Genomic DNA, 40,466 nt, shown 5'->3' on the forward strand with positions numbered 1-40,466 from the left:
CCCCTGTGGCCGGGGTCGCTGTGATGGGTTCGGGCACGGGGCTGAGGTCGTTGGTCATGTGCGGGGCGCGGGGCTGAGGTCCTTGGTCACGCGCGGAGCGCGGGCTGAGGTAGTTGCGCGGAGCGTGCCCTTGGGCGCGGAGCGCGGGCTTGGCGCGGAGCGTGCCTTAGCGCGCAGCGCAGCCTTGAAGCAGAGCAGCAGAGCAGCAGAGCAGCAGAGCAGCAGAGCAGCAGAGCCAAGGCTGATGCTCAGGCGCAGAACGCGCAAGTTGAGGTTCAGGCAGCGGTGCCGCCGGGCCCTGGAGGGCCCGGCGGCACCGGTAGAAGGGAGTGCCGGAGGAGACACAGTAGGGACGCGACAGGTGCGACGCCCCATCCCGGCGATATCAACAAAGCGACCCGAGAACCAAGGCAGTCCCCCAAACACAGACTGCAATCCAACCTCCCAGCCGCCAACCAGCCGCCCCCCGCCGCTAACCACCCGCCCACCACTCCCCCACCCAAAGTCACCGCTTCTTGATCGTTATCAGCGCGTCTTCCCACGTCCAGACCCTGGCGGTACGTTCTTCGGGGAACGGCGGAATGAGGGTGGAGCTTGACGGCGGTCATCGAAGGGCCCGGTTGGTCGGCGCGGGGGTTGGACCAGCGTTCCGGGCGTTATCCCCTCGCGGTCGAAGGTCCCGTCCTGCAAGCGGTGGACCGGCTCGTCCCCGGTGTCTCCACCGTCACGCGCTTCGTCCGCTACTACGCCATGTACGCCGCCCTCGCCGCGCACGCCGGACGGCACGAGCTGGACGCCGCCGCCTGCCGCGCCCTCGTCCGCCGCTGCGAAGTCATCATGGCCGGAGCCTCCCTCCTCCTCGACGACCCCAGCCTCGCCCACGGCATCGACCGCGTCCGTCCCCACCTCGGCGACCACCTCGACGTCGCCGCCGCAGCCGAGGACTACTCGCCTCGCGCCTGGGGCTTCTGGGAGCAGTACGGCGGGCCCGGCACCCTCCTCGGGACCGTCGCCGTCGAGGAGCGCGCACTCCGCCCCGGACGCCACTCCTGCCCCGCGCCCGTACGCGACCTCTTCGCGCCCCTCATCGAGGCCGCCTCCCACGACCGCCTCACCTGGGACCAGATCGAAGCCCTGGAACCCCTCACCCTCACCGCCCAGGAGCAGCCCGAAGGCCCCTGGCTCCGTGACCTCTTCACCGCCACCCGCAACGGCTCCCACGACCCCGACGCCTGGGAGACCGACGACCGGCGGCGGCGCGGCGCGCTGCGCATCGTCGGGCGTGCCACCGTCCTGGACGGGCACAGCGACGAGGACGCCGTCCGCTCCGTCGTCGCCTTCGGGAACCGCGCCGCCACCGACCCCGTCCTCGCCGCCATCCCCGAGGTCATGGACTGGCGCGGCGTCCTGCTGCGGCACTACTCCGTCGGCGCCTGGCGACGGCTCTGGGCCACGCTCGTCTCCGCCATCGACGACAGCGGCCCGCAGGAACTCCGCGACTGGCTCGCCGGCCAGATGCCCGACCAGACCGTGCGCGCCTTCATGAACGAGCTGCCCGACACCATGGCCGGCGGCCATCCCGCCCCCATCGAACGCGCCGCCCTCGCCATGGGCGACCCCCACGACCCCCTGACCAACGTCCACCTCCTCCTGCTCGGCGGGCGGCGCAGCGGTGAGCTGGACGGAGACACCAAGACCGCGTTCCTCGGCCCACGCAGCGCCCTCAATCCCGAATGGGTCCGGCTGCGCACCCAGGACCTCTCCGGCCGCACGATGCGCGACCTCGCCGCCGGCCTCGTGGACGACATGCTCGCCCAGTCCCGCCGCGTCGCCCTCGACAAGATGACCCCGGACGGCACCGGCCGCCTCAAGGTCTTCTCCCGCGTCCACGAGCGCAACGGCCGCTACTACAAGACCGGCGACGAAGGCGCGGGCGACCTCGGCCTACGGCTCGACCGCCTGGCCGAGTTCGCCTTCCAGCTCGGCCTGATCGACCTCGCCGGAGACGACGGCGCCACGAAGGTGAGCCCCCTGGGCGCACGGCTCCTGGAGGTGGGCGCATGACCGCCGAACCGTTCACCTCGCCCCTCGCCCTCCTCAACCAGTGGCGCGACCGCGAGGACGGCGCCGACCTCCACGAGCTCCTGCTCCTCGGCTTCACCGTCGACCTCCCCTTCCTGGAGAAGGTCGCCATCCCGATGGCCCGCGCCATGGGCGCCCGCGTCACCGTCGTCGGCGACGCCGCGCAAGGCCGCTACGACCCGGTCGACGTACGGCTCGCGGGCCGTTCCTACTTCCACGCCCTGGCCTCCTGCGACGGTGCGTTCCACCCCAAGCTGGCCCTGCTGATCGGCGCGGACGACGCCGTCGCCGCCATCGGCTCCGGCAACCCCACCATGGCCGGATGGGGCTACAACGACGAGTTGTGGACCGTGCTACGCGGCCGCCGCGACTCCGGCCCCGCAGCCCTCGGGCAGCTCGCCGAATGGCTCCAGCTGCTCCCCATCGGCGTCGCCGTCCCCGAGTACGTGGACACGATCCTCCAAGAGATCGCCGCAACGCTGGAGCCCTTCGGCGGCCCAGCATCGGAAGACGTACAGGTAATCCACAACCTCGACACCGGCCTGCTGGAACAACTGCCCTCCGGCCCCGTCGAGGAACTCTCCCTGTATGCGCCGTTCCTCGACCCCTCCGGCAACGCCCTCGCCCAGATCATCGACCGCTTCGCCCCCGAACGCCTGACCATCGGCCTCCAGGAGCACCAGACCAGCTACGACGGCGACGTCCTGCTGCGCGCCGCCGCCGACAGCGGTCGCAAGGCCGAGATCCGCCTCCTGCCCGAGCGTTTCCCCCGGCACGGCAAGCTGCTGGAGTGGACGGCCGCCGGACACCGCTGGACGCTCACCGGCAGCGCCAACCTCACCGCCAGCGCCCTCCTCCGCGCCACCGGTGCGGGCGGCAACTGCGAGCTGGCGATCCTGGCCCCGTCCGCACAAACCCTGATGCCGCCCGGCGAGCCCTGCCCCGCGCCCCGCCTGGAAGGCCGCCGCACGGTCCGCGCCACCGAGCCACGCCCCGGTCTGACGCTGCTCGGAGCCCTGGTCACCGCGCAGGGCGTGCAGGTGACGCTCGCGCGCGCCTACGACGTCGAGATCACCGTGGAGACCTCCCTCGACGGTTCCCCGGGCTCCTGGCAGCGGGCCGGAGTGATCCCGGCAGGCGCGACCGGCGGGCTCTTCGCCGTCCCCGAGATCGGCGGCACCGTCGTCCGCGCCGTCGCCGGGCCGCTGCTCTCGCCGCCCGTCTTCGCCGCCCAGCCCGCCCGGTGCGCGCGGCGGCGCGAGGACGACCACCGCCCCCGGCTGCGCCACCCCTACAGCGAAGAGGAGATCTTCACCGATCCCGAGCTGGCCCGGCGCTTCCGCCTCGACCTGCTCCGCCTGATGGACGGCCTCACCTCCGTCACTCCCGCCACGACGACCCCGCACGCCTCCACCGGCAACACCGTGCAGGACCGCTGGACGGCCTGGCTCGACGACTGCGAGCGCACCTTCGGTCGTCCCCTGACCAGCAAGCTCTTCAACCGGCCGGTCGCCGCCTCCCCCACCGCCCCCGGCTGGAACCTGACGACCAGCATCACGCTCGACGCGGACGCCGACGAGCCCACGCCCGAGGACGAGACGCCCCGCACCCCGCCCACGCCCGACGAGCGCGCCAGCTGGCAGCGCTGGGCCTCCCGCGCCGTCGCCGCCGTGGAGGGCGGCGCCCCGCTGATGACGCGCGTCCTCATCGCCCGCCTGTTCGTGCAGCTCCTCGGGCACGGCGTGTGGACCATGGACGACCCGTCCTGGCGCCCCGACCTGGCCGCGCTCACCCGCCACCTCCCGGCCCGTCCCGAGGACGACGCCCCGCCGGAGTCGCTGGAGCACATCGCCGTCCTCACCGCCGTCTGCATGGGCCTCCTGCACGACGGCGCGTCGCTCGCGGGCGGCACCCCCGAGGCCGAGGTGTGGGCCGAGGTCCGCGCCACCATCACCGACGCCCGGCCCGACCTGGCCGGAGACCTGCTCATCCCACCGCTCTTCCCGCACGCCCGCGTGCTGAGCCGTACGCAACTGGAGGGCCTGGTGCAGCTCGCCGCCGACGACGACCCGGTCGTGCACATCGCCGCCGACCTCGCCGAGACCGGCTGGGACCTCAGCGAGGAGGACGGCCTGTTCCGCGTGGACGGCTCGTTCACCAACCCCGTCCCGGTCGCCGCGCGGGTGGCGACGCTGCTCGGCGAGCACCGCGACATCGCGCTGGTGCACGCGGTGTCGGGCAACCGGTGGGCCTTCGTGGCGTGGCGGCGGCCCGACCTGGTGCTGGCGAGCTTCCCGGCGGGCAACGCCTGGCGGCTCTACCGGCTCAGCGGCCTGGCCACCCCGCAGGCGCGGCTGGGCTCCGGCGAGGGCATCACCCGGATCGACATGGTCGGCAACCCGGTCCGCATCGGGCAGGTCCCGCCGGAGGCCGCGCGGCGGCTGCTGACCGACGCGGGCACCGACCACCTGGAGATCCTCGGCAGGCTGACCTCGGCCGTCCGCTGAGAAAGATCCCTTTCGTCACGAACCCGGCCCGCGGACGTTAAAACGCGGCCCTGCCGGGCAGACGCCCTCTCGGAGTACATGGGAGGGGAACACGGATGCTTCGCACGCTCAGGGTGCAGTTGGAGGGGGCCGTTCCGGGGCGGGGTGCGGCATGACGGCGCCGACGGAACCGGGGATCGAACGTTACAAGGTCCGCTTCGAGCGCGAGGCGGTGCCCTATCTCGACCAGATGTACGCGGCGGGCCTGCGGATGACCCACAACCCCGCCGACGCCGAGGACCTGGTGCAGGACACCTACGCCAAGGCGTTCGCGTCCTTCCACCGCTTCGAGGAGGGCACCAACGTCAAGGCGTGGTTGTACCGCATCCTCACCAACACCTTCATCAGCGCCTACCGCAAGAAGAGGCGGCAGCCCGCCCGGTCGAGCACCGAGACGGTGGAGGACTGGCAGCTCTCCGAGGCGGCCGGGCACACCTCGGCCGGACTGCCGTCGGCGGAGGTGCTGGCGCTGGAGCGGCTGCCGGACAACGAGGTCAAGCAGGCGCTGGCGCGGCTGGCCGACGAGTACCGGACCGCCGTCTACCTGGTGGACGTCGAGGGGTACCCGTACCGCGAGGCGGCCGAGCTGATGGGCGTTCCGCTGGGCACGGTGATGTCGCGCCTGCACCGGGGACGGCGGCGGCTGCGGGCGATGCTGGAGGACTACGCGCGTGAACGAGGGCTGGTCCAGGCCGCCTGATCCTGGGCCTTCATTGCAACGACCTAGCTATCGCGCGAGTGCCCGACCTGGCCGGTGAAGCAAAGCCGAAGGCGGGCTTCACCGGCCAGATCGCGAAGCGATTGGCACTCGCAAAGGCACGGTCAGGGGGCGAGCCGCTAGGCGAGCCCCCTGGGCCGGGACTTCAATCAAACACTGCGGTGAACCGCCCGCTCGTTCGGAACGCAGTGCGTCATCTGCAAGCCCTCGACGTTCCGCGGCCCGTTCTTGCCCAGGTTCGCCAGCCGCTGCCGGTCCTCGTCGGTCAGGTCCTGGCTGGCCAGCGGCTTCAGGTTCTTCACGTCGTCGGGCGCGATGCCCAGGCCCTCGCCCACGCGCAGCCCGAGGTCGTCCTCCACCAGGAGGAAGTGCCACACCATCCGCTCCTGGATCGGCCGCTCGCACTGCGACAGCAGCGTCACGAAGTTGTGCACCAGGTCGTCGCGCTCCCAGTCCTCCATCAGCAGGTAGCGCTGGCCCGCCTGGACGTAGTCGTTGGTGCGCGGGATGCGCTTGCGGGTCAGCCGGCCCTCGATCGTCGGGCCCTGCTCGTCGTGGGTCGGGTACTGCGCCTCGCGCAGCCCGCCGGTGATGGACGGCTCGTAGTTGACGTGCGGGTTCTCGCCGCCGCCGTCCACGTGGTAGGTCATCTGCCCGTCGCGCTGGTTGGTGCGCACCTGGGCGTTCTTGGCCTGGTTGACCGGGAGCTGGAGGTAGTTCGGGCCGACGCGGTGGCGCTGGGTGTCGCTGTAGGAGAACGTCCGGCCCACCAGCATCTTGTCGTCGGAGAAGTCCAGGCCGTCCACCAGGACGCCGGTGCCGAACGAGATCTGCTCGTTCTCCGCGAAGTTGTTCGCCACGTTGCGGTCGAGCACCATCCGGCCGACCGGACGCGCCGGGAACTCGTTCTCCGGCCACACCTTGGTGTCGTCGAGGGGATCGAAGTCGAGCTCCGGGTGCTCCTCGTCACTCATGACCTGCACCAGCAGCTCCCACTCGGGGTGGTCGCCGCGGTCGATGGCCTCGCGCAGGTCGCGGGTGGCGTGGCCCAGGTCGCCCGCCTGGACGGCGGCGGCGTCGGCCTCGGTCATGCTGCGCACGCCCTGCTTGGGCATCCAGTGGTACTTCACGAGCACGGTCCCGCCCTGCTCGTTGACCCACTTGTAGGTGTTGACCCCGAAGCCCTGCTGGTGCCGGTAGTCGGCGGGGATGCCGCGCGGGCTGAACAGGTTGACCAGCATGTGCATGGACTCCGGCGTCTGCGACATGAAGTCGAAGATCCGGTTGGGCTCCTGCCGGAAGGTCACCGGGTCGGGCTTGAGCGCGTGGATGACGTCGGGGAACTTGATGGCGTCGCGGATGAAGAAGACCGCGAGGTTGTTGCCCACCAGGTCCCAGTTGCCGTCCTCGGTGTAGAACTTGATCGCGAAGCCGCGCGGGTCGCGGGCCGCCTCCGAGGAGTCGCGGCCGCCGATGACGGTCGAGAAGCGGATCGCCAGCGGCGTGCGCTTGCCCCGCTCCGCGAAGATCTTGGCGCGGGTGTAGTCCGCGATCGGCTCGTCGCCCCACTTTCCGTACGCCTCGAAGTAGCCGTAGGCGGTGGCCCCGCGGGCGTGCACGACCCGCTCGGGGATGCGCTCGCGGTCGAAGTGGCTGATCTTCTCCAGGAACTGGTAGTTCTCCAGCGTGGCCGGGCCGCGCGGGCCGACCGTGCGCTGGTTCTGGTTGTCGTAGACGGGGTGCCCCTGCCGGTTGGTGAGCACCTCGCGCCGGTCGCCGGGCTGCGGTCCCTGGCCTGAGACGTCGGTCATGGCAGGGGATCTCCTCTCGGTACCCGCCGTGCGAACATGCGGGATCGTCTGGCCTACCCGGAGTCCGGCCCACTACCCGCCGGGTGCGGGCAAAAAGATCGGAACGGCCGGTTTCTCGATCCGACAAAAGCTGCGAAAAGGGCTTATCGCCAGTGCCTTTTCATGATCGAAAAAGGTCGGCAGAAAAGATCGTCACCGGGACCGCCGGGTTTTACGGCAATTTCCACCCGAACACGTTCGGTGTGATGCATCCTACGTAGCGTGTCCGACCACCACGCGGAGCGTCACCGCCACGGCCCCCGCCGCCCCGTCCGGTCCCGCCCGCGCCCCGTCCACCCCCGAGGACGTGATCAATGACCGCGCACGCTTCCCCCGGCCGCTCCCCCGGTCACCCCGCCGGCCACCGCGTGGACCGCGCCCCGATGGAGCGGGCCCTGCTCACCTGGCTGATCGCGGTGGTCGTCATCGGCGGCGGCTGGTTGTGGGCGGTGGTGGCCGTCGAGCCCGCGGCCAAGCGGCTGGTGGCGATCGGCGGCGGCGGCGCCGCGCTGGCCTTGGCCCTGGCGGTCGCGGTCGCGGCCTACCACGCCACCGCCGCACGCCGCGCCCGCGCCGGGCTCGGCCTGCTGGAGGGCGGCACGGCGCACCTGGAGCAGCAGATCCAGCAGCTGTGCGAGCGCTCGCTGCCCGTCGTCATCGCCCGCGTCCGCGAGGGCGCGCCCGCCGACACCGCGGTCGCCGAGGCCCCCCGCCCCACCGCGCCCGCGCTCGTCCACCTGCTCCGGCTGGTGGCCCGCGAGCTGGCCGACGCCGAACGTTCGCTGACCGCCGCGCGCGCCGCGAACGCCGCCGCCGAGGACGAGGCCGACCACCTGATCAGGGTCGTCGTCCCGCGCATGGTCAAGCAGGTCCGCGAGCAGAACGCCTCGGCCAACACCCTGCTGTCGGACCTGGAGGTCCCCGGCACCGAGCACGTCGCCCGCTTCCAGCACGCCTTCGCGCATGAGCTGGCGCGCACCCAGGAGCTGACCGCCTGCGTGCTGATGGCCTGCTCCGGCGCCGCCGCCCGCCTCCAGGCGCAGGCCACCTCGATGCTGGCGCTGCTGCGCGCGCTCCAGCACCGCTACGACGAGCAGGAGGTCTTCGACGACCTGCTCGACATCGACCACCGCGTCTCCCAGATGGGCCGGCTGGCCGACAGCATCGCGCTGCTCAGCGGCGGACGCACCGGCCGCCGCTGGACCAAGCCGATCATCATGGAGTCCATCCTGCGCGGCGCGATGGGCCGCATCGCCGACTACCGCCGGGTCAAGCTGCACTCCACCAACCGGTCGGCGGTCGCCGGGCACGCCGCCGAGGGCGTCATGCACGCGCTCGCCGAGCTGATGGACAACGCCACGATCTTCTCCACCCGCGACAACGACGTGCACGTCTACGTCGAGGAGGAGGACGCGGGCGTGGTCGTCACCGTCGAGGACAGCGGGCTCGGGATGCGCCGCCGCGAGCGCGAGCGCGCCGAGCGGCTGATCGCCAACCCCACCGACATGACCTCGCTGCCCGGCACCCGGCTGGGGCTCGCGGTGGTCGGGCGGCTGGCGCACAAGCACCGGCTGCGGGTGAACTTCCGGCCGTCCTCGCGCGGTGGCATCGGGGTGGTCATGATGATCCCCCGGCACATCATCACCCGGCCGCTGCGCGACCCGTTCGCCGACTACTACAACGACGAGCCGCCCTCGCCCGCCGACGCCCTCGTCCGGCCGCCGCTCCCCGCGCCGCCCCGGCCGGTCCCGCCCGCGCACCAGCCCGCGCGTCAACCCGCCCATCAGCTCGCCCGGCAGGCGCCCCCCGTGCCGCAGGCCCCGGCCCCGGGCTCGGGCCCAGCCGGAGGCGACGACGACTTCGCCGACCTGCCGCAACGCCGCAAGGGCGAGACCCTCGCGAACTCGCCCTACCACCAGGACGACCCGATCGCCGCGCCCGTCCGCGACCGCCACGAGGCCGCCGCCCGCATGGGCGCCTTCCACGCCGCCGGACGCGGCCGCAAGGGCACCGCCGCCGGACGGCACTCGACCGAGCAGCCCGACCCGCAGAGCACCGACCCGCGAGGCGCGGGACCGTTGAGCACGGGGCCGCAGGGCACGAATCCGCTGAGCACCGGGCCGCAGAACACGGGCCCGCAGAACACGGATTCGCTGAGCACCGGGCCGCAGAACGCCGGGCGATGGACTCCCGAGACCGGCCAGCGGACCGAGTCCCCGGAGGCCCCGTGACCCCGCCCGCACAGCGCCCACTCGCACAGCGCCCCTCCACACCGCGCCCCTCCGCACAGCATCCGCCCGCGCGCCGCCCATCCGCGCGCCGCCCATCCGTGCAGCGCCCCTTCGCGCAGCACCCCTTCGTGCACCGCCGCCCCACCCCTCCCGGGACCATCCTCCCGGGCCGTAGAGAGGAGGCCGGGGCCACCGCCCCGTGAGCACCATGAGCACCGACGACCGCGACATGGCCTGGATGCTGGACAAACTCAAGGACCGGGCGATCGGCACCCGGCACGTGCTGGCGCTGTCCAAGGACGGGCTGAAGATCTGCCACAGCACCGGCCTGGACAACGACCGCGCCGACCAGCTCGCCGCCGTCGCCTCCGGCATCCAGAGCCTGTCGCTCAGCGCCTCCGGCGAGTTCGGCACCGGCATCGGCGCGGGCCAGTCGATGGTGGAGTTCCGCGGCGGCGTGCTGCTGATCGTCCCGGCCGGGGAGGGCGCGCACCTGGCGGTCGTCGGCGCCGAGGACTGCGACGTCGGCATGATCGCGCACTATATGAACGAGCTGGTGGAGCAGGTCGGGGGCTTCCTGACCGCGCCGCCGCGCCGGCCCGCCGGGGCCGGGGAACGATGAGCGACCCGCCGTCGCTGGAGGGCGAGGAGCCCGACCGGCTGTACATCGTCACCGGCGGGCGCGGCGCGGCGGTCCCCGTCGAGCTGGACCTGGTGACGCTGGTGCTGGCCGAGGGCGAGCCGGCCGGCGGCATGCAGTCCGAGCACGCCGAGATCCTGCGCTCGTGCCGCTACCACCCGATGGCGGTGGTCGAGCTGTCGGCCCGGCTGCGGATGCCGGTCAGCGTGGTGCGGGTGCTGCTGCGCGACCTGCTGGCGCTCGGCCGGATCACCGCCCGGCCGCCCGCCTCGGCCCCCGCCCGCGCCGAACTCCCCGACCTGGCAACCCTGAAGCAGGTGCTCGTTGGACTCCAGAACCTCTGACCAGCCCACCGGGCCCGGAACGGTGCCCGGTGTCCGCGCCGAGGCCGCCCCCGGCACGGTGCCCGGCATCGTGCCCGCCGCCGCGTCCCCCGCCGGCGGCGATCCGCCGCTGCGCGCCACCGCCCGCGACGGTCTCAAGATCGTGATCGTGGGCGGATTCGGCGCGGGCAAGACCACCATGGTGGGCGCGGTCAGCGAGATCCGGCCGCTCAGCACCGAGGAGGTCATGACGCGGGCCGGGATCGGCATCGACGACCCCTCCCGCGTCCGGGACAAGAACACCACCACCGTGGCGTTCGACTTCGGCCGCATCACGCTGAACGACCTCCAGGTGTTGTACCTGTTCGGCGCGCCGGGCCAGCAGCGGTTCTGGTTCCTGTGGGAGCAGCTGTTCGCCGGGGCGCTCGGCGCGGTCGTGCTGGTCGACACCCGCCGCATCGCCGACTCCTGGTACGCCATCGACCGGCTGGAGGCGCACCCGCTGCCGTTCGTCGTGGCGGTCAACCGGTTCGACGACGCGCCCGGCCCGCCGCTGGAGCGCGTCCGGGACGCGCTCGACCTCGACCCCGGGGTGTCGCTGATCGAGTGCGACGCGCGCCGCCGCGCCTCCACCAAGACCGCGCTGATCACCCTCGTGCGGCATCTGACCGCCCTGCACGACCTGCCCGCCTCCGCCGCCGCCCGGGAGCCCGTGACGTGACCGAACCGACCGTGACCCAGCCCGTAGCCCCGTCCGCGGCCCAGTCCGCGACGCAGCCCGTCCCCGCCCCCGCGCCGCCCGGCGACGGCCCGCCGCCCGGCCGCGGCCATCCCGGCCACCCGCAGCCGGTGCGGCTGTACGGGCCGCACGTCGCCGACGACCCCGCCGAGCTGTACCGCACGCTGCGCGAGCGCTACGGCCCGGTCGTGCCGATCCTGCTGGACGGCGACGTGCCCGCCTGGTTCGTGCTGGGCTACCGCGAGGTCAACCACGTGACCAGCAACCCCCGGCTGTTCGCGCGCGACTGCCGCCGCTGGAACGCCTGGGACCTGATCCCCGGCGACTGGCCGCTGATGCCGTACGTGGGCTGGACGCCGTCGGTGATGTTCGCCGAGGGCCCCGAGCACCAGCGGCGCGCGGGCGCGATCGGCGACGCGCTGGACGAGGTGAGCCGCGCCGAGCTGGTCACCGTGTGCCGCGCCGAGGCCGACAAGCTGATCGACGAGTTCGCCGGGGCGGGCGAGGCCGACCTGGTCGCCCAGTACTCGCACCGCATCCCGCTGCTGGTGGTGGCGCGGCTGTTCGGGCTGCCGGGCGCCGACATCCCGGTGCTGGTGCAGGACGTGGCCGAGTCGCTGGACGTGGGTGACAAGGCCATCGCCGCGCACCAGCGCATCCACGCGCGGATGCAGCGGCTGGTGCAGGACCGCAAGCACCTGCCGCGCTCGGACGTGCCGTCCCGGCTGATCCACCACCCGGCCGGGCTCAGCGACGACGAGGTCGTCATCGACCTGCTGGTGGTGATGGCCGCCGCGCAGCAGCCCACCGGCAACTGGATCGGCAACGCGCTGCGGCTGATGTTGTCCGACGACTCGTTCTCGGTGACCTTCCAGGGCAACCGGCGCAGCGTCGGCGAGGCGCTGAGCGAGGTGTTGTGGGAGGACACCCCGACGCAGAACTTCATCGGCCGGTGGGCGGTGCACGACTGCCGCCTCGGCGACCAGCGGGTCCGGCGCGGCGACCTGCTGGTGCTGGGGCTGGCGGCGGCCAACGCCGACCCGCAGGCGCAGCCGGAGTCCTACAGCGACGCCGCCGCCAACCGCGCGCACATGTCGTTCGGCAAGGGCGAGCACGGTTGCCCGTTCCCCGCGCCGGAGCTGGCCGAGCTGCTGGCCCGCACGGCGGTGGAGGCGCTGCTGGACCGGCTGCCGGACGTCCGGCTCGCGGTGCCGGTGGACGACCTGGAGTGGCGCCCGTCGGTGTGGATGCGGGGACTGTTCACGCTGCCGGTGGTGTTCAGCCCGACGCTCGACCTGGCCGACGCGCCCGCGCCGACCGACGAGGAGCCCTGACCGTCAGGCGGCCCCCGACATGGTGCGACGTGGGGTGAACACCAGCGGCAGTTCGGCCGGGCCACGGGTGAACACGCCCTGCTCGACGGGCGTGAAGCCGTCGGCCAGCCGCAGGCCGGGCATGGCGTCCAGCAGCTGGTTCGCGCCGACCTCGACCTCGGTCTTGGCCAGCAACGCGCCCACGCAGAAGTGCCGTCCCAGCGCGAACGCCAGGTGGTCGGCGGCGGCCGAGAACGCGGTGGTGGTCTTGAGGTCGGCGCGCAGCACGTCGAAACGGTCGGGGTCGGTGTAACGCTCGGGGTCGCGGTTGGCGGCCCCGATCAGCGCGGTGACGGTGCTGCCCGCGGGGACGACGCCGCCGCCCAGCTCGACGTCCTCGGCGGGCTGCCGCATGATCATGTGGACGGGCGGGGTGTGGCGCAGCGTCTCGGCGAACGCGGCCGGGATCAGCGAGCGGTCGGCGCGCACGGCGGCGAGCTGCTCGGGGTGTTGGAGCAGGTTGGCGAACAGCGCCGAGATCGCCTTGTCGGTGGTCTCGCCCCCGGCGGCCAGCAGCAGGCTGCAGAACGCCTTGATGTCCTCGTCGCTCATCGAGGTGCCGTCGATCTCGGCGCGGCACAACGTGGACAGCAGGTCGTCGCCCAGGTGCTCGCGGCGCTCGCGGATGATCGGCAGCATGTACTCGGCGAACTCGGCGCGGGTGCGCATCCCCGCCTCGGCGACCTGCGGGTCCTGGGAGAGGTTGCCGAGGAAGGCGATGATCGAGGTGTACCAGCGCTGGAAGCGGGCGTGGTCGCCCTGGTCGAGGCCGAGCATGTCCACGATCACGTTGATCGGGAAGTGCGTGCTGTAGTCGCCGACCAGCTCGACGGAGCCGGTGTCGCGGAACCGGTCGATGAGCCGCCGGGAGTTGTCCTCGATGACCGGCAGGAAGGTCGCCTGGAGCTCGGCGCCGCGGAAGGCGGGGGCGACCAGCGCGCGGCGCACCGCGTGCTCGCGGCCGCTGAGCTGGAGGATGGTGCGGCCGTGCACCGGCTCCAGCTGCCAGTCGTAGTTGGCGGTGGTGAAGACCGGGTCGCGGAACACGCGCGAGACGTCCTCGTGGCGCGAGACGATGTAGGAGTTCATGGGCTCGTGCCACATGAGCGGGGCCCGCTCGCGCAGGACGCGGTAGGCGGAGTAGGGGTCGGCGGCGAAGTCCTTCGACAGGATGTCCGGCAACTCTCGGGGCGTGGACATGACGTTCCCTCCCGTTGCACGATCGGCGCACTGGCTCAACCGAGCGTAGAGAGCACTCCGCTACCAGTCCAGTACGTACGGTTTTGGCGTCGAATAAGACGTATCTCTGGCCTTGAAGGCAGCAATTACTTACTGCTCATTGAGGCCGGACTTGCCCAAGAGCGGTTCTGCTCTCCCTCCGCACCACCACCCTCCCGGACGCCCTTCCGGCAAAGAGTTCCCCACGGCATCGCACGGGTGCCGGGAGCCCCACGGGAACCATTCGCCCACCCCGACTAAACTGTCCAAGTAGGTCAGAACGGCGGTCATCCCGCCGTCCCGCCTCGGCGGGCCGACCCTGACTTCGCCCGCGCGAGCGCCGCCGCGTTCGCCGTCCCCCGGAGCGATGGGCGAATCCGGCGACCGGTCTAGACCATTTTGCGGAACAGGGTGGGTCATCCGGGAAGATCTCCCTCTCACACTTCGCCGCCGCCGCCGGCCCACCGGCCGGCGACCCCGGCGACGGCCCGACAGGAGGACAGCGACACCATGAGCACCCCTCTGGCCAATCCCCGCCGCACCAGGCTGATGGCCTGGCCCACGCAGGGCACCGAGGACCAGGAGTCCGAGCAGGCGGGCCTGCCCGCCGCCGACACCGCCACGGCCGCGTCCGAGGAGGAGCACTCCGCCCGCTGAGGCGTGGGTGGGTCGCTCCTTCGCCCGCCGGACCTCCCTGGGAGGACCGGCGGGCTTCGCGCGTTCCCGGTCTTGACCACCGGTCCGATTGTCCGAGGGTGCCGCTAGCTTGCCGATCACACCCGACAGAGGAGACCGGCATGGGCGCTTGGGATTACGGACCGTTCGACAACGACGGCGCGCTGGACTTCGTCGGTGGTCTGGCCGACGAGCCCGGCGACGTCACCGAGAAGCTGCGGGCGGCCATGGTCTCGGTGATCGAGTCGCGGGACTACCTCGACTTGGACGACGTCTCCGCCGCCCTCGCCGCCGCCTGCCTGGTCGCCGGGCGGCTCGACCCGGCGGTGATGACCAACGTCAACGGCAAGCACTACCTGGAACAGCTCACCTTCGACGCCGGGCCGCTGCGCGAGCCGGCGTCCAGCGCTTTCGTCCGGTCCTTCGCCGGTGGCGACAACGAGTGGTTCGAGCTGTGGGCGGACGCCGACGCCATGGCCGAGGTGGAGGCCGCGCACGCCCCCTACCGGCAGGTCCTCGCGTCGTAGGGGCGGGCCGTGGGTCCGGAGAGCGATATCCGTCTCGTCGATCCCTGGTCGCCGGGGTGGTGGGCGTGGTGGACTTGGTCCGTCCCTTCCTCCGGTTCTCACGGGAGCGCACGCATGGCTGACCCGATGACCATCGCGATCGCCTGCGCCGCGGCGGGCAAGGCCGTCGAGGTGGCGGGCGAGCCCGCCCGCGCGGCCGTCGCCGAGCTGGTGGCCAGGTTCCGCCGGCGGTTCCAGGACAGGCCCGACGAGCAGGCCGCGCTGGAGCGCGCCGCCGACGCGCCCGACTCCGCGGAGCGGCTGGCCGCGTTGGAGGGCGTGATCCGCCGCGAGATGGACGCCGACCCCGCGTTCGGGTCCGAGGTCACGGCGCTGTGGCAGCGGGCGGAGTCGTCGGTGTCGGCGCAGCATGACGGCGTGGCCAACAACTTCACCGGCACGGCCGGGAAGGTCGTGCAGATGCGCGACGTGCACGGCGGCTTCACGCTGAACTAGCGCGGCAGGCCCAGTTCCTCGCGGGCCTGCCCGAAGCGGTCCGGCCAGATCCACAGGCGGTGGGGCGGCGGGACGCGGTGGTAGCCGAACGGGCCCACCACGCTGCGGTCCCGCAGGTCCACGCAGATGCGCTGGTAGGCGCCCGCCACGGCCGCCTTGGGGTCGTCCAGCCCGCGCACGCCCAGCTTCACGCAGGCCCGGTACTCGTAGGCCAGCAGCAGGTCCGCGCCGAACTCCGCCCACATGCCGCGCCGTTCCGTCCAGGCCGCGTCGGCCTCGCGCAGCAGCAGCCGCAGGTCGGCCGGGCCGGGCAGCGACGGGTGCACCAGGAAGAGCGCGCCCCAGCCCGAGGCCACCATGTCCAGGTTGAACGTGCGGCGGTCGGGGTGGTCGCGCGGCGGCAGCGGGTCGGCGGGGCCGCCGTCGAACCACGGCGCGATGTAGGCCAGCAGCCGCCCGTAGCGGTCGATCATCTCCCCGGCGGGCAGCACCGCGACCCGGCGGCGGCCTCCGTTGGGGCGGGCCAGGCGGTGTTCCAGCAGCAGGTCGAACTCCGCGCTGGCGCGCTCACCTGCGGCGATGTGGCGGCGCGCGGCGTCGGGTGTGAGCCGTTCCAGCAGGTGTTCGCGGAGTTCGACGGGGATGAGCGGCTCGTAGGTGCCGTCGGTGAGCCGGGCCCGGCAGCGGTCGAGGGTGGTCTGGGCGGTGGGCGGCGCGCCCGCGTAGCCGGCCTTCTCGGGGGTGTCCACCGACACCATCCGGACGGGCTGCTCCACGACGGGGGTGTCACCGTCGGAGGCGCGCAGCAGGCGGCGCGGGGCCGGGCGGGCGGCGGGAGCGGGGGGATCGGCCATGGCGGCGTCCCTTCACCGGGACTCCGAGCCTGCCACCCTCCAGCCGATTTGCTCCGATATTGACCGCTATCGGGCACTGGAATTTTCGGCGATATTCCGTATGTTGTACAGAGTTACTCCGTCGGTCCCGCAGGAAGGCACGTCCCGTGACGCACGATGAGATCCCGTTCGAGGCGGGCGCCGAGTTCGACCGCCAGGTCCAGACCCTGGTCGCCCGGGGCTACCCCGCGCTCGCGGGCCTGGACGAGGCGGGGTTCGCCGCCCTGCTCGCCCCGCTCCGCGCCACCGCGACCGGGCGGGCCGCCGGCATGGTCCCGCCCACCGAGGGGCGGGTGCCGTTCATGCTGGTCGTCACCCGCGAGCTGGCCCCCGTCGAGGAGATGGTCCCGCGCACGACGCTGGCCCGCCGCACCAAGCCCGGCGTGATCGACCGCCACTACGCCGAGGGCGACATCGCCACGTTCGTCCCCACCAAGGAGGTCGAGCTGCCCGACGCCCGCGCCTACCTGCTGTTCGACGTGGAGCGGGGCGAGGAGTTCTGCAACGCGATCCCGAACGACGCCATGGCGGTGATCGCCACGCGGGACCGCACCCTGCTCACCATCGAGGAGGGCCTCGCGCTGGCCAACCAGTTCCCCGAGGCGCTGGCCAAGAACAAGTGCTTCTCGCTGGGCGGCTCGCGCTGCGGCGACCGGCGCGTCCCGGCCCTGTGGATCAGCCAGAACGCGCCCAAGCTCGGCTGGTGCTGGGCGGGCAACCCGCACACCTGGCTCGGCATGGCCTCCGCCGCCGACCGGGCGGGCTCGCTGGGCTGACGCGCTCGCACTGACAAAAGATCACGAGGGGGGCCATTCCGGCGATGCGCCACGTACTCTCACAAAGGTGAGCGTGGTCCGGGCGGAGGCGCGGCGGCGGTGGTCGCTGGTCGCGGCGTTGGTGGCGGTGTTGTGCGCGGTGCCGGTCGCCGTCGCGGCCCTCCCGGTGTCGTCGGCCGGGCCGGACGCGCAGGCGTTGCGGCGGCTGGTGCTGGCCTCGGCCGACGAGCCGCACGAGGGCCTGGTCGAGACGCGCGGCTCGCTGGGGCTGCCCGCCCTGCCGGGCCTGGACGAGGCGACCGCGCTGCTCAGCGGCACCTCGCGGCTGCGCGTCTGGTACGACGGGCCGCGCCGGTGGCGGGTCGCGCAGCTCCTGGCCGCCGGGGAGCGCGACTTCCAGCAGGGCCCCGACGCCCTCACCGTGTGGGACTACGAGCGCGAGGTCCTGACGCGGGTGCGCGGCCGCCCGGCGGTGCGGCTGCCCAACGCCTCCGACCTGTCCCCGCCCGCGCTGGCCCGCCGCCTGCTGGGCATGGCCGCGTCCGCCGACCGCGTGAGCGCGCTGCCCGCGCGGCGCACGGCGGGCCGCACGGCCGTGGGCCTGCGCGTGACGCCCGCCGGGGACACCACCACCGTCGGCGCGCTGGAGGTGTGGGCCGACCCCGAGACGGGGTTGCCGGTCGAGGTGCGGGTGACGCCGCGCGACGCCGACCGTCCCGCGCTGACCAGCCGTTTCCTGGACCTGCGCCTGGCGCGCCCGGCGGCGTCGGCGGTCGCGCCCCGGCCCGCGCCGGGGTTGCGGACCACGACGGTGTCGGCGCCGGACCTGCTGTCGCGGCTGGCGTCGGGCACCGAGGAGCGGCTGCCCGACACGCTGCTGGGCCGGCGGGCGCTGCCCGGCACGCCGTCGATCTCCAGCGTGCGCGGCTACCGGGACGGCCTGGCGACGTTCCTGGTCGCGCCGCTGCCGGGCCGCTACGGGAACCGCGTCCACCGGGCCGCGGTGGACGCGGGCGCGCCCGCCGTCGAGATGCCGCGCGAGGGAACGGAGGCGGTGCTGTTGCGGACCTCGCTGCTGACCGCGATCGTGGTGCTGGACGACACCGACGACCGGGTCTTCCTGCTGGTCGGCGCGATCCGGCCGGATCCGCTCGCCGAGATCGCCCGCGAGCTGGTGTCATGATCGCCACTCATGCGCTGACCAAGCGCTTCGGTCGGATCACCGCCGTGGACGCGGTGGACCTGGCCGTCGGCGAGGGCGACCGGTACGGGCTGCTCGGCCCCAACGGCTCGGGCAAGACCACGCTGGTGCGGATGTTGCTGGGCCTGGTCTACGCGACCTCCGGCGAGATCGAGGTGCTGGGCCGCCCGATGCCGCGCCGCGCGGCCGAGGTGCTGCCGCGCGTCGGGGCGCTGGTGGAGGGGCCGGGCGCGTACCGGCACCTGTCGGGCCGCGCGAACCTGCGCCACCTGGACGCCGCCGGGCCGGGCGGCTCCCGGCGCGGCCGCCGCGCCCGCGTCGAGGCCGTGCTCGACCGCGTCGGGCTCGGCGGCGTGGACGAGCGGCCCGTGCGCGCCTACTCGCTCGGGATGCGGCAGCGCCTCGGCCTCGCCGCCGCGCTGCTCGGCGGGCCGCGGCTGCTGATCCTGGACGAGCCGACCAACGGCCTGGACCCGCAGGGCATCCACGAGATCCGCGACCTGCTGAACGAGCTGAACGCCGCCGGGACCACGATCCTGCTGTGCAGCCACCTGCTCAGCGAGGTCGAGGAGTTGTGCACCCGCGTCGGCGTGATGGACCGGGGCCGCCTGGTGCTCCAGGCCGACATGGCCGAGGTGCGCGCGCCCACCGGGCAGGTCGAGGTGCGCTCCCCCGACGCCGACCGGGCGGTGGCGCTGCTGGACGGCCGCGTCGAGCACCGCTCCGGCGACCGGCTGCTGGTGCGCGCCGCCGACGCGGCCGAGCTGAACGCCCGGCTGGTCGGCGAGGGCCTGCGGATCACCGAGATCGGCGCGCGCCGCCGGTCGCTGGAGGAGGTCGTCCTGGACATCACCGGCCCGAGCGCCGACCGCCTGGACCGTGACACCGGCCGCGCCCCCGACCGTGACACCGGCCGCGCCCCCGACCGTGACGCCGACCGCGACGCCGCGCAGGAGCCGCAGCCGTGATCGCCACCGAGCTGGTGAAGATGGTGCGGCGCCCCCGCACGTGGGTGTCGCTGGCGCTGCTGTGCGGGCTGCCTGCGATCGTGGCGGTGTTCCTCGGCGTCACCGAGGTCGCGCCCGAACCCGGCGAGGGCCCGGCGTTCCTTTCGGCGGTGCTGACCAACGGCGCGTTGTACCCGGCGGCGGCGCTGGCGATGGTGCTGCCGCTGTTCCTGCCGGTGTCGGTGGCGGTGGTGGGCGGCGACTCGATCGCGGGCGAGGCGAGCGCGGGCATGTTGCGCTACCTGCTGCTGCGCCCGGTGGGCCGGACCCGGCTGCTGGTGGCCAAGCTCGTGACGCTGGTCGCGTACGTGCTGCTCGCGGTGGTGGCGGTCGTGGCGACGTCCTACCTGGCCGGGACACTGATGCTGGGCGACGCGCCCGCCGCCGCGCTGGAGGGCTCGGACCTGCTCACCTCGGTGTCGGGCACGGGCCTGACCAGGACCCAGCTCCTGCTGCGGGTGGGCGCGACGATGCTCTACATCGGGGCCTGCATGCTGGGCGTGGGCGCGATCGCGCTGTTCCTGTCCACGCTGACCGACTCGTCGCTGGGCGCGGCGCTCGGCGCGCTGGCCGCCCTGATCACCAGCCAGGTGCTGGTGACGCTGGAGGCGGCGGCGTCGGTGCAGCCGTACCTGCTGACGCGGTACTGGCTGGCGTGGGTGGACTTCTTCCGCGACCCGGTCCTGTGGCGCGACATCGAACGCGGGCTGGCGTTGCAGGGCGTGTACGTGGTGGTGTTCCTGGCGGCCGCGTGGGCGAACTTCGCGACCCGCGACGTGACGAGCTGACCCGCGTCCCTCAGGAGGCCGTGCGCAGGGTGTGGCAGTCGCCGGGCCCCGGCGCGACGGGCGGGCCGCCGCCCAGCGAGCGCAGCACGATCCCGGCCACCACGGGGTCGGTCGGCAGGCCGCCGTGCGTGGTCGCCGCGTCCCGGCACACCCCCTGCAACACGATGTTGAGCGCCCCGGCGAGCCGCGACGACTCCGGCCGCACGGTCTCGTCGTGCGTCGTCCACAACGACACCCACACCGGCGGGACGGGCGCGCGGGCCCCGAGGTCGCGCAGCAGCGGGCTGCCGGGCGCGAGCTGCTGGCACGCGCGCGGGCACGCGCCCGGAGCCAGCGCCGAACCCGCCGCCGCCACCTCCGCGCCCCCGTGCGGCGAGCCCAACGTGACCACGCGCCGGGCCTTCCGCGCGCCGTCGTGGTCGCGGACCCACAACCGCGCGACCACGCCGCCCGCCGAGTAGCCGACGACGTCCACCGACGGCGCGCCTTCGCGCAACTCCAGCGCCACGCGCCGGTCCAGCACCTTCGCCTGCTCGCGCAGGTCACCGGTACCGCCGGACGGCATCACCACGACCTCGGCCATGCGCCCCACCGAACGCAGCCGATCCGCCAACTCGACCAGGCCGCCGGTGCCCCCGCCGTACCCAGGCACCAGCAGCACCGGCCCCGGCTGATCCTGCCGGGCAGGAGGGCCGCTCCCGCCCTGCCCCAGCGCGACCCGGACCGTCACCACGACGGCCAGCACCACCGCGAACGCGAGCGCCCCCAGCACGAGCAGCCTGCGCCGCGGGCTGAGCCCGCTCAGATGGGTCAGCACCCGACCGTTCCCCGCACGTCCATGTAACCCAGAATGCACGCTTGCGACGACATTCGCCCAGAGCCGTGACCAGCGATTGGTCAGGGGCGAGCCGGGCCCTCCCCCGCGCCGCTCGCGGTGATGGCGGCGGTGATCTCGTCGAGGTCGGCGGTGGTCAACTCCAGCCGTCCCGCCGGGAGCCAGCCGTCCACCTGCGCGGCGCGGCGGGCCCCGACGATCGCGCCGGTGACGCCGGGCCAGGCCAGCGCCCACGCGATCGCAACCGCACCTGGCTCCACCTGGTGGCGCTCGGCGACGGGGCGCAGCGCCTCGGCTAGCGCCAGGTTGGCGGGCAGGCGGGTGGTGAAGTCGGGGGCGCTGCGCCGCCAGTCACCCTCGGGCAGGGCGGCGGCGCGTTCGGCGGTGAACGCGCCCGACAGCAGGCCCGACTGCATCGGCGAGTAGACGATCACGCCGGTGCCGTTGCGCTCGCACCAGGCGATCTCGGCGGCCTGCGTGCGGTTGATCGCCGACAGCGGCGGCTGGAAGGAGTCCACGTGCGCGACCTTCTCGGCCGCCTCCAGCCGCTCCAGCGAGTGGTTGGACAGCCCGATCGCGCGGACCTTGCCCTCTTGCTTCAGGTCGGCCATGGTCTGCCAGTACTCCTCGACCGGGTTGCCCGCGTCGGGGGTCTGGTGCACCTGGTAGAGGTCGATGCGCTCCACGCGCAGGCGGCGCAGGGAGTCCTCCACCTCGCGGCGCAGCGTGTCGGGGCGGGCGATCTTGGCGGGGCGGCCCTGCTCGTCCCACATCTCGCCGCCCTTGGTGAACACGTACGGGCGCTCGTCCGGCGGGATGCCGTCCAGCGCGGCCGCGACGACCTCCTCGGAGTGGCCGAGGCCGTAGACGGCGGCGGTGTCGACCCAGTTGACGCCGCGCTCGACCGCGTGCCGGATCGCCGCGACCGAGTCGTCGTCCTTCTGGCCGCCCCAGCCGTGCCGCCAGCTCCCGCCGACGGCCCAGGCCCCGAAGCCGACCCTGGTGATCTCCATTCCGGTGGTGCCGAACCGGACCTTCGGCAGCGTCATACCGTCCCCCCTCGACGTCGTCGTCTCCCCCCATCCTCCGTCATGGCGGCGGCGGCCTCGACGTTGACCGGGCTGATGCCGTTGCGCAGCAGCCAGCGCTGGTCGGCGATGCTCCACACCACGCGCGGCAGCGGGACGGGCCGCGAGCGGCGCAGCCGCCGGGCCCGCCACAACGCCCAGGCGGTCGGGGCGGCGAGCACGCCGGCGGTGATCAGCACGGGGTCGGGCACCGGGACGGTCATGGAGCGGTCCTTCCGGAAGGTGGTCTCACCTGTTACTTGTCCAAAGGGAGCCAACCTGTTGCACCCGTTCTCCGGTCCTTCCCGGAAACGGGCGCGGCCACGCGCCCCGGAACACTCCCCGGGACGCGTGGCCGTCGCTCTCAGTGGTCGCGGCGCGCGACCAGCCTCGCCAGCGCCGACAGCTCCTCCGCCGGGCGGCCCTCGGGGCTCGCCAGCGCCAGTTCCGCCAGCGCCTCGGTGAGCAGCTCGCCGGTGCGGCGGGTCGCCCACGAGCGGCCGCCCGCCGCCTCCACCAGCCGGGCGGCGCGGGCCGGTTCGCCGTCGTCCGGCGGCGCGTCGGCCAGGTAGAGCGCGGCCAGCTCGCGCCCGGCCTCGGTGCCGGAGGTGAGGGCGGCCACCACCGGCAGGGACTTCTTGCGGTTGCGCAGGTCGGAGTGGACGGGTTTGCCGGTGACGGCCGGGTCGCCCCAGATGCCCAGCAGGTCGTCCACGATCTGGAACGCGAGGCCGAGCCGCTCGCCGAACGCCCGCAGCCGCGTGACCTGCTCGCGGGTGCCGCCGCCGAACATGCCGCCCAGCGCGCACGCCGCGCCCAGCAGCGCGCCCGTCTTGCGCCCCGCCATCACCACGCACTCGGGCAGCGCCACGTCCGAGCGCTCCTCGAACGCCATGTCGGCGCTCTGCCCCTCGACCAGGTCCAGCACCGCCCGGCTCAGCGTCTGCACGCCGCCGCGCACCGCCGGGCCGGGCGCGGACGCGACGGTCTCGAACGCCGCCGCCAGCAGCGCGTCCCCCGCCAGGATCGCCGCGTTGGACCCGAACACCGTCCACGCGGTGGGCCGGTGCCGCCGGGTCAGGTCGCCGTCCATCACGTCGTCGTGCAGCAACGAGAAGTTGTGCACCAGCTCCACCGCGACGGCCGCCGGAAGAGCCCCGGCCGCCGTGCCGCCGACCGCCTCGGCGCACAGCAGCGCCAGCGCCGGGCGGATCGCCTTGCCGCCGTCGCCCTGCGCGGGCCGGTCGAGGTCGTCGCGCCAGCCGAAGTGGTAGGCGGCGATCCGGCGCATGGAGGCGGGCATCTCCTCCACCGCGTCGCGGAGCGCCGGGTCCAGCAACGACCGGCTCCACACCAGCACCTCGGCCGCCGGGCGGGCGTCCTGCTGCGCAACAACCATCGGTTCCTCCTCCGTCACCGAGCGATCTCGACGTTCTCCAGCACGCCCAGCGCGTCGGGCACCAGCACCGCCGCCGAGTAGTAGGCGCTGACCAGGTACGACAGCACCGCGTGCTCGTCGACGCCCATGAACCGCACCGACAGCCCCGGGGCCACCTCGTCGGGCAGGTCGGTGCGACGCAGCCCGATCACGCCCTGCTCCTCGGCGCCGGTGCGCATGACCAGGATCGAGCTGGTGCCCCGGCCGCTGATCGGGATCTTGTCGCAGGGGAAGAGCGGCACGCCGCGCCAGGAGGCCGTCCGGCGGCCCTCGTGCTCGACGGTGCCGGGGTAGACGCCGCGCCGGGTGCACTCGCGGCCGAACGCGGCGATCGTCTTGGGGTGGGCCAGGAAGAACCGCGAGCCGCGGCGGCGCGACAGCAGCTCGTCCAGGTCGTCGGGGGTGGGCGGGCCGCCGCGGGTCTGGATGCGCTGGCGCAGGTCGGCGTTGTGCAGCAGCCCGAAGTCGCGATTGTTGATCATCTCGTGCTCCTGGCGCTCGCGCAGCGCCTCGATCGTCAGCCGGAGCTGCTGCTCGACCTGGTCCATGGGGCCGTTGTAGAGGTCGGCGACGCGCGTGTGGACGCGCAGCACGGTCTGGGCGACGCTCAACTCGTACTCGCGCGGGTTGGTCTCGTAGTCGACGAACGTGCCGGGCAGCACCGGCTCGCCGTCGTGCCCGGACGCCAGCTCGATCTCGGCCTCGCCCTGCCTGTTGCTCGGCGGCTCGGGCGCGTCCCGGTACGCCTCCAGGTGGGTGCGCAACGCCTCGTAGCGGCCGGTCAGCTCACCGATCGCCTCGTTGGTCAGCGTCAGCACGGTGGTCGGGGTGAGGGCGCGGACGCTGTGGTCCCACTCGTCGGAGTTGCCGAGCAGGGCGCGGTCGCCGAAGAACCGGCCGTCGGCCAGCACGCCCAGCTCGACGGGGTCGCCGTACTCGCCGCGCCCGACCCGGGCGACCTTGCCGTGCGCGATGAGGACCACCTGGTCGACCGGGTGGCCCTCGGACACGATCACGTCGCCCGGCGCGTACTCGCGCTGGGTGAAGCGCCCGGCCAGCCCGGTCAGCACCTCCTCGCCGCCGGGCCCGGCCGCCAGGCCGCGCAGCGGCGGCAGCTCGCGCAGCTCGGCGGGGATGACGCGCACCGCCGCGCCGTCGTTGACGAACGTCACGACGCCGTCGCCGACGGTGTAGCTGAGCCGCCGGTTGACGCGGTACGCGCCGCCGGTGGCCTCCACCCAGGGCAGCAGGCGCAACAACCAGCGCGGGGTGATGCCCTGCATCTGCGGCACGGACTTGGTGGTGGTCGCCAGGTTCCGTGCGGCCGAGGTGCTGAGGCTCAACTGCTGTTCGGTCACGGGTCGTTACCTCCAGGGGGTGCCGGTGCTGGACGTGCCGGTGCTGGACGTGCCGAGGCGGGACGCGCCGAGGCGGGCGGCCGAGGTGCCGAGGCCGGTGGGGCCGCCCAGCCGCAGGAGCGGCCGGTGCGCGGGCGCTTCGGCGGTGCCCGCGCCCCGGTAGCGGCCGGTGCCGGTGCTCCAGGCCAGGTCGCCGGCCAGCCAGAGCCGCAGCGCCTCCACGTACCGGGAGAGCCGGTCGCGCGCGGCGGCGTCCAGGTCCTGGTCGGCGGCCAGCAGCGGCAGCTCGGCGGCGGCGAGGCGGTCGAACTGGCGCAGCCGCGCGTCGACCAGGTCGGTGACGATCCCGGCGGCGCGGCGCGTGTCGCAGTCCAGGAACGTCCGGACGGCGACGACCGCGTTGTTCAGGTCGCCCTCGGGGCCGGTCTCCTTCGGGAAGGACAGCAGGTCGTTGCGGAACGCGCCGATGTCGGCGAACGACTCGGCCAGCGCCCGCATCGGCCCGGTGTCCAGCAGCGGCACCTCCCCGCCCAGCAGGTGCCGCACCAGCAGTGACGACAGCTCCGCGCCGCTGGTCGTGCGGCGCGTCTCGACGTAGTCGACCGGGTCGGGGACGCGCTGCTGGACGAGGTTGGCCAGCTCCCACAACCAGCTCTCGGCCAGCCCGGCGACGGCGCCCTTCAGCTCCTCGCGCCGGTCGGGGGCCATGGTCGCGGTGGTGCGCGCCCACAGGTCGGCCAGGCCGCGTTCGACCGGGCCGTCCCCGGCCGCCCCCGCTTCCGTCCCGAGGGGCATCAGTTCGGTCAGGGCGCTCACGAACGCCCGCGCCCCCGCCAGGTCGCGCGGGCGTTTGAAGCGCTCGGTGAACAGGTCGTCGAAGTGCCGCCGCCACAGGTGCCAGTCGGTGACCAGCTCCAGATCGGGGGCCGCCGCGTCGGGATGGGTGAGCGCGGCGAACCGCCCGTGGTCGGCGGCGGCGAACCCGGCCGGATTCCACTGCCCGGCCGCGCCGCTCGACTGCGCGGCCGCGCTGCTCCACTGCGCGCCCGCGCCGTCCAGCATCCCCATGCGGGACGCCCACTCCTGCGCGTGGGCGCGCGCGGCGTCCAGGCGCGGATTGGTGCGGGCCTCGTAGGGCGCGGTGAGGGCGGGGGTCGCGAAACCGTCGCCGCCCGGCGGGGCCGCGCCGCCGAGCGACGGCGCGGTCCCGTACGGACTGGTGAAGGCGCGCAGGCGCACCGGGGAGGTGACGAGCCCGAGCAGCCCGGACCCGCCGTTCCCGCTCCCGCCCTTGTTCATGTAGCGGCTGGAGCGCATGTGCCACTCGTGGCCGCCGGACTGCCAGTCCTGCAACCCCTGCACGTAGCGCAGCACGTTCACCCGCTCGGCGGCGTCGAGGCCGTGCTCGTCCAGCAGCGGCGGCAGCTCCACCACGGCGGTGTTCTCGAACTGCTGCATCCGGGAGGTGAGCAGGTCGTTGGTGATGTCGGCGGCGCGCTGCGGATCGGTGCCGAAGAACCGCTCCATCACCAGGACGCCGTTGTTGACCTCGCCTTCCTCCTCGGTCTCGCGCTGGTAGGAGAAGATGTCGTTGCGCAGGTGGACGGCGTCGGAGAAGGTGTCCTTCAGCACCCGCAGCGGCCGCAGCGCCGCGACGCGGTCGGGCACCTCGCCGCCGAGCGCCACCTCGACCAGGTCGGCCGACCAGGGCGCGCCGCCGACCTTGCGGCGCATCGCCACGTAGTCGACGGGGTTGGGCACCCGCTCGTCGGAGATGTTGGCCAGCTCCCACGCCGATTCCAGCAGCAGGTTGTAGGTGCTCTCGGCGAAGCGCTCCAGCCAGCCGGGCGACATCAGCGGCGCGGTGCGCGACCACAGGTCGGCCAGGCCGCGCTCGACGGCGTTGACGGGCTCGGGCATCGTGCCGCCGTGCGGTGGCATGAAGTCCGGCAGCCGCGCCAGGTACCGCTTCGCGCCCTCCAGGTCGCGGGTCTTCTTGTAGACCTCCAGGAAGTGGTCGTCGAAGTAGAACACCCACACGTACCAGTCGTTGACCAGGTCGAGGAGCGGGCCGGAGGTGTCGGGGTGGGTGTAGGCGGTGAGCAGGGCGTAGTCGTGGGCGTCGTAGTCGGCCTCGGTCCAGACGGGGCCGCCGCCGGGGGCCTCCCCCGGCTCGCCGAGGAAGCCCATCGCGTAGGACCAGTCGCGGGAGTGGGCGCGGGTCCCTTCGAGGTGCGGGTTCAGCCGCGCGGGATGCGGCAGGTAGAAGTCGGGCAGGTCATACGGCTGCACTGCCACCGCCGTGCGCGACCTCGACGCTCTCCAGGACGCCCAGCGCGTCGGGCACCAGGACCGCCGCCGAGTAGTAGGTGCTGACCAGGTAGGACAGGATCGCCTGCTCGCTGACGCCCATGAACCGCGCCGACAGGCCGGGCTGGACCTCGTCGGGCAGGCCGGTCTGGTGCAGGCCGATGACGCCCTGCGCGGACTCGCCGGTGCGCATCAGCAGGATCGAGCTGGTCTTGGTCCTCCCGATCGGGATCTTGTTGCAGGGGAAGATCGGCACGCCGCGCCAGGCGGGGATGCGGTGGCCCGACACGTCGATGGGGTCGGGGTAGACGCCCTGCCTGCTGCACTCGCGGCCGAACGCGGCGATGGCCTTGGGGTGGGCCAGGAAGAAGGTCGGCTCCTTCCAGACCAGGGTGAGCAGGTCGTCCAGGTCGTCGGGGGTGGGCGGGCCGGACCTGGTGTGGATGCGCTGGGTCAGGTCGGCGTTGTGCAGCAGCCCGAAGTCGCGGTTGTTGACCAGCTCGCTCTCCTGGCGCTCGCGCAGCGCCTCGATGGTCAGGCGGAGCTGCTGCTCGACCTGGTCCATCGGCTGGTTGTAGAGGTCGGCGACGCGGGTGTGGACGCGCAGCACGGTCTGGGCGACGCTCAGCTCGTACTCGCGCGGGTTGGTCTCGTAGTCGACGAACGTGCCCGGCAGCACCGGCTCGCCCTCGTGCCCGGCGGCCAGCTCGATCGCGGCCTCGCCGCCCTCGTCGGTGGTGCGCTGCGAGCCCTCGCGGAAGGCGGTGATGTGCGCCTGGAGACCGTCCGAGCGGCCGAGGACCTCGCGGAAGTCGCCCTCGCTCATGCTGAGCACGGTGCAGGCGGTGACCGCCTTGACGGTGTGCTCCCACTCGGCGTCGGCGTCCAGCAGCGAGCGGTCGCCGAAGAACTGGCCGTCGGCCAGCACCCGCAGCACCGCCTCGTCGCCGTACTCGCCCTCGCCGATCTCGCGGACCTTGCCGTGCGCGATCAGGTGGACCTCGTCCAGCGGGCGGCCCTCGGTCACGATCACGTCGCCCGGCTCGTACTCGCGCTGGGTGAAGCGCTCGGCGAGCGCGGTGAGCACCGCCTCGTCCTCGAAGCCGCGCAGCGGCGGCAGCTCGCCCAGCTCGCGGGGGATGACGCGGACGTCGGCGCCGGTGGTCAGGAAGGTCACCCGCCCGTCGCCGACGGTGTAGCTGAGGCGGCGGTTGACGCGGTAGGCGCCGCCCGCCGCCTCCACCCACGGCAGCAGCTTGAGCAGCCACCGCGAGGAGATGCCCTGCATCTGGGGGACGGACTTGGTCGTGGTCGCCAGGTTCCGTGCGGCCTCGGTACCCAGGCTGAGCTGCTGTTCGGTCACGCTCCACACCACCGTTCCGGGGGTCGTCGACTTGCGATGAGGGGGCCGTCGTTCGCAGGTGCAAGAGTCGCGCGCGCAGCAGTGACATTACTCAGCGTGATTGATCGTGCACAACGGAAGACTTGTCTTACCTCCCATGACGACGGCCCCCGCACCGTCGGGTGCGGGGGCCGGTTCCGTCGGCGGGACGGGGGTTGCGGCTAGGCGGCCGCCTTGACGGGTTCGGGCGCGTTCTCCTCGCCCGCCTCCTCGATCGGCACGCCGGCCGTCTCGGGCAGCTTGATCAGCGGGATGAGGGCCACCGCCGCCGCCAGCATCAGGTAGTAGGCCGGGATGCTGTTGGAGCCGGTCGCCTTGATCAGCGAGCCGACCAGCACCGCGACCGTGCCGCCGAACAGCGAGGTCGAGACGTTGTAGCCGATGGCGAAGGCGCCGTAGCGCACCCGGGTCGGGAACATCGCCGGGAAGGTCGCGCCGATCACCGCCAGCATCAGCACCAGCAGGCCACCGATGATCATGTAGCCGCCGGCCACCGCCAGCCCGTCGCCGGTCTGCATCAGCGCGAACGCGGGCCAGCTCAGCAGCAGGAAGCCCACCGCCGAGGTGATCAGCAGCGGCTTGCGGCCGATGCGGTCCGACAACGCGCCGAGCGGCACGATCACCACGATCATGATCAGCTCCACGCCGATCGTGATCAGCTGCGCCGGGGTGGCGTCCACCTCCAGGTTCTCGGTCAGGTAGGACGGCATGAACGTCAGCAGCGTGTAGTCGGCCACGTTCAGCAGGAACACGATCGAGATCAGCATGGCGATCATGCGCCAGTGCCGGGCCAGGGTCTCCTTCAGCGGCGAGCGCGCCCGCTCGCCGCTGCGCTCCAGGTTCCGGAAGGCGGGGGTGTCCTCGATGCGCGAGCGCACGTACAGCCCGACCAGGCCGAGCGGCAGCGCGATCAGGAACGGGATGCGCCAGCCCCAGGCGTGCATGGCCTCGTCGCCGAGCGCGAGGTTCACGCCCAGCACCAGCGCCGCGCCGAGCGCGAAGCCCGCCAGGGTGCCCAGTTCCAGGAAGCTGCCGAAGAAGCCGCGCCGCTTGGTCGGCGCGTACTCGGCGATCATGGTGGCGGCGCCGCCGTACTCGCCGCCCGCCGAGAAGCCCTGGACCAGGCGCACCAGCAGCAGCAACAGCGGCGCGGCGAAGCCGATCTGGGCGTAGCCGGGCAGCACGCCGATCAGCGCGGTCGAGCCCGACATCAGGATGATGGTCATGGCCAGCACCCGCTTGCGGCCGATGCGGTCGCCGAGCGGGCCGAAGAACATGCCGCCGAAGGGGCGGGCGATGAACGCGGCGGCGATCATGGCGAACGAGCGCAACACCGCGCCCCCGTCGTCGCCGGCCGGGAAGAACACCGTCCCGATGATCGCGGTCATGACCCCGGCGGAGAACACGCCGAAGTCGAACCACTCGATGCAGTTGCCCATCGCCGAGGCGATGACGGCCTTGCGCACGGTGGCCTCGTCGGGGGCCCCGACGGCGTTGTCGTCGGCACCGCCGCCGTGCGGCCCGCGTTCGTGCGGCGCGGGGCCCTCGTCCAGCATTGACATGGTCGAACCTCCAGTTCCCCCTCCTGCCCGGAGATTCGCCTGACTAACTTTTGGGACAGTAAAGAGGAAATCCACACATTGCGGATATGCGGGAGGCCGCCGGGCTACGCGTCGTCGGGGAGCTGGGGCAGCTGCTCGGTGCGCTGCGGGTCGGGGTCGATCTTCAGCGGCCCGTCGTCCTCGGGGATGGCCAGCAGCGCCTGGGTGGTCTGCGACTCGCGAGTGATCACGCCGCTGGCCAGCACGGTGTTGCGGTGCCGCAGCGCGCCGTTCTGCCGCAGCAGGTCGTCGATCTCGGCGCGGGCGCGCGCGACGCGCTTGGCCATCCGCAGGTGCGACACGAAGCCGCCGACCGCGAGGCCCAGGATGAAGGCAGCGGCGGGGTAGCCGACGGCCGGGGGCGCGGCGAGCACCGCCACGGCGGCGACGACCAGGGCGACGACCATCGCAAGTGCGCCAAAGTTCCGCTCCGCCCAGTCCAGGACGGCATTGACGCGCTTGGGAATCCTCACTCGCCTACTCCTCCGATTCGACCGGGCCCGGGGGGCGGGCCGGGGACTGACGGCCCGCGACGGGCCTGGCCTGCGCGCCCGCCCGGCGGGGGTGTGCGGAGCGGGGGGCGACCAAGTGTCAACGCCGGCGGCGGCGCCGGGTGTTCCGGGTCCGGCTGAGGCTCGCGTCACGCGCGGCGCGCCCCGCCTTCCGGCAGCCGGTGCCGCCGGAGATCACGAAACCCTAACAGCCCGCCGCCGGCGGCTCCCACGGCGGGTCGATCGAGATGCGAGCACGGGTCCCGGCCGAATATCGTCACTAGACATGAGCGAACACTTTGACGTCGTGGTCCTGGGCGCGGGCCCGGGTGGTTATGTCGCCGCGATCCGGTCGGCACAGCTCGGGCTGAAGACGGCGATCATCGAGGAGAAGTACTGGGGCGGCGTCTGCCTCAACGTGGGCTGCATCCCGTCCAAGGCGCTGCTGCGCAACGCCGAACTGGCGCACATCTTCACCCAGGAGGCCGACAAGTTCGGCATCAGGGCCGAGGGCCCGGTCTCCTTCGACTACGGCGTCGCCTACCAGCGCAGCCGCCAGGTCTCGGAGAAGCTCGTCAAGGGCGTGCAGTTCCTGATGAAGAAGAACAAGATCACCTCCTTCGACGGGCGCGGCACCTTCACCGACCCCAACACCCTCCAGGTGGCCGGGTCCGACGGCGCGTCGCAGACCGTCACCTTCGACCACTGCATCATCGCCGCCGGCGCGCACACCAAGCTGCTGCCGGGCACCTCGCTGTCGGAGCGCGTGGTGACCTACGAGGAGCAGATCCTCAGCTCCGAACTGCCGGGCAGCATCGTCATCGCGGGCGCGGGCGCCATCGGCGTCGAGTTCGCCTACGTGCTGCACAACTACGGCGTCAAGGTCACCATCGTCGAGTTCCTGGACCGCATGGTCCCCAACGAGGACGCCGACGTGTCCAAGGAGCTGGCCAAGCGCTACCGCAAGCTCGGCGTGGAGGTCCTCACCTCCACCCGGGTGGACTCCATCGACGACTCCGGCGACAAGGTCAAGGTGACCGTCACCGGCAAGGACGGCGCGTCCAAGACGCTGGAGACCGACAAGGTCCTGCAGGCCATCGGCTTCGCGCCCAACGTCGAGGGCTACGGCCTGGAGAAGGCGGGCGTCAAGCTCACCGACCGCGGCGCCATCGACGTCGACGGCCGCTGCCGCACCTCGGCGCCGCACATCTTCGCGATCGGCGACGTCACCGCCAAGCTGATGCTGGCGCACGCCGCCGAGGCCATGGGCATCGTCGCCGCCGAGACCATCGCCGACGCCGAGACGATGGAGCTCGACTACGTGATGATCCCGCGCGCCACCTACTGCCAGCCGCAGGTCGCGAGCTTCGGCTGGACCGAGGCGCAGGCCAAGGAGCAGGGCTTCGACGTCAAGGTCGCCAAGTTCCCCTTCAGCGCCAACGGCAAGGCGCTCGGCATGGGCGAGGGCGACGGCTTCGTCAAGGTGATCAGCGACGCGCAGTACGGCGAGATCCTGGGCGCCCACATGATCGGCCCGGAGGTCACCGAGCTGCTGCCGGAGCTGACCCTGGCCCAGCAGTGGGACCTGACCGTCAACGAGGTCGCCCGCAACGTGCACGCCCACCCGACGCTGGGCGAGGCGATGAAGGAAGCGGTGCACGGCCTGGCCGGCCACATGATCAACATGTGATCTCCCGACCGCCCGACGGCCCCGGACCGCCCGGTCCGGGGCCGTCGCCGTGGGGGCGCAACGAATCGCCGTCCCGCCGCCCCGACAAGCAACGAACCACCAGGTCAGCGCAATGTCGGCGGATTGGAAGCGGCGGCGGCGCTTCCTAGGCTTTCGATCATCGTTCCGAGAGCCCCCCAGGAGAACGCATGACCGTCTCACCGGCGATGGAGCCGGCCACCGCGCAGCGCGCCGCGACCCGCCGCCGCTACCTGATGTGCCGCCCGGAGCACTTCACCGTCGCCTACACGATCAACCCGTGGATGGACCCCGCGCTGGGCGCCGACGCGGCCCTCGCCGTGGCCCAGTGGGACCGGCTGCGCGCCGCCTACCTGGAGCTGGGCCACGAGGTCGAGCTGATCGATCCGCTGCCCGGCCTGCCCGACATGGTGTTCGCCGCCAACGGCGCGCTGGTCGTCGGCGGCCGCGCCTACGGGGCCCGCTTCACCCACCCCGAGCGCGCCGCCGAGGGCCCCGCCTACGCGACGTGGCTGCGCACACAGGGCTTCGAGCTGCTGGAGCCGTCCCACACCAACGAGGGCGAGGGCGACTTCCTGACGCTCGACCACGTGATCCTGGCGGGCACCGGCTTCCGCACCGACCTGGCCGCCCACCAGGAGGCGCAGGAGTTCCTGGGCCGCCCGGTGGTGACGCTGCGCCTGGTGGACCCGCGCTTCTACCACCTGGACACCGCCCTGTTCCCGCTGGACGGCGACAACGTGGCCTACTACCCCGGCGCGTTCTCCCCCGGCAGCCGCTCGGTCCTGGAACGGCTGTTCCCGCACGCCGTCCTCGCCTCCGAGCAGGACGCGGCCGTGCTGGGCCTGAACGCGGTCTCCGACGGCCGCAACGTCGTGGTCAACGCCGAGGCGAGCACCCTGATCACGACGCTCTCCACCGCCGGCTACCACCCCGTCCCGGTGGACCTGTCGGAACTGCGCAAGGCGGGCGGCGGCCCCAAGTGCTGCACGCTGGAGCTGCGCACCTGACCCCGGGTTCCGGGGCATCCCACCCCATCCGGGACCATTGACCCATGCAGTTCGATGACGAATACGGCCACATCGCCCTCGACGGCGCCGAGAACGTCCGCGACCTCGGCGGCATCCCGCTGGCGGGCGGGGGCGAGGTGGCCGCCGGCCGCCTGCTGCGCGCCGACGCCCTCAACAAGCTCACCGACGCCGACCTCGACCGCCTGGCCGGCGTCCGCACCGTCATCGACTTCCGCACCCCGATGGAGATCCGCACCAACGGCGCCGACCGCCTGCCCGCCGGGGCCGAGCTGGTCGAGCTGCCGGTCGCGGGCGGCGACCTGGACGCCTTCTACGAGGTGATCGGCAGCGGCGACGCCGAGCGCCAGGAGCAGCTGCTGGGCGACGGCCGCACCGAGCACGTCCTGGTCGAGATCAACCGGAACTTCGTGGCGATGCCGATCGAGCGCGAGAAGTTCGCCGCCGCCCTGACCCTGGCCGCCGACGCCGCCCGGCTGCCCCTGCTGTTCCACTGCACGGCGGGCAAGGACCGCACCGGCTGGATGGCGGCGATCGTCCTGACCATCGCGGGCGCGTCGCGCGCCGACGTCATGGCCGACTACCTGCGCTCCAACGACTACCACCGCGAGAGCTACGGCAAGCTGCTGGCCTACCTGGGCGAGTCGGGCCAGATGCGGGACCCCGAACTGCTGCGCCCGATGCTGGAGCAGCGCCCCGCCTACCTGGAGGCGGCGTTCGAGGAGGCCGACCGGATGTACGGCTCGTTCGACGCCTTCCTGACCAAGGGCCTGGACCTGTCCGAAGACCTCCGCACCGCCATCCACGACGCGCTCCGCGCGTAGGGCTCAGGCGGGGAGGAGGCCCTCGGCGCGCATGCGGCGGCGGGCCAGGGTCCGGGTGCGCAGGACGCCCGCGACGCCGGCGGCCCAGATCGGGATCTGGACCGTCCAGGCGGCGCGGAACGCCTCGGGGGTGAAGTCCCTGCCCGGGGACAGCGCGTCCAGCACCAGGCCGACCAGCAGGATCGTGATCAGGGCCGCGACGAAGCCGCCGACGTTCACGATGCCGGTCGCGGTGCCCTGGCGGCCCGGCGGGTTGAAGGTCCGGGCGAAGTCGAAGCCGATCATCGCGCCGGGGCCGCCCAGGGCCACGCACACCACCAGCAGCACCAGCACCCACGCCGGGGCCGGGGGCGGCCAGGCCAGGGCGGCGGTCCAGGCCGCGACGTTGAGGCCGACGATCCCGAGCACCAACCAGGAGCGGCGTAGCGGGTAGCGGGCCACCAGGCGGCCCACGAACGGGCCCGACACCACGTTGGCCAGCACGAACAGCGTCAGCAGCGTGCTCGCGGCCGCCGGGCTCACGCCCTGGCCCGACACCAGGTAGGGGTAGCCCCACATCAGCGCGAAGGTGTTGGAGGAGAACTGGGTCACGAAGTGCGTCCAGAGCCCCAGGCGCGTGCCCGGGTGCCGCCAGGCGTCGGCCAGGTTGCGGCCCACCTCGCGCAGCGGGGCCGAGGCGGCGCGCGCCGCGCCGGGCGGGGCGTCGCGCAGGACCGCCGCCGCCAGCACCGCGACCAGGACGCCGAGGGCCGCCGCCGAGCCGAAGGCGGCCGACCAGCCGGGGCCGTGCAGCAGCGCGACCAGCGGGACCGCGCTGAGCACCTGGCCGAGCTGGCCGAGCAGGCCGGTGAGCTGGGTGACGACGGGGATCTGCCGGGGCGCGAACCACAACGTCACCACCGACAACACGCTGATGAAGGTCATCGCGTCGCCCGCGCCCACCAGGACGCGGGCCGCCGCGGCGGTGCCGACGTCGTGCGCCGCCGCCAGCAGGCCCTGCCCGGCGGCCATGACCAGCGCGCCCCCGGCGATCATGCGGCGCGGGCCGAGCCGGTCCAGCAGCAGCCCGACGGGGATCTGGAGGCCCGCGTAGACCAGCAGCTGCAGGACGGTGAAGGTCGCCAGCATCCCGGCGGTCGCGTCGAAGCGGTGCACCGCGTCGAGCCCGGCCACCCCGAACGAGGTGCGGTGCAGCACCGCCACCACGTACGCGAGGACGCCCACGCCCCACAACACCCAGGCGATCCGAGGGGTGCCCGCCGCCACTGTTTGGTCGTTATGCACGGTTTGTAACGATAGGTGATGTTATTTACCGGACGCGGGCCGGGCCCGGACGTGCACCCGCTCCCCCTGCGGCCCGAACAGGCTCAGCACCTCGGCCGGACCGCCCGCGCCGCCGAAGTAGTGCGGCACCCGGGTGTCGAACTCGGCCGCCTCCCCCGGCTCCAGCACGAGGTCGTGCTCGCCCAGGATCAGCCGCAACCGCCCGCTGAGCACGTACAACCACTCGTAGCCCTCGTGGGTGCGCGGGTCGGGGTCGCGGGCCTCGGGCAGGATCATCTTGAACGCCTGCACGCCGCCGGGCCGCCGGGTCAGCGGCAGGACCGTCCGGTCACCGACCCGGCGGGGCCGCGTCCGGACGCGCGGATCGCCGACCTCGGGCGCGCCGACCAGCTCGTCCAGCGGCACCTGGCGGGCCTTGGCCAGCGGCAGCAGCAGCTCCAGGTTCGGCTTGCGCTTGCCCGACTCCAGCCGCGACAGGGTGCTGACCGAGATCCCCGTGTCCTCCGACAGCTCGGTGAGGGTGACGCCGCGCTCGCGCCGCACCCGGCGCAGGCGCTCGCCGACGCCCGCCAGTACATCGTCCATGGTCCATATTGCAGAAACGGCAAAGAACTTTGTCAAATCGTCCCGCCGCGACGCACAGTGGCCCCACGCGACAACGCAGGGAGAGGAAGGGCCATGGACTCCTACGACGCAGTGATCATCGGTGGCGGCGCGGCGGGGCTGAACGCGGGGCTGGTGCTGGGCCGCTCCCGCCGCCGGGTGCTGGTGGTGGACGGCGGACGCCCGCGCAACGCCCCCGCCGCGCACATGCAGGGCTTCCTGTCCCGCGACGGCCTGCCGCCCGCCGACCTGCTGGAGATCGGGCGCACCGAGGTCCGCGGCTACGGGGGCGAGATCGTCACCGGGACCGTCACGCGAGTGGACGGCTCGGGCCCGTTCACCGTGCGGACCGACGACGGCCGCGCCTACCGGGCCCGCCGCCTGCTGGTGGCGACCAGCCTGACCGACCGGCTGCCCGACGTGCCCGGCGTGCGCGAGCGCTGGGGCCGCGACGTCAACATGTGCCCGTACTGCCACGGCTGGGAGAACCGCGACCAGGCCCTCGCCGTGCTCGGCACCATGCCGTCCTCGCTGGAGCACGCGCTATTGCTGAGCCAGTGGACCTCCGACCTGGTGTACCTGCCGCACCTGCTGCCCGCGCCCACCGGCGAGGACGCGGCGAAGCTGGCGGCGCGCGGGATCGAGGTCGTGCCCGGCGAGGTCGAGCGCCTGGTGGTGGAGAACGACCGGCTGACCGGGGTGGCCATGGCCGACGGGACCGTGCTGGCGCGCCAGGGCCTGTACCTGGCCGCCGAGTTCGTCCCGAACGACGCGATCCTGACCGGACTGGGCTGCGCGGTCGAGGACGGCTGGGTGAAGGTGGACGGCTCCGGGGCGACGAGCGTCCCGGGGGTCTACGCGGCGGGCAATGTGGTGAACCCGAAGCTGGGCGTCATCCACGCGGCCGCGGCGGGTTCCATGGCGGGCATGGCCATCAACGCGGACCTGGTGTTCGCGGACGTGGCCGAGGGCGTCAAAGCAGCGTGAGGACTCCGGCAGCGCCGTGACACCGTCCGGCGCTGCCGGAGGCCACCTATCGTGGCGGCATGGAGGTGCAGGAGTGGCGAGCGGCAAGAGCACGACTGGCAGATGACAGAGAAGGACTCGGACACATCGCGTCCAGCCTCTACAACGAAACACCCCGCGCCGAGAACACACCCCTGCTAACCCGCCCCGAATGGCTGCCCAAAACCCCCATCCCCCTGCATCAACTCCAACTGAAATGGAATGAACACCCGCCCCCACCCCTGGTCACCAACCCACCAGACGGCCTACCAACCGGCTTCACAACCTACGCAGAAGCCCTAGCAGCCCTCGCCCCACCCAAAGTGTTCGAGAACCGCCCCGCCTACCGACTACTAGACGCCCAACTCACCAACACCCCAATGCTGTGCTTCGGCCCCGCGCACTACTTCGACGCCGTGAACGTCGGAGAAGCCGCAGCACACGAACTGGCCACCGGCGGAAAAGCCCTACGGAACCGAGTAGGCGACCCACGCGACCTCAACCGCCGCCCCGCCCTCATGGCCATCACCACCCTCACCGTGACGCGCTCAGGCTCCTACGTCCTGCACTGGCGTGACCCCGCCAAGGTCGCGCACGCAGGCGGCCTCCACCAGGTAATGCCGGTCGGAGTCTTCCAACCCGTCCACGACGCACAGCGCGACCTGGACCTGTGGTGGAACATCACACGCGAATACGGCGAGGAGTTCCTAGGCACCCGCGAGGACTACCAACACCCCGACAGGAAATTCACCACCTTCCGCGCTCACTTCGAAGACGCCCGCAAACAGAACAACATCCAGCCCTACTGCCTGGGCCTAGGCGTCGATCCCCTGACCTTCGCCGTCGATCTGCTCACGGTCACCGTCATCGAGGACGCGACCTTCCACGACCTGTTCAGCGGCCTGGTCCGCGAGAACGACGAGGGCACCGTCTCCCTCGCCCGCTTCGACGGGACGCTCCCCCGCCCCGTGCAGCCCGCCGGAGCCGCCGCGCTGAGGCTGGCGTGGCGGCACCGCGCGCGGCTCGGGATCAGTCCCGGGTGAGCGCCTTCAACTCGTCCAGCGCGTCGTTCAGGTGGTCGATCAGCTCGGCCGGGTCGGGCACCAGGTCGCGGCAGGCCACCACGCCCACGTCCACCTTGCCGTCGTAGGAGAAGACCGTGATGTTGAGGCCGCCGCTCACGTCGGTGATGACCGAGATCGGGTAGTAGGCCAGCACCTTCGCGCCGCACAGGTACAGCGGGAACTGCGGGCCGGGCACGTTGGAGACGATGAGGTTGAGCGGCCGCACGCCCGCGCCGGGCAACGCCGACAGCGCCAGCCGCGTCATCGGCCCGGCGAGCGGCGCGGGCAGCAGCCCCGCGACGTCGGCGACCCACGAGCCCGACGACGCCACGAAGCGGCGCTTGGCTCGGTCCATGTCGGCGCGCACCGCCGCGTAGCGCCCGGCGGGGTCGGGCAGGTGCGTGGCCAGCGGCGCCGTCATGATCGACACCTGGTTGCCCGCGTCGGACTCCGCGCCGCCGCGCAACGACACCGGCACCCCGGCGACCAGCGGCCCGGACGGCAGCGCGCCGCGCTTGTCGAGCCAGGTGCGCAGGGCCGTCGCGCACAGCGCCATCACCACGTCGTTGACGCTGCCGCCCAGCGCCCGGCGGATCTCCTTGATCTCCGCCAGCGGCAGCTCGCCGCACGCGACGGCGCGGCCCCGCCCGATGGGCCGGTTGAACGGCGTGGGCGGCGCGCTCACGCGGGGCGCGGGCGGCGGGGCCTGCTGCCCCAACGCCCCCTGCATCAGGTGGGTGACGCGGCTGACGCCGGGGATCGCGCCGACACCGGGAATCTCGTCCAGATAAGGGGCGGTGCGCGCCACCGACCAGGCGCTGCGCAACGGATGGAGCGCCGTCTTCAGCAACCCCGTCCCCATCATGCGCCCGGCACCCGGCGCGCGCTGCGGGGAGGTCTCATCGACGGGCAGATCGCGCGGCTCAGAAGAAAGATCCAGCAGCGCGGCCAGGGTCTCGGCGGCCATCACACCGTCGATGGCGGCGTGATGCACCTTGACGTACACAGCAGTACGACCGCCCGCCAGCCCCTGGATCAGCACCAGCTCCCACAAGGGACGCGACCGGTCCAACGGTCGTTCGTGCAACATCGCAACGGCGTCGGCGAGCTGCCGGTCGTCACCAGGAACGGGCAGGGCGATCTCGAAGATATGCCGCTCCGGAGCGAAGTTCGGGTCGTCTTCCCAGTAGGGACGGTCCAGCCCGAACGGCACCTGCACCAGGCGCTGGCGCAGCGGCCGGATGGCGAGGTGGGCGCGGTCGCGGATGAGCTGGGCGACGTCGGCGACGGTGAGCCGCCCGCCGGGGCGGCCGGTGGCGTCGAGGACGCCCAGTCCCGCGATGTGGGCGTGGGTGGTGCCGGTCTCGGCGTTGAGGAAGGTGGCGTCCACGGTCGTCAACTGGCTCATGGGGTCCCGCTCTCATCGACTGCTCGGCGCCTACCCCTCTAGGAGTTACGGACTACCGGACGGTAGGTCAACGGAGGTTGTTGGGAAGTAACGCGGACTTAACAGGACGTTTCACCCATCCCTTCTGGGCGTTTCGTAGCGAACTGACAAAAGGTCCGGCCGCCAAGTCGTCCTCTTGCGGTCAACCTCCACCGAACAAGCCGATCATGGGACCGTTCGGCCGCGCACTGTCGGCGGGGCGGCGTAAAGTGGCCCCCCATGACGGGACGACCACTCTCCGAGACCGTGGAGACCGGCTGGGCGACGGCCCTGGAGCCGGTGGCCGGGCGCATCGCCGCCATGGGCGACTTCCTGCGCGCCGAGGTCGCCGCCGGCCGCCGCTACCTGCCGTCCGGCCCCCACATCCTGCGCGCCTTCCAGCAGCCCTTCGACGAGGTGCGGGTGCTGATCGTGGGCCAGGACCCCTACCCGACGCCGGGCCACGCGGTGGGCCTGAGCTTCTCGGTGGCACCGGAGGTCCGCCCGATCCCCGCGAGCCTGGTCAACATCTACGGCGAACTGCAGAACGACCTGGGCCTGCCCCAACCGTCCAACGGCGACCTGACGCCGTGGACGCACCAGGGCGTGCTGCTGCTGAACAGGGCGCTCACCGTCATGCCCCGCAAGCCGAACTCCCACCAGGGCAAGGGCTGGGAGGAGGTCACCGAGCAGGCGATCCGCGCACTGGCGGCGCGGGACAAGCCGCTGGTGGCGATCCTGTGGGGCCGCAACGCGCGCAACCTGCGCCCGCTGCTGGGCAACGTCCCGGCGATCGAGTCGGCGCACCCGAGCCCGTACTCGGCGGACAACGGCTTCTTCGGCTCCCGCCCGTTCAGCCGGGCGAACCAGTACCTGGAACAGCAGGGCGCGGCCCCGGTGGACTGGAAACTCCCCTGACCAACAACCTCGGCCACCGGGG

The 40,466-nt window shown here is 72.8% G+C and carries 36 protein-coding genes; 21 read left to right on the forward strand and 15 right to left on the reverse strand.

Annotated elements, in window-relative coordinates:
• Positions 1 to 693: 693 nt before the first annotated feature.
• From AH6_RS37300 to AH6_RS37310, 3 genes are all read left to right on the forward strand, one after another.
• A complete protein-coding gene (locus tag AH6_RS37300; protein ID WP_157431953.1) occupies positions 694 to 2,064 on the forward strand; it encodes a hypothetical protein in 1,371 nt (456 codons plus the stop codon).
• Positions 2,061 to 4,589, forward strand: a complete 2,529-nt coding sequence (locus tag AH6_RS37305; protein ID WP_067490031.1) for a phospholipase D-like domain-containing protein — start codon at positions 2,061 to 2,063, stop codon at positions 4,587 to 4,589. Before AH6_RS37300 ends, AH6_RS37305 begins: the two co-directional genes overlap by 4 nt.
• Positions 4,590 to 4,740: 151 nt before the next feature.
• Complete coding sequence (locus tag AH6_RS37310) at positions 4,741 to 5,328, forward strand: sigma-70 family RNA polymerase sigma factor (protein ID WP_067490034.1); 588 nt, start codon at positions 4,741 to 4,743, stop codon at positions 5,326 to 5,328.
• Between the two features lie 167 nt (positions 5,329 to 5,495).
• Here AH6_RS37310 and AH6_RS37315 read toward each other — a convergent pair whose 3' ends face one another.
• Positions 5,496 to 7,157: a catalase gene (locus tag AH6_RS37315; protein ID WP_067490037.1), complete on the reverse strand. Its 1,662-nt coding sequence runs from the start codon at positions 7,155 to 7,157 to the stop codon at positions 5,496 to 5,498.
• A gap of 353 nt (positions 7,158 to 7,510) precedes the next feature.
• On the opposite strand from AH6_RS37315, the gene AH6_RS37320 reads away from it, so the two are divergent.
• The 5 genes from AH6_RS37320 (at position 7,511) to AH6_RS37340 (ending at position 12,463) form a co-directional block, all read left to right on the forward strand.
• Positions 7,511 to 9,427 carry a sensor histidine kinase gene (locus AH6_RS37320; RefSeq protein ID WP_067490040.1) on the forward strand — a complete coding sequence of 639 codons (1,917 nt, stop codon included), beginning with the start codon at positions 7,511 to 7,513 and terminating at the stop codon, positions 9,425 to 9,427.
• Between the two features lie 208 nt (positions 9,428 to 9,635).
• On the forward strand, positions 9,636 to 10,049 hold the full coding sequence (locus tag AH6_RS37325; RefSeq protein WP_067490113.1) for a roadblock/LC7 domain-containing protein: 414 nt from the start codon (positions 9,636 to 9,638) through the stop codon (positions 10,047 to 10,049).
• Positions 10,046 to 10,411 (forward strand): DUF742 domain-containing protein, encoded by a 366-nt coding sequence (locus AH6_RS37330; protein ID WP_067490043.1) that lies wholly within the window; start codon positions 10,046 to 10,048, stop codon positions 10,409 to 10,411. Before AH6_RS37325 ends, AH6_RS37330 begins: the two co-directional genes overlap by 4 nt.
• Before the next feature lie 70 nt (positions 10,412 to 10,481).
• A complete protein-coding gene (locus tag AH6_RS37335) occupies positions 10,482 to 11,111 on the forward strand; it encodes a GTP-binding protein (protein ID WP_067490116.1) in 630 nt (209 codons plus the stop codon).
• An 11-nt stretch (positions 11,112 to 11,122) separates the two neighbouring features.
• Positions 11,123 to 12,463: a cytochrome P450 gene (locus tag AH6_RS37340; RefSeq protein WP_067490119.1), complete on the forward strand. Its 1,341-nt coding sequence runs from the start codon at positions 11,123 to 11,125 to the stop codon at positions 12,461 to 12,463.
• 3 nt (positions 12,464 to 12,466) lie between these two features.
• Here AH6_RS37340 and AH6_RS37345 read toward each other — a convergent pair whose 3' ends face one another.
• Complete coding sequence (locus tag AH6_RS37345) at positions 12,467 to 13,702, reverse strand: cytochrome P450 (protein WP_067490046.1); 1,236 nt, start codon at positions 13,700 to 13,702, stop codon at positions 12,467 to 12,469.
• A gap of 528 nt (positions 13,703 to 14,230) precedes the next feature.
• On the opposite strand from AH6_RS37345, the gene AH6_RS44925 reads away from it, so the two are divergent.
• From AH6_RS44925 to AH6_RS37355, 3 genes are all read left to right on the forward strand, one after another.
• The gene (locus AH6_RS44925) at positions 14,231 to 14,377 is read left to right on the forward strand and encodes a hypothetical protein (protein WP_169807966.1); all 147 of its coding nucleotides are present in this window, start codon (positions 14,231 to 14,233) and stop codon (positions 14,375 to 14,377) included.
• A 140-nt stretch (positions 14,378 to 14,517) separates the two neighbouring features.
• Entirely contained in the window at positions 14,518 to 14,922 is a 405-nt protein-coding gene (locus AH6_RS37350; protein WP_067490049.1) for a DUF4259 domain-containing protein, read from the forward strand.
• A gap of 114 nt (positions 14,923 to 15,036) precedes the next feature.
• On the forward strand, positions 15,037 to 15,417 hold the full coding sequence (locus AH6_RS37355; RefSeq protein ID WP_067490052.1) for a hypothetical protein: 381 nt from the start codon (positions 15,037 to 15,039) through the stop codon (positions 15,415 to 15,417).
• Here the strand turns inward: AH6_RS37355 and AH6_RS37360 are convergent.
• Positions 15,414 to 16,271 carry a hypothetical protein gene (locus AH6_RS37360; protein WP_067490055.1) on the reverse strand — a complete coding sequence of 286 codons (858 nt, stop codon included), beginning with the start codon at positions 16,269 to 16,271 and terminating at the stop codon, positions 15,414 to 15,416. The two genes, AH6_RS37355 and AH6_RS37360, sit on opposite strands and share 4 nt — an antisense overlap.
• Positions 16,272 to 16,417: 146 nt before the next feature.
• Here AH6_RS37360 and AH6_RS37365 point away from each other — a divergent pair, with 146 nt between their 5' ends.
• The 4 genes from AH6_RS37365 to AH6_RS37380 all read left to right on the forward strand — a co-directional run bounded on the left by AH6_RS37365 (position 16,418) and on the right by AH6_RS37380 (position 20,082).
• Positions 16,418 to 17,086: a DUF5701 family protein gene (locus tag AH6_RS37365; protein WP_067490058.1), complete on the forward strand. Its 669-nt coding sequence runs from the start codon at positions 16,418 to 16,420 to the stop codon at positions 17,084 to 17,086.
• Between the two features lie 67 nt (positions 17,087 to 17,153).
• Positions 17,154 to 18,269, forward strand: coding sequence for a hypothetical protein (locus tag AH6_RS37370; RefSeq protein WP_067490062.1), 1,116 nt, complete (start codon positions 17,154 to 17,156; stop codon positions 18,267 to 18,269).
• On the forward strand, positions 18,266 to 19,255 hold the full coding sequence (locus AH6_RS37375) for an ABC transporter ATP-binding protein (protein ID WP_067490066.1): 990 nt from the start codon (positions 18,266 to 18,268) through the stop codon (positions 19,253 to 19,255). Before AH6_RS37370 ends, AH6_RS37375 begins: the two co-directional genes overlap by 4 nt.
• Complete coding sequence (locus AH6_RS37380) at positions 19,252 to 20,082, forward strand: ABC transporter permease (protein ID WP_067490069.1); 831 nt, start codon at positions 19,252 to 19,254, stop codon at positions 20,080 to 20,082. The genes AH6_RS37375 and AH6_RS37380 overlap by 4 nt, the downstream gene beginning before the upstream one ends.
• A 10-nt stretch (positions 20,083 to 20,092) precedes the next feature.
• Here AH6_RS37380 and AH6_RS37385 read toward each other — a convergent pair whose 3' ends face one another.
• The 9 genes from AH6_RS37385 to AH6_RS37425 all read right to left on the reverse strand — a co-directional run bounded on the left by AH6_RS37385 (position 20,093) and on the right by AH6_RS37425 (position 30,566).
• Positions 20,093 to 20,899, reverse strand: coding sequence for a lipase family alpha/beta hydrolase (locus tag AH6_RS37385; protein ID WP_218006019.1), 807 nt, complete (start codon positions 20,897 to 20,899; stop codon positions 20,093 to 20,095).
• 80 nt (positions 20,900 to 20,979) lie between these two features.
• Entirely contained in the window at positions 20,980 to 21,966 is a 987-nt protein-coding gene (locus AH6_RS37390; RefSeq protein ID WP_067490072.1) for an aldo/keto reductase, read from the reverse strand.
• Entirely contained in the window at positions 21,963 to 22,208 is a 246-nt protein-coding gene (locus AH6_RS37395; protein WP_067490075.1) for a hypothetical protein, read from the reverse strand. Before AH6_RS37395 ends, AH6_RS37390 begins: the two co-directional genes overlap by 4 nt.
• A 140-nt stretch (positions 22,209 to 22,348) precedes the next feature.
• The gene (locus AH6_RS37400; protein WP_067490078.1) at positions 22,349 to 23,383 is read right to left on the reverse strand and encodes a family 2 encapsulin nanocompartment cargo protein polyprenyl transferase; all 1,035 of its coding nucleotides are present in this window, start codon (positions 23,381 to 23,383) and stop codon (positions 22,349 to 22,351) included.
• Positions 23,384 to 23,397: 14 nt separating this feature from the next.
• Entirely contained in the window at positions 23,398 to 24,780 is a 1,383-nt protein-coding gene (locus AH6_RS37405) for a family 2B encapsulin nanocompartment shell protein (RefSeq protein WP_067490080.1), read from the reverse strand.
• A gap of 6 nt (positions 24,781 to 24,786) precedes the next feature.
• Entirely contained in the window at positions 24,787 to 27,078 is a 2,292-nt protein-coding gene (locus AH6_RS37410) for a terpene synthase family protein (protein WP_157431955.1), read from the reverse strand.
• Positions 27,059 to 28,453: a family 2B encapsulin nanocompartment shell protein gene (locus AH6_RS37415; protein WP_067490125.1), complete on the reverse strand. Its 1,395-nt coding sequence runs from the start codon at positions 28,451 to 28,453 to the stop codon at positions 27,059 to 27,061. The genes AH6_RS37410 and AH6_RS37415 overlap by 20 nt, the downstream gene beginning before the upstream one ends.
• A gap of 200 nt (positions 28,454 to 28,653) precedes the next feature.
• Entirely contained in the window at positions 28,654 to 30,054 is a 1,401-nt protein-coding gene (locus AH6_RS37420) for an MFS transporter (RefSeq protein WP_245679637.1), read from the reverse strand.
• A gap of 104 nt (positions 30,055 to 30,158) precedes the next feature.
• Positions 30,159 to 30,566, reverse strand: a complete 408-nt coding sequence (locus AH6_RS37425) for a hypothetical protein (RefSeq protein ID WP_157431956.1) — start codon at positions 30,564 to 30,566, stop codon at positions 30,159 to 30,161.
• 304 nt (positions 30,567 to 30,870) lie between these two features.
• Here AH6_RS37425 and lpdA point away from each other — a divergent pair, with 304 nt between their 5' ends.
• From lpdA to AH6_RS37440, 3 genes are all read left to right on the forward strand, one after another.
• On the forward strand, positions 30,871 to 32,274 hold the full coding sequence (gene lpdA, locus AH6_RS37430; RefSeq protein WP_067490089.1) for a dihydrolipoyl dehydrogenase: 1,404 nt from the start codon (positions 30,871 to 30,873) through the stop codon (positions 32,272 to 32,274).
• A 188-nt stretch (positions 32,275 to 32,462) separates the two neighbouring features.
• On the forward strand, positions 32,463 to 33,302 hold the full coding sequence (gene ddaH, locus AH6_RS37435; RefSeq protein ID WP_083983842.1) for a dimethylargininase: 840 nt from the start codon (positions 32,463 to 32,465) through the stop codon (positions 33,300 to 33,302).
• Positions 33,303 to 33,346: 44 nt separating this feature from the next.
• Entirely contained in the window at positions 33,347 to 34,144 is a 798-nt protein-coding gene (locus AH6_RS37440) for a tyrosine-protein phosphatase (RefSeq protein WP_067490092.1), read from the forward strand.
• 3 nt (positions 34,145 to 34,147) lie between these two features.
• Here AH6_RS37440 and AH6_RS37445 read toward each other — a convergent pair whose 3' ends face one another.
• Positions 34,148 to 35,428, reverse strand: a complete 1,281-nt coding sequence (locus tag AH6_RS37445; protein ID WP_245679638.1) for an MFS transporter — start codon at positions 35,426 to 35,428, stop codon at positions 34,148 to 34,150.
• 21 nt (positions 35,429 to 35,449) lie between these two features.
• On the reverse strand, positions 35,450 to 36,013 hold the full coding sequence (locus AH6_RS37450; RefSeq protein ID WP_067490095.1) for a helix-turn-helix domain-containing protein: 564 nt from the start codon (positions 36,011 to 36,013) through the stop codon (positions 35,450 to 35,452).
• A gap of 93 nt (positions 36,014 to 36,106) precedes the next feature.
• Between AH6_RS37450 and AH6_RS37455 the strand changes: the two genes are divergently transcribed.
• Both AH6_RS37455 and AH6_RS37460 read left to right on the forward strand, forming a co-directional pair.
• The gene (locus tag AH6_RS37455) at positions 36,107 to 37,018 is read left to right on the forward strand and encodes an NAD(P)/FAD-dependent oxidoreductase (RefSeq protein WP_067490098.1); all 912 of its coding nucleotides are present in this window, start codon (positions 36,107 to 36,109) and stop codon (positions 37,016 to 37,018) included.
• A 341-nt stretch (positions 37,019 to 37,359) separates the two neighbouring features.
• Positions 37,360 to 38,079, forward strand: coding sequence for a hypothetical protein (locus AH6_RS37460; RefSeq protein WP_157431957.1), 720 nt, complete (start codon positions 37,360 to 37,362; stop codon positions 38,077 to 38,079).
• Here AH6_RS37460 and AH6_RS37465 read toward each other — a convergent pair.
• Entirely contained in the window at positions 38,066 to 39,508 is a 1,443-nt protein-coding gene (locus tag AH6_RS37465; RefSeq protein WP_067490104.1) for a WS/DGAT/MGAT family O-acyltransferase, read from the reverse strand. The genes AH6_RS37460 and AH6_RS37465 overlap by 14 nt on opposite strands.
• A gap of 258 nt (positions 39,509 to 39,766) precedes the next feature.
• Between AH6_RS37465 and AH6_RS37470 the strand changes: the two genes are divergently transcribed.
• Positions 39,767 to 40,444, forward strand: a complete 678-nt coding sequence (locus AH6_RS37470) for a uracil-DNA glycosylase (protein WP_067490107.1) — start codon at positions 39,767 to 39,769, stop codon at positions 40,442 to 40,444.
• The last annotated feature ends 22 nt before the right edge of the window (positions 40,445 to 40,466 follow it).

This window comes from Actinomadura hibisca NBRC 15177 (assembly GCF_001552635.1).
Taxonomy (GTDB): Bacteria; Actinomycetota; Actinomycetes; order Streptosporangiales; family Streptosporangiaceae; genus Spirillospora; species Spirillospora hibisca.

Coding starts and splice junctions, on each gene's coding strand:
- AH6_RS37330 (WP_067490043.1), top strand. CDS start 10,046: ATGAGCGACCCGCCGTCGCTGGAGGGCGAGGAGCCCGACCGGCTGTAC.
- AH6_RS37450 (WP_067490095.1), bottom strand. CDS start 36,013: ATGGACGATGTACTGGCGGGCGTCGGCGAGCGCCTGCGCCGGGTGCGG.
- lpdA (WP_067490089.1), top strand. CDS start 30,871: ATGAGCGAACACTTTGACGTCGTGGTCCTGGGCGCGGGCCCGGGTGGT.
- AH6_RS37305 (WP_067490031.1), top strand. CDS start 2,061: ATGACCGCCGAACCGTTCACCTCGCCCCTCGCCCTCCTCAACCAGTGG.
- AH6_RS37315 (WP_067490037.1), bottom strand. CDS start 7,157: ATGACCGACGTCTCAGGCCAGGGACCGCAGCCCGGCGACCGGCGCGAG.
- AH6_RS37465 (WP_067490104.1), bottom strand. CDS start 39,508: ATGAGCCAGTTGACGACCGTGGACGCCACCTTCCTCAACGCCGAGACC.
- AH6_RS37345 (WP_067490046.1), bottom strand. CDS start 13,702: ATGTCCACGCCCCGAGAGTTGCCGGACATCCTGTCGAAGGACTTCGCC.
- AH6_RS37440 (WP_067490092.1), top strand. CDS start 33,347: ATGCAGTTCGATGACGAATACGGCCACATCGCCCTCGACGGCGCCGAG.
- AH6_RS37395 (WP_067490075.1), bottom strand. CDS start 22,208: ATGACCGTCCCGGTGCCCGACCCCGTGCTGATCACCGCCGGCGTGCTC.
- AH6_RS37350 (WP_067490049.1), top strand. CDS start 14,518: ATGGGCGCTTGGGATTACGGACCGTTCGACAACGACGGCGCGCTGGAC.
- AH6_RS44925 (WP_169807966.1), top strand. CDS start 14,231: ATGAGCACCCCTCTGGCCAATCCCCGCCGCACCAGGCTGATGGCCTGG.
- AH6_RS37455 (WP_067490098.1), top strand. CDS start 36,107: ATGGACTCCTACGACGCAGTGATCATCGGTGGCGGCGCGGCGGGGCTG.
- AH6_RS37325 (WP_067490113.1), top strand. CDS start 9,636: ATGAGCACCGACGACCGCGACATGGCCTGGATGCTGGACAAACTCAAG.
- ddaH (WP_083983842.1), top strand. CDS start 32,463: ATGACCGTCTCACCGGCGATGGAGCCGGCCACCGCGCAGCGCGCCGCG.
- AH6_RS37360 (WP_067490055.1), bottom strand. CDS start 16,271: ATGGCCGATCCCCCCGCTCCCGCCGCCCGCCCGGCCCCGCGCCGCCTG.
- AH6_RS37400 (WP_067490078.1), bottom strand. CDS start 23,383: ATGGTTGTTGCGCAGCAGGACGCCCGCCCGGCGGCCGAGGTGCTGGTG.
- AH6_RS37470 (WP_067490107.1), top strand. CDS start 39,767: ATGACGGGACGACCACTCTCCGAGACCGTGGAGACCGGCTGGGCGACG.
- AH6_RS37390 (WP_067490072.1), bottom strand. CDS start 21,966: ATGACGCTGCCGAAGGTCCGGTTCGGCACCACCGGAATGGAGATCACC.
- AH6_RS37320 (WP_067490040.1), top strand. CDS start 7,511: ATGACCGCGCACGCTTCCCCCGGCCGCTCCCCCGGTCACCCCGCCGGC.
- AH6_RS37355 (WP_067490052.1), top strand. CDS start 15,037: ATGGCTGACCCGATGACCATCGCGATCGCCTGCGCCGCGGCGGGCAAG.
- AH6_RS37420 (WP_245679637.1), bottom strand. CDS start 30,054: ATGTCAATGCTGGACGAGGGCCCCGCGCCGCACGAACGCGGGCCGCAC.
- AH6_RS37375 (WP_067490066.1), top strand. CDS start 18,266: ATGATCGCCACTCATGCGCTGACCAAGCGCTTCGGTCGGATCACCGCC.
- AH6_RS37310 (WP_067490034.1), top strand. CDS start 4,741: ATGACGGCGCCGACGGAACCGGGGATCGAACGTTACAAGGTCCGCTTC.